Origin of the sequence: Shimia haliotis, assembly GCF_900114415.1 — a bacterium.
In the GTDB taxonomy this organism is placed as follows: Bacteria; Pseudomonadota; Alphaproteobacteria; order Rhodobacterales; family Rhodobacteraceae; genus Shimia; species Shimia haliotis.
Window position 1 is genome coordinate 903,561 of record NZ_FOSZ01000001.1, and the last position, 57,671, is coordinate 961,231.

Below are 57,671 nucleotides of genomic sequence, written 5' to 3' on the forward strand. Positions count from 1 at the left end.
ATCGATCTCGTGCGCAATGTGCTGCTGTATCATGTGCAAGCAGGCGGGCAGTCGCTCGCGGAATTGCAGGAGGCCGGCCTGATCACGACCGCACTCGAAGGCGGAAATCTCGTCGTCGTGGGCAACACGGTGGTCGACGCCGACCCCGATCGTCCGAACCCAAATTTTGTAAGCGGTCTGACCGACATCGAAGCGCGCAACGGCGAAATTCAGGTGATCGACAGCGTACTACTGCCAATCGACGTCGGCAGCGTGACGCCTCAGTTCCTTTTTGGCGGGTTTGGTCAAGACGTCCAAATCGGCTCCGCTGCGCGTGACGTGCTGTTTGGCTTCTTTGGTGATGACATACAGATCGGCGGCGATGGAAGCGACCGCATGTTCGGCAGCCTTGGCGAAGATACGATGTTTGGCGGCAACGGCAACGACGTGATGCGCGGCGGCGTTGGCGATGACGACATGAACGGCGGCAACGGCAATGACCGCATGTTCGGCAGTTGGGGCGACGACTTGATGTCCGGCAACGACGGCAATGATCGCATGTTCGGCGGCAGCGGCAACGACACCATGGAAGGTGGCGAAGGCAATGACATCATCCTCGGCAACCGAGGCGCGGATCACTTAAGCGGTGGCGAAGGCGACGATCACATCCGCGGCGGACATGGCCGCGACGTGATTGACGGTGGCGAGGGCAACGACGAACTCATGGGCGGCGGTGGCGCCGACCAGTTTGTTTTCACCACGCTGTCGGGGGATGACACGATTCTCGACTGGCGCTGGAACGATACCATCGTTCTGGACAGCAGCGATTTCGCCAACTTCGCCGCCGTGCAGGCCGCAACCACCATCGAGGACGGCGAAATCACAATTGCAGGTGCCGACGGCACCATCACATTCCACGGCACCTCGATCAACGAGGGCGACTTCGTCTTCGTGTAATCACATCAAACGACAGAGTTCCGAGGCGCCGGCTACCCAGCTGGCGCCTCATGTATGTCACCGCCGTGACAGCTCTTCAGCCAGCAAATCCCGCACCACATCGCGCGGCACATCGGCGGTGACGAATGCCTGCCCAATCCCACACGCCAGAATAAAGCGCAGCTGGCCGTCCACCACTTTTTTGTCCTGCCCCATAAGCTCAAGCAAGGCATCCGCATCTGGCAGATCACCCTCAATGTCGCGCAAATCCACTTTCATGCCCATGTCGCTCAGATGCTGGCGCACTCGGCTCGGCTCTTCTTGCGAACACAGCCCCAGCCGCGCGCTCAACTCAAACGCCAAAGCGCAGCCGACAGCCACGCCTTCGCCATGCAGCAACCGATCGCCATAGCCCGTTGCCGCCTCCAGCGCGTGACAGAAAGTGTGACCAAGGTTCAAAAGCGCCCGATCCCCCTGTTCGGTCTCATCGCGCATCACAATCTCGGCCTTCATTTCGCAAGAGCGCTTCACCGCCGCGATCCGTGCCGTCATATCGCCCCGCGCCAACGCAGGCCCTTGTGTTTCAAGCCAGTCAAAAAACGCGCTGTCGCCCAGCAATCCGTATTTGACCACCTCGCCATAACCAGCCAGAAAATCGCGCGGCGTCATCGTGCCCAGCACATCCACGTCCGCCAGCACCAGTTTGGGTTGGTGAAATGCGCCAACAAGGTTCTTGCCAGCCGGCGAATTGATCCCTGTCTTACCACCGACCGAACTGTCGACTTGCGCCAACAGGCTTGTCGGGATCTGCACAAAGCCCACGCCACGGCGCAAAACAGCCGCCGCAAATCCCGTCAGATCACCAATCACACCGCCACCAAAGGCCACAACAAGGTCGTTGCGCTCGACCTTTTGGGCCAAAAGCCATTCAACGGTTTCCTGCAAATAATGCCAGCACTTCGTGCTTTCACCAGCCGGCAAGACCATCGCCTGCATCGCAATGCCCTCGGCCTCCAGCCCTGCCCGCAATGTTTCCAGATGCAGCTTCGCGACATTTTCATCCGTCACGACACAAACTTGCTTACGTCCAAGCATCGGGCCGATCAGCGCACCACTTTGCGCCAACAACCCCGGACCGATGTGAATGTCATAGGCCCGATCCCCAAGCCCCACGTGCACCGTTTCCATCATCGTTTAGTTCTCCGTCAGCACGTCGTCACGATCCGCCATTGCGCGGATCACGCGATCAGCCATCTCTTCAATGCTCAAGCCCGCATCCGCCTTAACAGGCAAGTCCGCCTGACTGTAAAACGGCACCCGTTTGGCAAAAATCTCTTCCAGTGTGCGGCGCGGGTTCGGAGTGCGTAGCAACGGGCGGGTGTCTTTGTGACGCACCCGCGACCACAGCAGTTCAACATCCGCATCAAGCCAGACCGCCACGCCTTTGTCGGCAATCATGCGACGGTTTTCCTCTGACAAATACGCTCCGCCGCCGGTCGACAGGATACAGCGTTCATCCTCCAGAAGGCGCTCAATCACCTGAGTTTCCTTGCGCCGGAAAAACGGCTCACCGTCCCGTTCGAAAATTTCGGCGATGCTCATATTGGCCGCTTTTTCGATCTCTGCATCAGAATCGATAAACGGCACCCCCAACTTGGCGGCGACGGCACGGCCCACGGCGGTTTTTCCGGCCCCCATCATGCCCACCATCACAACGGTTTTCTTCAAATCAAAGGTCATCACACGTCCGGATCGGCCAAGGTTCGCCAAAATTAACACCTCGGCATTGAATGACGTGATCTTGCTGGAAATGCCAGTTATAACTTTCGTAAAACAGGCAGGAAATTGGGGAGTTTCATGGGCAAACTAGTACGAGCATTGGCGATTCTGTTGCTGCTGGCCATTATTGGCCTTGTGGCCTACGCGTATTTCGGGCCATTTTTCGGGGCAGATTTTTCTGCACCCCAGACTGAAATCCGTATTCCTGTCGAGCTGAATGGTTCCTGAGTTTCGCAAATTTTTGGCTTCAACCGCTGTCTGCGCGGTGCTGGTTGCCCCCGCCTCGGCGCAGGTTGGGGCGTCCGATGCGCCCTTGTCAGCGATCGAATGGCTGAAACAGCAGCCGACCGTGACCTTGGACATGGGGCTGACACCCACAGAGCCTGACCCCGACTTTGGCGCGGAAACACCCCTGATCACCGTTTCTCCGCTCGGCGAAAAAACACTGGATGCCGTGGGCCTTTTGCCACCGCATGTGACCGGCCTGCCGACCACCCTCTGGACCAAGTCCGAGGCCAACAGACTCTCCGCACTGATCGACGACCAGCGCCCCGAGGTTCTGCCCGCGATGCAGGCCCTTTTGTACACCCTCTTGCTGGCCGAAGCCGATCCGCCCCGCGATGCCGGAACTCAAAATGCTGCGCTTCTGGCACGCATCGACAAATTGGTCGAATTGGGCGCACTGGAACAGGCTGGCGCCCTAATCGAACGCGCGGGCGCAACGACACCGGCCCTGTTTCAACGTTGGTTTGATGTCACGCTTCTGATGGGAGAAGAAGACCTCGCCTGCGACGCCCTGATGCAAGCCCCGCATCTGGCACCGGACTACCCTGCCCGCATTTTCTGCACCGCGCGTGCCGGCGACTGGCGCGCTGCCGCCCTGACGCTGGACTCGGCCAAGGCACTGGGCCTGATCTCCGAAGAAATGGACTCTCTGCTCCTGCGTTTCCTTGATCCGGAGCTGTTTGAGGGCGAGCCCATGCTGACCGTGCCGGGTCCGATGACACCGCTCAAATTCCGGCTCTATGAGGCCATTGGCGAAGGGCAAACCTCTGCAAGCCTGCCGCGTCCCTACGCCCACGCCGACCTGCGCGACACCGCCGGCTGGAAGGCGCAACTGGAAGCCGCCGAGCGCCTTGCGCGCACCGCCGCGCTGCATGAAAACCGTCTGCTCGGCGTCTATACCGAACGAAAACCAGCCGCATCCGGCATGATCTGGGACCGTGTTGCAGCTTTGCAGGCATTTGATCACGCCATGACCGCAGGCGACACCCGCAGCGTCGCAGACTCCCTGCCCTCCGCATGGGCCGCCATGCAGCAGGCAAATCTCGAGGTGGCCTTTGCCCGCCTTTATGGTGCGGATCTTTTGCAATTGCCGCTGCAAGGCACCACCGGTCGTCTGGCGCGCGACATCGCCCTACTTTCATCTGACTATGAACGTGCCGCACAGGCCGGACCGCGTGATTTCCTCGCCGGTCTCGCGCGCGGCACCCCGCCCCGCACCCCCATCGATCCGCTCCACCGTGCCATCGCCGACGCGTTTCACGGCGCCGGAGTTCCGCAGGACCTCTCAACCATGCTGGCCCGCGGGCAATTGGGCGAAGTGATCCTGTCGGCCATGTCTCTGATGGATTCAGGCGCCGCAGGCGATTTGCAGGCCCTGACAGAAGCGCTCTCCACGCTGCGGGCCGTGGGTCTGGAAGACACCGCCCGCCGCGCGGCCTTGCAGGTGGCCTTGCTTGACACGCGGGGCTAGCAGCCATGACCGATCTTCGCTGGATTGCCACATTCCTTGACGCACAGGCCGCCGAAATGGGGGCCGCGAAAAATACCCAAGAGGCCTACGCCCGCGATCTGCGCGACTTTGCCCACTGGCTGACCACCCAAAACAGCAGCCTCGCCACCGCAGATCAGGACAAGGTCGAAAAATACCTGATCTACTGCGACGCGCAGGGGCTCGCCCAATCCACTCGCGGGCGCAAACTATCATCCATCAAACAGCTCTATCGCTTTGCCTTTGAAGAAGGCTGGCGCACCGACAATCCGGCGATCCGCATCAAAGGCCCCGGTCGCGCAAAACGTCTTCCAAAAACGCTTGACGTGAGCGAGGTCGACCGCCTGCTTCAGGCTGCGCGCGAAACCGGTCGCTCCCGCGAAGACAAACTGCGCAACACCTGCCTGATGGAATTGCTCTACGCCACCGGCATGCGCGTCACGGAACTGGTCAGCCTTCCCGTCAGCGCCGCCCGAGGTGATCCGCAAATGCTGCTTGTGATGGGCAAAGGCAGCAAAGAACGCATGGTGCCGCTCTCGCCGGATGCCCGCGAGGCGCTTCAGGTCTGGCTTACTGTGCGGGACACCATGGAAGAGAGCGCCTCCGCCAAAGGCCAGCCGCCGTCACGATTTCTCTTTCCCTCCCGTGGAAAACTCGGCCACCTGACACGCCACTGGTTTTATCAGTTGATCAAAGACCTGGCAGTGACCGCCGGCGTCAGCCCCGCCAAAGTCACGCCCCACACCCTGCGGCACGCTTTTGCGACACACCTCTTGGCCAACGGCGCCGATCTGCGTTCCATCCAGACATTGCTGGGCCACGCAGATGTCGCCACAACCGAAATTTACACGCATGTTCTGGACGAACGTCTGCGTGAGCTGGTGACAGAACATCATCCGCTGGCCAAGGGCCCCAAGTGCAACTGATCGGGCAACACATCTTCTGAGGGCCAGCGTCCTGACAAAAGGGCGCGGTCATACCCCTGACGCAACCCCGCCTTCTGCATATCTGCAAAGGCCGCCTCCGCGTCATAACGCAAAGACAACAACGCCACGCCACGCTCAGACAACACCGCAAAGGCCGTGTCTTGCGTGCCATCATGAGGCGGCATGCCGATCACGCCTGCATTGATCCAGCGAACGCCTGCGACCTCACGCTCAAAGGCAAGTCCGCTGTGTCCTGCCACCACGATGTCCACATCGCCCACTTCTGCACGCAACAAGGCAACTTCTTCCCCGAACGCGGCCTCATCAGACACCGACCACAGGAACCGCGCGATATCTGTGACCCCGCCGTGGATCACCGCCACCCGCCTGTCAGTGTGGTTGAACACCACCACATCAGGCAAGTCGGCCATCCAGGCCCGATCCTCTGTGCCGATGGCCTGATCCGCATGTGCATACCAACCGGCCGACAGCAGATCACACGTGGTTCCCGCCTCAAAACCGCACCCGCAATCCATCGCGCCTGCCGCCAGCTGCCGCTCACAGTTTCCCGCCACCACCGCGATGCCGCTTGCCCGCACCAAGGCGACAGTCTCGGCGGGCTTGGCGCAATAGGCCACCACATCGCCCGTGCAAATCACATTTTCCGCCGCAACGCCCCGCGCTGCGGCCTCGATGAACACCGCCTCTGTGGCCTGCAAGTTGGAATACGGCCCACCGAACAAAAGCACGTCACCGCGCAGATTTCCCAAGTCTTCAATCTTCATGCCAAATGCCTAGCCCGACACCCTTCCAAAAGGAATTCACAAAACCGCCAAGCAACATCCTGCGCAATTCGCAGCCATTTCCCTTGATCCCGCGCCCCGCCACTCCCATAACAGCTTTGCTATGACTGACACCATTTCGACCGCCGCGTCCCTCGACACCGCCTTTTGGATCAGCGCCAGCGTGATCCTGGGCCTGCTGTTGCTATCCGCCTTCTTCTCCGGCTCTGAAACCGCGCTGACCGCCGCGTCGCGCGGCAAACTGCGCACACAGGCCGACAAAGGCTCCAGGGGCGCGCAACGCGCTCTCGCCGTAACCGAAGACAGCGAACGTCTGATCGGCTCGGTGCTGCTGGGCAACAACCTCGTCAACATTCTTGCCACCTCTCTCGCCACCGCCCTGTTTACCAAGGCCTTTGGCGAAGGCGGCGTTGCATTGGCGACTTTGGTGATGACCCTGCTGGTGCTGATCTTTGCCGAGGTGCTGCCCAAGACCTATGCCATCACCCGCCCCGAAGGCGCGGCGGCCTTTGTCGCCGCCCCGATCAGCGTCATCGTCACGATCTTTGCTCCGATTGTGTCCGCTGTGCGTTTTTTCGTACGCGGCGTGCTGCGCGTCTTTGGCGTGCAGATCGACCCTGACAGCCACATCCTTGCCGTGCGCGAGGAAATCGCCGGAGCAATCCAGCTTGGCCACTCCGAAGGCATCGTGGAAAAAGAAGACCGCGACCGCATTCTCGGGGCTTTGGATCTGTCTGATCGCACCGTCGAAGAAATCATGCTGCATCGCTCCGGCATCCAGATGATCAATGCCGACGACAACCCGCGTGACATCCTGAACCAGTGTCTGGAAAGCAATCACACGCGCCTGCCTGTGTTCAAGGACGATCCCGAAAACATCGTCGGCGTTGTGCATGCCAAAGACCTCTTCCGCGCCATCACCGGCCGCGTCTCAGGCCCTGACGGCGGGCCTGAAAGCCTGTTGTCTCTGGACATCACCGAAGTCGCAAACGAGCCCTACTTCATTCCCGAGACCACATCTCTGGACGACCAGATGCGCCAATTCCTGCGCCGCCGCAGCCACTTTGCTCTGGTGGTCGACGAATACGGATCGCTTCAGGGGCTGATCACGCTAGAGGACATCCTCGAGGAAATTGTTGGCGAAATCACCGACGAGTTTGACGAAGACACCGACCACCCGATCCGCAAATCGGAGGACGGCCAGTTCCTGATCGAGGGCGCGATGACCATCCGTGATCTCAACCGCGCAACCGACTGGAACCTGCCCGACGAAGAGGCCAACACCGTCGCCGGTCTCGTGATCCACGAAGCGCAGATGATCCCGACAGTGGGACAGGTGTTTTCTTTCCACGGCTTCCGTTTTGAAGTCACCGCGCGAGAAGCCAACCGCATCACGGCGCTCAAAATCCGCCCGCTCTAAAGACGGGCGGCAAACCAATGTCTACGGCGCAGTTGCGGTCGCGGTCCTCCCACCCCGCTCCTGCCCAACAAACCGTGATGCTTGGCGTCACAAATATTCTTGCTCGGCCGCCGCAATCGTACTTGCTCCTTTCGCTGAATTGCTGCCATCACTTGCTGGTTTGAAACGCGCACTCCGGATCTCCCATGCAAAACGTCAAAGGCATTCTTCTGATTGTGGCCGCCATGCTCGGCTTCTCGCTCGAAGACATGTTTATCAAATCGCTCTCTGCGACCTTGCCCACGGGGCAGATCCTGATGTCTCTGGGGCTCGGTTCAGTGGGCATTTTTGTGCTTTTGGCACGGCTTCAGGGCCACCGGATTTTCACCGCCGCCGGATGGTCGCCCATGATGATCTTGCGCGCCAGCTGCGAAGCCGTCGGTGCGATGATGTTTGCCACCGCTCTGGCCCGCGTCGACATTTCAACCGTTGCCGCTGTTTTTCAGACCCTGCCATTGGTGATCACCATGGGCGCGGCGCTCTTTTTGGGGGAACAGGTCGGCTGGCGGCGCTGGAGCGCGATTGCCACCGGTTTTGCCGGTGTCCTCTTGATCATCCGCCCCGGATTGGATGCCTTTGACCCCAACACTCTTCTTGTTCTCGGCTCGGTCTTTGCCATTGCGTTGCGCGACCTTCTCACCCGCCGCATCGACGTGGCGGTCTCCTCCTATGTGGTCTCGCTGCAAGGCTTCCTGTCGCTGATCCCCGCGGGGGCTTTGATGGTCGCCATGGGAAGCACCGGATACCAAAGCCTGCAAACACCGGAACTCTCCATGTTGGCTGGCGCCATCCTTTTTGGCACCACCGCCTATCTCGGCATCGTGACCGCCATGCGCATCGGCGAAGCCTCCGTCGTGGCACCGTTCCGATACTCCCGGCTGGTCTTTTCAATGGCCCTGGGCATGCTGGTCTTCGGGGAAAAGCCGGACCTGCCCACTCTTGCCGGCGCCGCGCTGATCATCGCGTCAGGACTCTATACTTTTGTACGCGAACAACGTTTGGCCCGCGCCGCCACCGCGGGCAATTGAGCCATCCTGTCACTGTTAGCCCTAACCTGCCGCAAAAACCGCCGTTAGCGCTACCAGATACCGTTTACTTTTGATCTCTCCCTGCTATGACTGCGCCAACAAAATTGGCCAGTTCAGGGAACTCCTCATCATGAGCACCATCATTGACATTTTCGCCCGCGAAATCCTCGACAGCCGCGGTAACCCGACCGTCGAAGTCGACGTAACGCTGGAAGACGGCACCGTGGGCCGCGCCGCTGTGCCGTCCGGCGCCTCCACCGGCGCGCACGAAGCCGTTGAGAAACGCGACGGCGACAAAGACCGCTACATGGGCAAAGGCGTTCTGGAAGCGGTCAACGCTGTGAACGGTGAAATCGCAGAAGAACTTGTGGGTATGGACGTCACCGAACAGGTCGCGCTGGATCAGGCCATGATCGAACTGGACGGCACCCCGAACAAAAGCCGCCTTGGCGCCAACGCTATCCTCGGCGTTTCTCTGGCTGCTGCCAAAGCCGCCGCTGACTACACCACACAGCCGCTGTTCCGCTACGTGGGCGGCACCTCGGCGCGTGTTCTGCCGGTTCCGATGATGAACATCATCAACGGTGGTGAGCATGCCGACAACCCAATCGACATTCAGGAATTCATGATCATGCCGGTCTCTGCGGACAACATCCGCGAAGCCATCCGCATGGGCGCCGAAGTCTTCCACACCCTGAAAAAAGAACTCTCTGCCGCAGGCTACAACACCGGTATCGGTGACGAGGGCGGCTTTGCTCCGGCGCTGGAAAGCACCCGCAAGGCGCTGGACTTCGTGATGACCTCCATCGAAAAAGCCGGCTACAAACCAGGCGAGGATATCTACCTCGCGCTCGATTGCGCCTCCTCCGAGTACTACAAGGACGGCAAATACGAGATGGTGGGCGAAGGCAAATCCCTGACGTCTGCTGAAAACGCGCAGTACCTCGCCGACCTCTGCAAAGACTACCCGATCATCTCGATCGAAGACGGCATGGACGAAGACGACTGGGACGGCTGGAAAGCCCTGACCGACCTGATCGGTGACAAAATACAGCTGGTGGGTGACGACCTCTTCGTGACCAACCCGACCCGTCTGGCGGACGGCATTGCACAAGGCGTAGCCAACTCCATGCTGGTCAAAGTGAACCAGATCGGTTCGCTGACCGAAACGCTGAAGGCTGTCGATATGGCCCACCGCGCGCGCTACACCAACGTGATGAGCCACCGCTCCGGCGAAACCGAGGACGCCACCATCGCCGACCTCGCGGTTGCCACCAACTGCGGCCAGATCAAAACCGGCTCCCTGTCCCGCTCGGACCGGCTGGCAAAATACAACCAGCTGATCCGCATCGAGGAAATCCTCGGCGAGACCGCCGAATATGCGGGCCGCTCGATCCTCAAGTGAGCTGAGCCACCGACAAACACAAAAGCCCCGCTATCCGGCGGGGCTTTTTTGTCTCGCGGGAAACCCCGAGCTAGAAAACCAGACGCGTTCGCAAACCAAATAGGGTGATCACGTCATCGGTCGCCCCGGGCAACAGCGGATTGGAAATCACCTGAATCGACGGCGTAATCTGCAATCCCGGTGAAATCGAGAACCGGTAGAACGCTTCCGCGGTGATCTGCCCGGCGCTCGACTCAGCAGCCTCGGCCCAATTTAGGCCAAACCCGGCGGCATCTGTGTTGCGCCCGTAATAGGCCACCCCGGCCGAGACCGATTTCTTATACAACGCTGCCGTGCCCTGACTGACCCCAGCCCGCACAAACGGCAGCCATTTGTTGTTCACAAACCAAGCCGCCGAAAACGCGCCCCCCCAATCTTCGGCCCGACCAAGCGCCGCGGACCCATCCGCGTGCCAAAGGGTGATATGCACGTTGTCAAAATAGATGCGATCCATGCCGGACGTGTAGCCAATCTCGAGGCTTTTGAAGAGATTACCGTTGTCAAACACGTCAAAGTCCGGACTTGTCGGATCCGCATCTGCATCCGCAAGACTGCCAACCATATAGAAGTTGTCGCTCAGGCGCAGCCCGCCGGCGATCCCCAAACCCTGATTGGGCGTGTTGATCGTCGGGTTGGTGTTAAACGCCAGGTTCTGGAACCCCGAATAAGGGCTCACTGCCCCATAAAGATCGACGAAATCCGTCACATCCAGATGCCCGAACTGCAAGGTCCACGCGCCGTTCGCGGCCCGTTGCGTCCAAAACAGGTTGGTCAGCATGGTGCCGTTGTCGTTAAAGGCGGTTCCCGTGATTGACAGCGCACCGCCGTCCAATCCCAGAAATTGCGGCGCGACACTGCCATAGCTGTGACGATTTTCGACCTTGAACGTCAAGCTGCCGCGATCGGTGGCCTGCCAACTGCCGTAAATGCGCGCAATGCCCCCTCCGGCCTCACCCGCTCCGACACTGGCGTCCGACCATTGACCAAGGCTCAGGTAATCAAAGTTGAATTTGACACCCTGCTCCGCCAAGCCGTCCTTCCAAGCAAACCACTGTGGAGCGACATTTCGCGGAAAATCAGAGCGGAACTGCGGGTCGGTCAACCCATCTCCGGGCATCAAATCCGCCGCCACAGAGGACGGGCCTGACAACCCCTGCGTTTGCGCAACAGCCCAGATCGGCGACCAAAGTGTCACGATCCCTGCCAGAAGTGTAAACAAACTCCGCATGACGTCAGTTCAGGGTGTTTTTGTAGATCACACCATCTTTCATGATTATGCGAAGGGTCTCAGGGCTCTCAGGACGCGGTTCCGCGCCAAACCACTTGTCGCCGGTTCCAACCACGGAAAAATCTTCCAACGGGTTGCCATCCATCAACAGGATGTCCGCATATGCCCCTTCCTCGATCACGCCCAACTTGCCCTCGATATAGGGGTTCATGAAATCACCTGACAGGCCGACCAACGCTCCGCCGGTCGAGGTCATCGTGACCAAAGAGGTGTAGGCGCCGAAGAAATCGTTGTTCAGCTTCTTTTCATAGGCAATCTGGATATTGCAGGCCTCGACTGAGCCGACGCAATCGGTTTGAAAGGCGCGTTTAACCGGGCATTCCTTCATGTTGGGGATGTAGTTGGCAAAAGTGGCAGACGCCGATTTCGCTTTGGCAAGGCTTGCGGGCACATTGGCCACCGCCGGAATGTCCAACAGGCCGGGGTCAAAGGCGGTCAGATTGGTTGTGATAAACGCGCCCTTCTCCTTCATCAGTTCGGCAATCTCGCAATCAAAAGAAAACCCGTGCTCAATCGACATCACGCCAGCTTCCAGCGCGCCCATGATCGCCTCCTTGCGATAGGAATGCGCCATCACATAGCTTCCGTATTCGTTGGCAACTTGCACCGCGGCTTTGATCTCTTCCGGCGAGCCCGCCAGCAACTGCCACGGGTCAAAGGCCGACACCACGCCACCTGATTGCATGTACTTTAGTTGCGTCGCCCCCATGCGGAAGTTATTGCGCCCATATTTCTGAACGTCGCCGGGATTGTCCGCTTCACGGGCCATATTTAGCCGGCTCATATTGGTCTCGGTCCCCGGAGGCGCGGTGAAATTGGCAAAATCCGAGTGACCACCCCGCGTTCCGATAAAGGCGGCGGAGGGATAGTAGCGCGGGCCAACGATTTGGCCTGAATCGATGGCACGCCGCAGCCCGCCATTACCGCCGCCTGCATCCCTGACTGTCGTGAAACCCTGCATCAGGTACATTTCAGCCATCTTGGTTCCGTGAATGGCAAAATCTTCCCATGTGGTGTTCGCTTCCATTGACGGAAGGCTCGGCCCCATCAGCATCAGATGCGCGTGTGCTTCAACAAATCCGGGCGTCAACGTCCGCCCACCTCCGTCGATCACTGTGGCGTTTGGCGCATCGATCGCGTCTTGGCTGACCGTCTTGATCAAATTGCCTTCAACCAGCACAGAGGCGTTTTCCAAACGGGCCTCATTCACGCCATCAAAGACATGCACATTGGTAAACAGTGTTTGGGGGGGGGGCTCTTCGGCCAGAACTGCACCACCAAAAAAGCAGGCCGCCACAGACGCATAGAGAGTTGTCACACTACGCATTACAATCTCCTTTTGAAATATTTAGGCTATCCTCGGCTGTAACATGATAAAAAATCAAGGATTTCTGTTTTGAGGCTGGCGGTCCAAAAGCAAAAAGCCCCGCATCTCTGCAGGGCTTTTCGTCTGAAAATCACATGTGGTTTAAGGCTGGTACGGCAGCGAACTGTGGTGCAACACAATCCTCAGCACGCCATCAGCGTCCTTCTTGTACCCAAAGCTCTTGTTCGCCTTGGTCACATTGCCATCCTTGTCGGTAAAGATGCCCCAGCCCTGCCACATCGCGACATCACCGCTGATAAAACTTGCGGCGCGCACCATCTCCACATCACGCCAGCCCATCAAGGCAAAGCCACCGTCGCGCGGATAGGCCTCGTCATGGGCCACAAAATAGCTCAGCGCGCCTTTTTTTTCGGTACGGAAGGTCTGATCACCGCTCGCCAAAGTCGGCTTGAACAAAACCGGCCCCATATCGTAGCCATAGGCCTCATCGATAACCTCTTCGGCCAAAGGACGCGCGGCCTCGATACCATCCGCGTCATAGGCCGTGGCAATCGCCACAAGACCATTGCCCCAAATCTCAAGCGCCTGACTGATTTCTGCTTCGGTGATTGTCACGGGCCTTCCCTCTCCTCAGTGCCAATTTCAAGCGTATTTGGCCGATCACAAGCTCAGTTTCAAGACCTAAGGCCGCGCCAAAGGTCGCGCCTGCCATCCCGCAACGTCACGCTTGCACCACATACCATCCCCCCGCAGCTTGCGCTCATGACATTGCACTGGCTCCAAACCCCACTCGCCACCGGCACCATGCCCTCTTTGAACAGCGCGCCTGATGGTCCCAAAGTGGTCTTTCATCACGCAACAGCACTTGGGCCGCGCTGCTATATACCATTTTTGACGCAACTTGCTCCCGGATTTGATCTGGCGGCACCCGCCATGCGTCCTCTTTGGCCTGACGCACCGATGCCCGATCCAAAACGCGGCTGGGATCTCCTTGCGGACGACCTCATCGCATGGATCGAAGCCACGCAGTCTGAGCCAATTCTTATGGTTGGCCATTCCATCGGTGCCGCCACAACCGCTATGGCCGCCGTCAAACGCCCTGATCTCTTCAAAGGCCTTGTGCTGATAGAACCCTCAGGTGTCACCGGCCGCATCCACTTGATGCTGCGCTTTGTGCCCTACAAAATGCGCCAAACACGTGGACCGGCCGCCGAAGTGCTGCGCGGTCCAACCAACTGGCCAACCCTGGAGGCCGCCTATCGCGATTACCGTGCCTCCCGCGCCTATCGCCGCTTTGACGACGCCACCCTGCGCGGCCTGATCCAAGCGCTGACTGTTGCTGACGGCACCGGTGTGAAACTGGAATACCCCCGCATCTGGGAGGCACATCTGTACGCGCACCCGCCACACATCCTACCGACCTTGAAAAAGATCTCCGTGCCGACGCAGATCATTGTCGGCAAACCCAGCCTCTTTATGGATCCTGCCATCGCGCAGGCTCTGCAAAAAGCTCGCCCCGACTTGCCGTTTACGCACCTGCCCGACTATGGCCACCTCCTGCCCCTCGAGGCCCCTGCCGAAGTCGCCGCTGCCACAAGAACTGCCCTCACAGCTTTGCTTTAACGCTTGCCCCTCAGGATCATTCCTGCACCATACGGCCAAACACTTGCTCGCAGGACAGCTCAATGACCGCAGATCAGATCATCGCCCACCTCAACCTCGCCCCGCATCCCGAAGGTGGACACTATCGCCAGACATGGATCGCACCTGCCAATGGCGCAGACCGGCCCGCCGGCACCGCAATCTATTTCCTGCTTAAGGGTGGAGAGGCAAGCCACTGGCACCGCGTTGACGCCGCCGAAATCTGGCACCACTACGCGGGCGCGCCGCTGATCCTGTCGCTCTCTGAAACCGATCAAGGCCCGGCCACAGACTCGGTGCTGGGCCCCGATCTGGCTGCGGGCCAGTTGCCGCAACTGATTGTGCCCGAAGGCCACTGGCAAGCCGCCCGCAGCACGGGCGACTGGACTTTGGTTGGCTGCACGGTGTCGCCTGCGTTCCGCTTCGAAGGATTTGAACTGGCCGCGCCGGAGTTCGACATCCCGCGCTGAACGCACAAATACAGCGTTTACGGATGCTCGGCGAGCCCGCGCATCCGGTCAGATCACTGCATCCGCAGCGCGCCGTCGATGCGGATCACCTCACCATTGAGATACCCGTTCTCAACGATAAAGCCCGCCAGACGCGCATATTCCGAAGGATCACCAAGGCGTTTCGGACAGGTCACGTCAGAGGCCAGTTGGTCCTGAACCTCTTGCGGCAGGCCTTGCAGCATCGGCGTCAGGAAAATGCCAGGTGCTATGGCCATTACGCGAATACCCGCGCGCGCCAGATCCCGCGCCATCGGCAAAGACAGGCCCACAATGCCGCCTTTGGAGGCCGCATAAGCCGCCTGCCCGCGCTGGCCATCCATCGCAGCAATCGAGGCGGTGTTGATGATCACGCCCCGCGCGCCGTCGGCTTCGGCGTCGTTTTCCGCAATAACCTCAGCCGCCAGTCGGGCAACGTTGAAAGAGCCAACCAGGTTGATGTCGATGGTCTTTTGAAAGGTGTGCAGCGGGTGCGCGCCGTTTTTGCCGATGGTGGTCGCCGCAGGCGCAATGCCTGCGCAGTTCACAGCGGCGGTGATGGTGCCCATGGCAGCCTTGGCCGCCGCAATCGCTTCGGCAACGCTGGCTTCGTCGGTCACATCCGTCTTGTGAAACGTGCCGCCCAACTCGGCCGCGACCTGCATGCCGCGCTCCTCATTGAGGTCAAAAAGCGCAACCTTGGCGCCGTTTCCGGCAAAATGGCGGGCGGTGGCCTCGCCAAGTCCCGAGGCGCCCCCGGTGATCACGGCGCAGGTTTGATCAAGTTTCATGGGCGGGCTCCTCCGGTATATGAACGTGCGTTCAAATAACCCGAGAGCACCCTGCCTGTCCAGTGCCAGATCAGGGGCCAGCCCCTCTGCGCCTGCGGCGCATTCACCCCGAGGTATTTCCGGCAATAGGAAAAGCAAAAAGGCCCGCCAAAAAGGCGAGCCCTTGCGATATGGCGTTGCGCAGGCGCCATGCCTGCCGGGTTTTCCGGCCCCTCCGCGAGGGCGGCAAACCCGCTTATCCGTCCAGTTGCACCAGCGCGTGACGCTTTTTTCCCGCAGAAAGTTTGATCGGCGTGGCCAAAGCGGCGGCGTCGATCATCAGGCCAGCATTGGTCAGCGGTGCGTCATCCAGCTTGGCACCATTTTCCTTGATCAGGCGCTTGGCGTCTTTGCCGGATTTGGCGAGGCCGGTTTTCACGATCAGCTGCACGATGGAGACACCGTCGCCTAGTTCTTCGGCGGTCAGAGTCACGGTGGGCAAGTCGTCGCCCACGCCGCCTTTTTCAAAGACCTCGCGTGCGGTGGCTTCGGCGGCGGCTGCCGCTTCGGCACCGTGGCAGAGGGTTGTGACTTCATTGGCCAGAATGATCTTGGCGGCGTTGATCTCGCTGCCTTCCAGCGCACCGAGGCGATCGCATTCGGCAATCGGCAGCTCGGTGTAGAGCTTGAGGAAGCGGCCCACGTCGGCATCGGTGGTGTTGCGCCAGAACTGCCAGAATTCATAGGTGCTGCGCATTTCGGCGTTGAGCCAGACCGCGCCATCCGCGGTTTTGCCCATCTTCTTGCCATCCGAGGTGGTCAACAGATGAGAGGTCAAACCAAAGACCTGACCGTCATCCACACGGCGGGTCAGGTCGATGCCGTTGACGATGTTGCCCCATTGATCCGAGCCACCGAATTGCACCATGCAGCCATAGCGGCGGTTCAGCTCGAGGAAGTCGTAGGCCTGCAGGATCATGTAGTTGAATTCGAGAAAGCTCAGAGATTGTTCGCGATCAATGCGGGACTTCACGCTTTCAAAGCTGAGCATGCGATTGACCGAGAAGTGCCGCCCGATGTCACGCAGGAATTCGAGGTAATTCAGTTCATCCAGCCATTCGGCGTTGTTGAGCATCAGCGCGCCCGTGTCGCCCTCATCATAGCTGAGGTATTTGGCAAACACCTGCTTGATGCCGGCAATATTGGCATCAATCTGCTCGTTGGTCAGCAGCGGGCGTTCATCGGCGCGGAAAGACGGATCACCCACCTTGGTGGTGCCGCCGCCCATCAGGGTGATCGGTTTGTGTCCGGTCTTTTGCAGCCAACGCAGCATCATGATCTGGATGAGCGAGCCCACATGCAAAGACTTGGCCGTTGCATCAAAACCGATATAGCCGGGAACCACACCATTCAGCAGCGCCTGATCTAGCGCCTCGTAATCTGTGCAATCGGCGACAAAGCCGCGCTCAAGCATCACGGTCAGAAATTCCGATTTGGGCTGGTAGGTCATGGTGTCGATCCCGTATTGTCTGCGAAACCGTGTATAGGCGCGGATGAGCAGAAGGAAAAGGCCATGATGCAGGCCAATAACCGCCACCGGATCATACGCGCCTTGGGCGCCATGTCGGGAACCTCTCTGGACGGCGTGGATGCGGCCATGGTCGAGACCGACGGTCTCACGATCCATCGTTTCGGTGAAAGCACCTATCGCGCCTATTCGCAGCAAGAACAGAAGGTTCTTGAGGCCGCACTGGGCCATTGGTCGGGTCCGGAGGCCGAGGCCGCCGCCGAAGTGATCGAGTCGGCCCACACCGAGGTGCTGGGCAGTTTTCAAGGCGCGGAATTGATTGGGTTTCACGGCCAGACATTGGCGCATGAGCCGCGCGGTCGGGGCACCTGTCAAGTCGGCGACGGTCAGACGCTGGCCGAAAGCCTTGCAGTGCCGGTGGTTTGGGATTTCCGAACCGCGGACGTTGAACTGGGCGGCGAAGGCGCGCCCTTGGCGCCTTTCTTCCATTTTGCCTGCGCCAAATGGTTTCACGCAAAAGACCCCGTTGCCTTTCTCAACCTCGGGGGCGTGGGCAATCTGACGTGGGTCGACCCCAGCAAATCCGCGCCCGAGGACGATGGCGCGTTGCTGGCCTTTGATACCGGCCCCGCCAACGCGCCAATCAACGATCTGTTGCGGGCACGACGCGGGCTGAACTTTGACGAGGGCGGCAAGGTCGCTGCTGCGGGCACCGTTGCAACGGGCGCTCTGGAACTCTTTTTGCAAGAGGCCTACTTCTCCCGAATGCCACCCAAATCTCTGGACCGGAACGATTTTCCTGAAATGATGGATCTGGTACGCGAACTCAGCGACGAAGATGCCGCCGCCACAATGACCGCCATGTGCGCAGCGTCGGTGGCACAGGGCATGGCCCACTGCCCCACCCCGCCAAGCCGCGTTCTGGTCACAGGCGGCGGACGCCACAATCCCGTCCTGATGGAAATGCTGCGGGTCTCGCTCGACTGCCCTGTTGTGGCGGTCGAAGATGTGGGACTGGACGGTGACATGCTGGAGGCACAGGCCTTTGCTTACCTTGCGGTGCGGGTGGCCCGTGGCTTGCCCACAAGCTGCCCTGCCACAACCGGCGTCATGGCTCTGGTCGGCGGCGGCACTGTCAGCGAACCGACCGGCTGACGGGGGCCAAATCCGTGCTAGGCTTTCACCCAAAGGAGAGCCACATGCCCCGCCAGAACCGTGTTCAGCCCACCGGAGAGATCATCGCCATCCCGACCCGAGGCGCCTTTCTTGGCAACCGTGGCGTCCTGCACGACGAGACCGCGCATCACCACGGCCATCTGACCCACAGACGCTGGCGACACAAGGCCTGGGTGTGTTGCGTGCTTGCGTTCAAAAACCGGCGGCGCCGACTGATGGCCCCAAACCGCTACACAGAACTGTTCTTTTTTGACGAAGCCGTCGCGTTGGCAGCTGGCCACCGCCCCTGTTGCGAATGCCGTCGCGCCGACTACACCGCCTATCTCGCCGCCGCAGGACATCGCGGGCGTGTGACGGAATTCGATACCCGGCTGCATGCAGCACGCGCAATCCCGCGCACCTTTGGCCAGCGCCGACACGAGGCCGACTGCGCCGATTTGCCTGACGGGACATTTGTTCTCACAGAGCAGGGTCCCGCCCTGATCTGGCAAGACGCGATGCATCCGTTTTTGCCCTCCGGATACGCTGATCCAGTGACAAAACCGGCGGGCCGTGTGTGTGTTCTGACGCCCAACCCGACCCTCACGGCGCTGCGCGAAGGGTATCGGCCCGCTGTTGTACTCGGTTGACGCCGCCGCACGCGGACACCGATGCAATACCGACATGATACCGACGCGATACAGCCAACAAAAAAGGCGGCCCGAAAGCCGCCGATTTGATTTGTCCTTCGCCCTGTCGCCCTAGGTCTTGCCCAACCGCTCCAGCAAGGCCGCGTTAACTGTCGGGGTCACAAACTGCGACACATCCCCGTCCAGCCGTGCGATTTCTTTGACCAGCTTAGAGGCGATGGCCTGATGTTTCAGGTCCGCCATCAGAAAAACGGTCTCGATGGAACTGTCCAAGGCACGGTTCATTCCAACCATCTGATATTCATACTCAAAATCCGTCACAGCCCGCAATCCGCGCACGATGATCTGCGCGCCCACTTCTTTGGCACAATCAATCAGCAGATTTTCAAACGGATGTGCGACAATTTCGGTGCCAGTCTCTTCCGACAGTTTGGCACATTCACCTTCGATCATAGCCACGCGCTCTTCCAGCGTGAACAGAGGCCCCTTGTCACGGTTGATCGCAACACCAATCACAAGCCGATCCACCAACACAGACGCTCTGCGGATGATATCAACATGCCCGAGCGTGATCGGGTCAAACGTGCCGGGGTAAAGTGCCGTGCGCATGGGTGCCTCCCTTTGGTCCTGCGCGCACGCAACATTATTGCGCGCCCGATTGCAAGCACCTCAATGCCGCATGGGTATTTCTGCGGGGATCGCGACGCAACGGCATCTTGGCCTGCGTCTAGTGCCCCATAATCATGCCCTGAAGCGCGTCTTTCTCCATCGCCAGTTCACTCAGCCGCGCCTTTACCGTGTCGCCCAGCGAAATCAGCCCCACAAGTTTGCCGTCTTCCAGCACCGGCATGTGGCGAAAGCGCCCTTCTGTCATCTTTTCAAGAACGGTGACCGCATCATCGTTGGGGGCGCAGGTCACAACATTGGCGGTCATGTATTCATCAATCGAATGGGCAAGGCACCCTGCCCCGCGCTGACCAAGCTCACGCACAATATCGCGTTCCGACAAAATCCCGTCCGGTGTCTCGCCATTGGCCGAGACTATCACCGTCCCGATCCGCTTTTCCGCCAGCAACTGGGCCGCCTCAGACACCAGTGTCCCGGGTTTGACAGTGAAGACGCCTTCTGACCCCTTGGACTTCAAAATCTGGTGTACGAGCATGGGCTTACCTCCGGTCCTATTTTAAAATTCCTTAAGGTAAGCGTCGCTCTAAAGCGCACGATTTGTCAAGTTTGCGCTTCCAATCGCGCAACTTCCTTGCGCAACCCATCACAAAGCGCCTCAGAAAACCGGTTCATCCTCTCCAGCCGCCGATCATCCGCATGCCGTATCAAATAAAAACTGCGGGTAAGGGACACACTCTCAGGTAGCACTTTGACCATGCCTTTTGCCGAAGGGATGGCAAAATCGTGCACGATGCCAATGCCAGCGCCGCGCCTGACCCAGTTAAACTGAACGCTGGCCGAATTTGACGCCAACCTGACTTTTTCGACGCCGGTTTCATTCAGATAGTCCAACTCTTTGTCAAAAATCATGTCGGGGATATAGCCGATCACCATATGATCGCGCAGATCGTCAATGGATGTGATCTCTGGGTGTTGACGCAAATACCACCGTGCCGCCGCAAGATGCAGTTTGTAGTCCGCAATTTTCTGCACGGTCAGCTTGCCCGCCGTCGGCGCGCTCACCGCGACGACCAAATCCGCTTCGCGCCGCGACAAACTCACAACGCGCGGCAAGGCCACGATCTGAATTTCGAGATCCGGGTTGTCTTCGGCAATTTGGGCACAGACCTGCGGCAACAGATAATTCGCTGCACCGTCAGGCGCACCAATACGAATTTGCCCTGACAATCCAGTGGTTTGCCCAATCATATCCTCAGCGGCTTCCTCAAGGGACTGCTCCACCCGCAACGCATGGGCCATCAATCTCTGCCCCGCATCAGTAAGCGCGTAGCCTGTGGGAGACTTTACAAACAAAGGTGTCTCGAATGCCTTTTCCAACCGAGAAACCCGTCGCCCGACGGTTGCCGGATCGACATTTAGCCGCCGCCCTGCTGCCGACAGGCTTTCTTCTCGCGCCACCGCCAGAAACACCCTCAAATCGTCCCATTGCGCCGATTGAACTGCCATATCCACACCTCCTACTGCATTTTTGCAAAGCTGTTTTGAATACTTGTCGCTTTTCAAGGGATTTTTGCAAGCCTATTCTCTGCGGCAAATGGAATGGAGGATGCCATGCAAGAGTTGACTCACTATATCAACGGCGAACACGTCAAAGGCACGTCTGGCCGCTTTGCCGACGTTTACAACCCGGCCACGGGCGAGGTTCAGGCCAAAGTGCCGCTCGCGAACAAAGCCGAAATGGACGCCGCAGTTGCCGCGGCAGCCAGCGCACAACCCGCTTGGGGCGCTGTAAACCCACAGCGCCGTGCACGCGTTCTGATGAAATTCGTTGACCTTCTGAACCGCGACATGGACAAGCTGGCAGAGGCCCTGAGCCGTGAACACGGCAAAACCTTCCCTGACGCCAAAGGCGACATTCAGCGTGGTCTGGAAGTGGCGGAATACTGCATCGCTGCCCCGCAGATGCTCAAAGGTGAATACACCGACGCCGCCGGCCCCGGCATCGACATCTACTCCATGCGCCAGCCGCTTGGTGTGACCGCGGGCATCACGCCCTTCAACTTCCCGGCCATGATCCCGATGTGGATGTTTGCCCCCGCGATCGCCTGCGGCAACGCCTTCATCCTGAAGCCGTCCGAGCGTGACCCTTCCGTGCCTCTGATGCTCGCAGAACTGCTCGAAGAGGCAGGCCTGCCCAAAGGCATCATTCAGGTGGTGAACGGCGACAAAGAAGCCGTGGACGCTATCCTGTATGACGACACCATCCAGTCGGTTGGCTTTGTTGGCTCCACCCCGATCGCCGAATACATCTACGGCACCGGCTGTGCCCAGGGTAAGCGCGTTCAGTGCTTTGGCGGTGCAAAAAACCACATGATCATCATGCCCGACGCCGATCTTGATCAAGCCGCAGACGCCCTTGTTGGTGCGGGCTACGGCGCGGCAGGCGAACGCTGCATGGCGATCTCCGTTGCGGTTCCTGTTGGCGAGGAAACCGCCGACAAACTGCGCGACAAACTGATCCCGCGCATCGAAAAGCTCAAAATCGCGCCATACACCGCAGGCGACGACGTGGACTACGGCCCCGTTGTGACCTCTGCCGCCAAGGACAACATCCTGCGTCTGGTACAAACCGGTGTCGACCAAGGCGCTGACCTCGTGGTCGATGGCCGCGACTTCAGCCTGCAAGGCTATGAAGATGGTTTCTTTGTTGGGCCACACCTCTTTGACCGCGTGACCAAAGACATGGACATCTATAAGACCGAAATCTTCGGTCCGGTCCTGTCGATGGTCCGCGCGGAAAACTACGAAGAAGCACTGGGTCTGGCGATGGATCACGAGTACGGCAACGGCACCGCGATCTTCACCCGTGATGGCGACACCGCACGTGATTTCGCCAACCGCATCAACATCGGCATGGTCGGCGTGAACGTTCCGATCCCCGTGCCGCTGGCGTATCACACCTTTGGTGGCTGGAAGAAATCCGCCTTTGGTGACCTGAACCAGCACGGTCCGGACGCGTTCAAATTCTACACACGCACCAAAACCGTGACCTCACGTTGGCCTTCGGGCATCAAAGAAGGCGGTGAGTTCCACTTCAAACAGATGGACTAACACTTTGGGATAATTGATCCCCCTAAACATCTGTGATTTTACTGAAGAGGCGGTTTTTCCGCCTCTTTTTCTATGACTTCAGGATCTCACATGCCCGCAACCATGCGCATTCTCCCTCAACACGGCCTCGTTTTTGTGCGCTACGTCGGGGTTGCCACGTTACAGGACACCATGCGCGTCTTTTCTGAATATCTGTCACATGCAGATTTCCAACCGGGACAAAAACATCTCGTAGATATGTCGGAAGTGACAGAATGGGACGGGTCTTATGTCGATCTCATGTCCACTCAGGCCCACAAGGCCGAAGCCTTTGTCAATCAGCGCAGCCAAACGCTGATTGCTTACTATGTGCCCACCGAAGTCGGGCGCACGATCGGACAGCTTGTGGTGAATTCGTGGGAACCGTTTCCCTCAGTTGTGCCGATTCTCGTGGATACTGAGGAAACCGCGCTCTCCACCTTGGGCGTGGATTGCACCAGTTTTGCGCAACTGCTCGCAGCCGCACCGCCGAACCATTAATGAAAACAGGCCAACTTTCCGCGAATTTCCGCCAAATCTCTGACAACTCGGCAAAAATCCCCTTTTTCAATGCCCATCAAAAATTGGGCTTAAGGTGCTCTTAACCATTTGACGGACATAACGGGTCCCTGAAGTTAATACAGGTACTCCCCAATGTCGCAGGCCATGCGCAGCGTCTTGATCCGGCTATGTATTTGCATAGCGGCGGTGCTCGGCACCGCCGTTGCCACATTGGCGCAGGACGCCGCGCCTGAATTCGACCTACGTGATGTTGATTTTGCGACCATCGGCGATGTCGGGCTCAAAGGGGATTGGGGCTTTGTCTTTGGTGAACTTCTCTCACCGGCCGAAGCTCATGCCGCCTTCCGCGCTGGCACACTCGCACCCGTCGAAACGCCCTCAAATTGGACGGACCACCTGCCCGCGTCAACGGACAACCCGTACCATCATGGTTATGCCAGCTATGTGGTGCGTCTGCGTTTACCCGAGGCTCCCGAAAACCCACTGGTGTTGCACGTCGACCGCATTGCCGACGCCTATGAAATCTACTGGGTGCCCTTCAACGCCCCGGAAACCGCGTGGCGCCTTGCGGCCGAGGGCAGTATGACGGGGCCGCTGGTGGCGGGGAAAACCCACCGCACCCATTCACTGGCGCAGGCGCAGGACGGGCTGCTTCTGATCAATGTGCGCGCGGGCCACACCAGCCGCAACGGCATGATTCATACAATCACGGTCTATGATGGGCGCCACCTGCAATCGACCGTCATGATCGAACGCTTGTTCGAAGGCGCGATGATCGGGTTTATCATTCTCGTCGGCGCGCTCAATTTCTGCCTTTTCGCGTTTCACCGCAAGGATTTCGCCACCTTCGTTCTGACGCTGGCCGGGGTCGCTATCCTGATCCGCTTTGTAACGGTCGGAGACAACATCGAAACGCTTTTTGGCGCCCAATGGCACGTGTTGAGGATCCGGCTCGAACACGCGAACACCGCATTCCTTTTCTGGACCGCGTTACTTTTGAACCAAACGCTGCTGTGGAAACGGGTTCGAAACAACCGCCTTATTGGCGGGCACGCGGTGCTCACAGCGTTGTATGTTGTTTTTTGCGTCACCGCGCCTTTGGAATACGTCACTGCCTCTGAACACACTTTGGAAGCGATCGGCTTCACAACCTTATGCATCATTTTGGGCGGTTGCCTGACCGCGGCCCTAAACAAAGTGCAATACGCCGCCTTTGTCGGCCTTAGCTGGTTCGCCATGGGATCCGCCGCCATCTATGACGCGCTGGTCAGCGACACGACGGGGTATGACAGCAATGTGGTCGACAGAATGTTTGTGCTCGGGCTCATGGCCTATTCGGTCCAGGTCGGACGTCGGGTGATTAGCTCGATCAACCGCGCCGCGTTCCTTGAAGAAGAACGCATTTTGTTGAAACAGCTGCACCAAGACGCAGTGAACAACGCACGCCATGACCATCTAACCGGCCTTCTGAACCGTCAGGCCTTTGACGACGAACTCGCCCACGCTTGGCTTCAAAAGGAAAAAGAGAACTCCCACCTGTCGTTGATTTTGTTCGACATCGACCACTTCAAAGGCATCAATGATGCCTACGGCCATCCTATCGGCGACAAAGTGCTTCAATCGGTGTCTCAATTGCTCAGGGACACCCGTCTGCGCAATTCCGACCGGATTTGCCGATACGGAGGCGAAGAATTCGCAATCATTCTCCCGAACACCCGCGGTAAGGACGCGCAGAAAATTGCAGAACGGTTGCGCAAAACCATCGCAGGCCACGCCACCGCCTGTGCACCCGACTTGACGGTGATGATCACCTGCTCCTTTGGTCTTGCCACCGCGACATCAAAAGGCCCGGAAGAAGCCGTGCAATTGGTAGAACAAGCCGACCTCGCGCTTTATGACGCAAAGGGTTCCGGCCGGAACAAGGTGAAGCGTTATGGCATGCCTCATGGTGATGCCCCGTTGGAACCTGCTGCAAAAACCGCCTGACGATTGACTCAATTGTTAAGTTTGCTTTGCAATTTTGCAGCATCATTTTGCGTATTTTGCCGCGACCGACACCTTTGCAACACTTGCGTAAGAATGCTAATTTAACATGCGTTCAATTCACGCGGAGTTGCTAGGGAGAGCGGACGATGGATTTTGCACTGAGTGAAGAGCAGACCCTGATCTTTGACATGGCCAAAGGGTTCGGCGAGGAGCACATCGCGCCATTTGCCCAAAAATGGGAGGCCGACGGCTCCATTCCCAAAGAACTCTGGCCGCAAATCGCGGAACTCGGCCTTGGTGGCATCTATGTCTCCGAAGAATACGGTGGTTCCGGCCTGTCGCGTCTTGATGCCACGCTGGTCTTTGAAGCGCTGGCCATGTCCTGCCCCTCCGTCGGCTCCTTCCTGTCGATCCACAATATGTGCGGCGGCATGATCGACAAATTCGGTTCGGAAGAAACCAAACAGAAATGGCTGCCCGACCTTTGCTCCATGTCCAAGGTCTTCTCCTACTGCCTGACCGAGCCCGGCTCCGGCTCTGACGCCTCCGCCCTGAAAACCCGCGCCGAGCGCACCAATGACGGCTATAGCCTCAACGGAACCAAGGCCTTCATTTCCGGCGGCTCCTACTCTGACGCTTACGTCTGCATGGTCCGCACCGGAGAAGACGGACCAAAGGGCATCTCAACTATGGTGGTCGAAGACGGCGCTGAGGGCCTGTCCTTTGGCGCGCTCGAAAAGAAGATGGGCTGGCTGTCGCAGCCGACGTCACAGGTGCAATTTGACGACTGCAAAGTGCCATCCGAGAACCTGATCGGCGAAGAAGGCAAAGGTTTCTCCTACGCTATGGCGGGTCTTGATGGCGGCCGCCTGAACATCTCTGCCGGTGCCCTTGGAGGCGCACAAAAAGCGCTGGATATGACGGTTCAATACATGGCCGAGCGCAAGGCCTTCGGCAAATCCATCAACCAATTTCAGGCGCTGCAATTCCGCCTCGCGGAGTATGAAACCAAACTGCAAGCCGCCCGCACTTTCCTGCGTCAGGCCGCGTGGAAACTGGACAACGGCGAACACGACGCCACAAAATTCTGCGCCATGGCCAAACTGATGGTCACAGACGTCAGCTTTGAGGTCGCCAACGGCTGCTTGCAGCTGCACGGCGGCTATGGCTACCTTGCCGATTATGGCATCGAGAAAATCGTGCGGGACCTGCGTGTGCACCAGATCCTTGAGGGCACCAACGAAATCATGCGCCTGATCGTCTCCCGCCAGATGATCGCCGCCTAAATGCGACCGGGCCGCTCTTTGGGAGCGGCCTTTTTCAAAGACGGAGCGCCGCGCGTGTCTGACATCAACATCCGCAAGTCCGGTCAGGTTGGCCGAATAACGTTCACCCGCCCCAAGGCGCTCAATGCCATGTCCTACGACATGTGCATCGCAATCGAGGACGCACTTGATGCGTGGTGGAATGACACTTCGGTCAAAATGGTGGTGATCGACGCCGAAGGCGACAAAGCCTTCTGTGCAGGCGGAGACATTGCCGAGCTTTATGACACCGGCACCAAAGGTGACTTTGCCTACGGTCAAAAATTTTGGGCCGACGAATATCGTATGAACGCCAAAATGTTTGAATTCCCAAAACCGGTGGCCAGCTTCATGCAGGGCTTTACCATGGGCGGCGGCGTAGGCGTTGGCTGTCACGCCTCCCACCGCATCGTTGGTGAAAGCAGCCAAATCGCCATGCCCGAATGCGGCATCGGCCTCGTGCCGGATGTAGGCGGCTCTTTGATCCTTGCCCGCGCACCGGGCCGTCTGGGCGAATACCTCGGCCTCACCGCCGCGCGCCTGAACGCAGCGGACGCGATCTACGCCGGTTTTGCCGACTACTTTGTGCCACAAGACAAATGGCCTGCCCTCATAGCCATACTCGAAGAGACCGGCGAGTGGGAAAACATCGACGTGGCGGCCACAAAACCGGACCAAGGCCCGCTGGCCGGCCAACAGGCCGACATCGACGCGACCTTCGCGGGCGAAACCCTGAACGACGTGCTCAACGCGCTGAAATACGCGGGCACCGACTTTGCCGCCGATGCGCTCAAGAAACTCGGCCGCAATTCTCCGATCGCCATGGGCGCTGCGCTGGAGATCATCCACCGCGTTCGCAGCCTTGACGACATTCGCCACGCGCTGGATCAGGAATACCGCTTCACCTTCCGCGCCATGGAACACGGCGATTTCCTCGAAGGCATCCGCGCACAAATCATCGACAAAGACCGCAATCCACAGTGGAAATACACTTTGGAGGACATCCCCGCTGGCATCATAACCAAGATGGTGTTGCCGCTGGGGGCGGATGCGCTGACATTTGAAAAGGGAGAGTGAGACCATGAAGATCGGCTTTATCGGACTGGGCAACATGGGTGGCCCGATGGCTGCCAATCTGGCGAAAGCGGGCCACGAGGTCGTGGGCTTTGACATGGCAGATGTGGCCATTGATGGTGTCACATTGGCCGACTGCGGCGCCGCCGCTGCCACTGGTGCCGACGTGGTCATTACCATGCTGCCCAACGGCGCGATCCTGCGCGCTGTGGCGGACGAAATCATCCCCGCCATGACCGCGGGCGCGGCCTTCGTGGATTGCTCCACCGTGGATGTGGACAGCGCCCGTGCCGTGGCCGACAAAGCCACAGCAGCAGGCCTTCTGCCCGTGGATGCGCCCGTGTCCGGTGGCATCGGCGGTGCGGCAGGCGGCACGCTGACCTTTATGGCGGGCGGCTCTGTTGACGCCTTTGCCAAGGCCGATCCGCTTTTTGACATCATGGGCCAAAAAGCCGTGCATTGTGGTGACTCAGGCGCTGGCCAAGCCGCCAAAATCTGCAACAACATGATCCTCGGCGTGACCATGATCGCCACCTGCGAGGCCTTCTCTCTGGCTGACAAACTGGGTCTGGATCGCCAGAAAATGTTCGACGTTGTGTCGACCTCCTCGGGCTACAGCTGGACCATGAACGCCTACTGCCCCGCCCCGGGTGTTGGCCCGCAAAGCCCCTCGGACAACGACTACAAACCTGGCTTTGCCTCGGAACTGATGCTCAAAGACCTGCGTCTTTCCCAGCAAGCCGCCGAAAGCGCCGATGCCGACACCCCCATGGGCCAAGCCGCCACAGCGCTCTATGAGCAGTTCGTGGAGAGCGAAGATGGCCTAGGCACCGATTTCTCCGCCATGCTGCCGCGCTTTGAGAAGCGCTCGCGCGGGTAGAACTAAGTGGCCAGCGTCTCTCCGGCGCTGGCCACTGATCTTCGGCAAATGTCAGAGCTTCTTGATTGCTCCGAACTTGCGCCAGATCAAGTCACATTCTGATTTTTGCATGTATATTTCCCTCATTCATTCAGGAGGGAAACCATGTTCACCAAAAACGTCGGCAGCATCGACAAAATCCTACGCATCGTCATCGGCGCGGCACTCATTCTCGGCGCACTCATGGGCTACGGCCTGTGGATGTGGATCGGAGTGATCCCGCTGGCCACGTCCTTGCTCGGCACCTGCCCGCTCTACACCATTCTGGGCATCCGCACCTGCCCGCTCAACGGCAAATAACCTCTACCCCGCGCCCATCGCTTCAAGCGCGGCGCGGGTGTCTTCATCCGCCGGAAACATCAACTCGATGCGCAATTCCGACAGGGCGATGTCCTCGGCGGAGCCAAACTGGCTGATCGTTGAAAACAAACTCAGCCGCATATCCCCAAGGACATAGACCGCAGGGATCACCGCGGGCCGGATTCCGTCCACTGACAGCGATGCCGCACCAACGATTTTCTCAAACCTCCCAATCGCGGCTTCCAGCACCGGATCGTGCCCAAAATGCGCCGCTTCAACCCGAAGCCGCGCCAGCATGTGCTGCGCCACCTCGTCATAATTCTCAAGCGCGGCCCGCACCAACGGGCTATCGGTCATCATGTCGAGCAGGCTATCGCCCTCTGCCATACCAAACGCCGCCAAAAGCCCCGCCATCGACTGGTTCGCCTTCACCAGCCGCCAATGCCGGTCAATCGCCATTGCCGGATAGGGATCATGCCGTTCTAAGGTCCAATCTACAGCCGCACGCATCGGTGCCATGTCGGCCTCAGACAAATCCCGTTCCGCATAGGCCGGGCTCAACCCCGCCGCGGTCAACATCCTGTTTCGCTGCGCGATAGGCACGTCCAACTCGTCACACAGACGCAAAACCATGCCGCGACTGGGCCGTGACCGCCCCGTTTCCAGAAACGAAATGTGGCGTGAACTGACCCCTGCTGAGAGGCCCAGATCCAACTGGCTCACCCGCCGTGCCTGCCGCCATTCTTTCAACGTTGCCCCGAAATCCAAACCCATTGGCTATCCTCCTGCCCAACCCTATCGCGCCACGCACGGCAAAGCACTTACCTCCAAGGTAATTGTTTTACTGCATTTCCCTGCGCCATCTTCCGAGCATCACGCAAAAGGAGACACCTATGCCCCATTCATCCGCCACATCAGCCCTCAAATTCGCCAGCCTCTTTTGTGCCTTCATCGGTCTTTTGATGTTTGCCAGCCTTTTGGGCGGTCAAAACCTTATGGCCATGTTCCTCGACATCATCCACTTGCCTTTTGATGGCGGACAAAGCTTTTCCTCCGACAGCGAACTGGTGCTTGGCGCCATCAGCGGCGGCCTTTTGTTCGGCTATGGTGTTATGGCGCATCAGGTCACAACCCATGTCTATTCCAGCAATCCCGCACTTGGCGGCCAAATCATAATGCGGGGTATTTGTGGCTGGTTCGTCGTCGACAGCGCAGGCTCGATCCTTGCCGGCGCGTGGTTCAATGTGGTGCTAAACAGCGGATTCTTGGCGCTTTTCTTGGTTCCCTTGCTGGCCGCACGGATCGCAAAACCGGCTCACCCGTAACCCTTTAAGCATCGCGGTTGCGGCTCGCCTTGCCACCCGCTGCCGCAATCTTTGGTTAATCTTACCTTACCCCTGCCCCGAAGGTGCCACCATTCAGGATCACTGGTTGTCCTCAATGAGGAAACAAAGGTTTCCCGCGCAACGAGCAGTCAGGATTTGGGGCAGGCGCCATGCCAACGGCAACAGAGTTAAACATCGACACCTCCGCCACGGCCACAGAAATGGCCGAGGAAATTTTTGGAGACCCGACGCGGATCGTGAACGCGTCCTACAACGGCGACAACCAATCTTCTGGCATCTACACCGGAGCGGACACAACCTCCGCCGGTGTGGCGCCCGCGGACAGCGGAGTGATCCTTTCAACCGGCCATGTCGACGATTTCACCAACAACAGCGGCACCACAAACACAAACACCAGCGGCTCCACCAGCACCAATACCTCAGGCCAAAACAACAACGCCCTTTTTAATGGCGTTGCAGAGACAAATACCTTCGACGCCTCCTTCATGACCATCGATTTCAATGGCAGCGCCGGCGAGATGCTGACAATCGACTTTGTTTTGTCATCCGAGGAATATCCGGAATTCCTGTCCTACAACGATGCCATCGGCGTGTGGGTCAACGGGGTCGAGGCTCAGATCTCCGTCGGCGACGGCACGGCCACGATCGGCAACATCAACGATGCCAACGAAAACATATACATCGACAACTCCGGTGATCAGTACAACACCGAGATGGACGGCTTCACCATCACGTTGACCTTTGTTGCGCCCCTCCAGAACGGCTTGAATGAGTTGATCATTGGCATCGCCGATGCGCAGGACAGCAGCTACGATTCCAACTTGTTGATCGCCGGCGGTTCGGTACAGACCGCGATTGTCGCGCAGGATGATGACGTGTCGATCAAATTCGGCGACACCAAAACCATCAACGTTCTGGGCAATGACAACTCCACCGCTGGCCCAACGCTGACGATCACGCACATCAACGGCGTCGCCGTCACCCCGGGGGACAGCGTGACTTTGGCGACCGGACAAGTCATCACTTTAAATGCCGACGGAACCCTGACAATCACCGCCGACACAGACGCGGAAACCGTGTATTTCAACTACACAATCGAGGATTCCTCGGGAGAAACCGACACCGCGCTTGTCGAAATAGAACAACATCCCCCCTGCTTTACCCAAGGTACGCAGATACGCACCTCAGAGGGCGACATATCCGTTGAAAACCTCAGGCGCGGCATGCTGCTGGAAACGCTCGACAATGGCCTGCAACCAATCGAGTGGATTGGACGCTCCCGCATGGCTCCGCGCCCTGAATCGTTCCCGATCCGGATCACCGCTGGGGTTCTGGACAATGAAACCGATCTCGTGGTCTCGCCTCAGCACCGTGTTCTGCTGACCGGCGCACGCGCAGAGCTTCTTTTTGGCTGTGATGAAGTTCTGGTCAAAGCCAAACATCTGGTCAACGGTCGCGACGTTGTGCGCTGTCCGACCGAGGACATGATCACCTATTTCCACATTCTGCTGCCGCGTCACGAGTTGATCTATTCCGACGGCCAATGGAGCGAAAGCTTCATGCCAGGCCCGCTGACGCAGCACAGCTTTGACCCGTTTGCCAACCGCACTTTGCGGCTGACCATTGAACGCCGCGGTATCGACACGCGCGACATCTCCGCCCGTCCCAGCCTACGCAGCTACGAAGCGGCTGCGCTGCTGGCGGCCTAAGCTCTACTCGGCGGCAACCTTGTTGGCGCTGAGCATCCCCTTGAGATAGTGGCCGGTGTGGCTGCGCTCTTCCTTCGCCACATCTTCCGGCGTGCCAATCGCCACCACTTCGCCACCGCCATCCCCCCCTTCAGGGCCGATGTCGATGATATGGTCAGCCGTTTTCACAACGTCCAGGTTGTGTTCGATCACCACAACCGTGTTGCCCTGATCGACCAACTCGTGCAGCACTTCAAGAAGCTTGCGTACATCCTCGAAATGCAGGCCCGTGGTCGGCTCATCTAGGATATAGAGCGTCCGCCCCGTGCTGCGTTTCGCCAACTCTTTGGACAGCTTCACCCGCTGCGCTTCGCCACCTGAAAGCGTCGTCGCCTGTTGGCCGACCTTGATGTAGCCAAGCCCCACACGCATCAACGCATCCATCTTGTCTCGGATGGACGGAACCGCCTTAAAAAACTCCTGAGCCTCTTCGACTGTCATATCAAGAACGTCAGCTATGCTCTTGCCTTTAAATCGAATTTCCAAAGTCTCACGGTTGTAACGCGCGCCTTTGCAGGTCTCACATTCCACGTAGACATCCGGCAAAAAGTGCATCTCGATCTTGATCACACCGTCACCCTGACACGCCTCACAACGCCCGCCTTTGACGTTGAACGAGAACCGCCCGGGCTTGTACCCACGCGCCTTGGATTCGGGCAGTCCGGCAAACCAATCACGGATCGGCGTGAAGGCCCCCGTATAGGTCGCAGGGTTGGACCGTGGCGTCCGGCCAATGGGCCGCTGATCAATGTCGATCACCTTGTCCAGATGTTCCAGACCCTTGATGGTTTCACAGGGCGCTGGTGTCTGCCGCGCACCGTTCAAACGCATCGACGCCGTTTTGAACAAGGTCTCAATCGTCAGCGTCGATTTACCCCCGCCTGATACGCCGGTAACGCAGACAAATTTGCCCAACGGGAACTTCGCACTCACATTCTTGAGGTTGTTGCCCGTGGCCTTCACCACCTCGACAAACTTGCCATTGCCTTCACGCCGCTCGGCCGGCACCGCAATTTCACGCGCGCCTGACAGGTATTGCCCCGTCAACGACGCCGGATCGGCGGCAATTTCCTCGGGCTTGCCCTGTGACACGATCTGCCCGCCATGGACACCGGCTCCGGGACCAATGTCAAAGACGTAATCCGCCTCGCGCACAGCTTCTTCGTCGTGCTCGACCACGATCACCGTATTGCCTTGATCCCGCAGGTTTTTCAGCGTCGTCAGTAGGCGCCCGTTGTCGCGCTGATGCAGGCCAATTGACGGTTCATCCAGCACATACAAAACGCCGGTCAGACCCGAACCAATCTGGCTCGCCAACCTGATCCGCTGGCTTTCCCCACCCGAAAGTGTGCCGCTGTTCCGGCTCAGGGTCAGATACTCAAGCCCAACGTTGTTCAAGAATCCCAACCGTTCGCGGATTTCTTTCACAATCGCCCGCGCGATCTCCTGTTTCTGCGGCGTCAGGTGGTTAGGCACATCTTCAATCCACGCCAGCGCCTCGCGGATGGATTTCTGCACCACCTGCCCCACATGCACCCCGGCGATCTTTACCGCCAGCGCTTCTGGACGCAGGCGATACCCTTCGCACGTCCCACAAGGGCGATTGTTCTGATAGCGCTCGAATTCTTCACGGATCCAATTGCTGTCGGTCTCGCGATAGCGCCGCTCCATGTTGGGGATCACACCCTCAAACACGCGAGTCACCTGATAAACCCGCCCACCTTCGTCATAGCGGAACTCGATCTCTTCGTCACCCGAGCCATACAGGAACACCTGCTGCACCTTCTTGGGCAGCTTTTTCCACGGTGTGTTCCGATCAAACTGATAGTGTTTCGCAATTGCTTCAATGGTTTGCAGGAAGTAAGGCGACTTGCCCTTCCGCCACGGCGCCAGTGCCCCGTCATAGACTTTCAGCGTCACATCGGGCACCACAAGCCGCTCGTCAAAGAACAACTCAACCCCCAGACCGTCACAATCCGGACAGGCTCCAAAGGGTGCGTTGAACGAAAACATCCGCGGCTCGATCTCGGGAATGGTAAACCCGCTCACCGGACAGGCGAAATTCTCAGAGAATGTGATGCGCTCCGGATCGCCGTCTTTCGGCGCGGTCTCCAGCACCGAAATCCCGTCCGCCAGATCCAGCGCTGTGCGCAGGCTGTCGGCAAGCCGCGTCTCCACGCCTTCGCGCACCACGATCCGATCGACAACCACATCAATGTCATGGCGGAACTTTTTGTCCAGCGTCGGCGGCTCGTCCAATTCATAGAACGCACCATCCACTTTCACCCGCTGAAAACCCTGCTTGCGCAACTCCAGAAATTCTTTGCGGTATTCGCCTTTCCGGTCGCGCACGATCGGGGCCAGCAAAAACGCACGCGTGCCTTCTTCCATCTCCATGATCCGATCGACCATGTCCTGCACCTGCTGCGCCTCAATCGGCAGCCCGGTGGCCGGCGAATAAGGCGTGCCAGCGCGCGCAAAAAGCAGGCGCATATAGTCATAAATCTCGGTCACGGTCCCGACGGTCGAGCGTGGATTTTTCGATGTCGTCTTTTGCTCAATCGAAATTGCTGGGGACAGCCCACTGATGTGATCCACATCAGGTTTTTCCATCATATCAAGGAATTGACGCGCATAGGCCGACAGACTCTCGACATAACGCCGCTGCCCTTCAGCATAAATCGTGTCAAACGCGAGGCTTGATTTACCCGAGCCCGACAGACCGGTGATCACCACCAACTCGTCGCGCGGGATGTCCACGTCAATCGACTTCAGGTTATGCTCGCGCGCGCCGCGCACTTCGATGTTCTTCAGCTCGGCCATTCAACCCCCCAACGGATACAGCACAACACATAGGCGAGAGCGCCCATCCTGCCAACCAGATATTGCGAACATAGAGAGAACATTTTAAATCGCCAAGCCCTGTTTTTTAGGCCGCACTTGCCGGCTTTCAAAATTTCCGCATAGTCTCTTGCCATTACGACCAGAAGGACTTTTTAGATGATCTTTTTCAAACCCGCTGCGGCGGCCCTTTGTTTGTTGCCCGCCGCTCTTTTCGCCCAGGATCGCACCTCTGCCATTCTCGTGATGGACGGCTCCGGCTCTATGTGGGGGCAGATTGACGGCACCGCAAAAATCACCATCGCACAAGAGGTCATCGGCGGCCTGATGACCACGCTGCCCGACACTATGGACCTCGGACTCACGGTCTATGGCCACCGTCGCAAAGGCGACTGCAGCGACATTGAAACCGTTGTAATGCCCGGCGCGGGCACGCGCGGCGCTATCGCAACAGCGGTCAACAGCATCAAACCCAAGGGCAAAACCCCGATGGCGGACGCCGTGGTGGCGGCGGCCAACGCCATGCGCCACACAGAAAACGCCGCCACAGTGATCCTTGTCTCTGATGGCATCGAAACCTGTGTTCCGGACGTCTGCGCCGTGGCCCGCACGCTTGAGGAAACCGGCGTTGATTTCACCGCCCATGTGGTGGGCTTTGACGTGACCGATCCCAAAGCCTTGGCCCAGTTTCAGTGCATGGCAGACGCGACAGGCGGCAAATATCTGTCAGCGTCCAATGCCAATGAACTGGGCGCGGCGCTGACCGAAGTCGCCGTGGCCAAACCAACGCCGCCGCCCGAACCCAAACCCCAGAAAACCCGAGTTTTTGTTGTAATCGGCGATCAGGAAAGCCGCCCGGTTTATGACATGGCTCTGCGGGTTACGGACGCGTCCGGTGGTGTCATTGCGACCTCTGAGCATCACGATTTCGCGCTTGACCTGCTGCCGGGCAGCTACACGGCTTTGGCCACACGCCTCAAGGACGAGGCCACCACTGAAACGGCATTCACCGTGACCGAAGGAAAGCCCGCCGAAGCCAAGCTGAAACTGCCGGAATTTCAAGCCGCCGCCACCCTCCTCGCCCCAGCCACGGCCGAGGCCGGAGCCACAGTTGAGGTCACGTGGACAGGCCCCGACGAAATGAACGACTACCTCGACACCGCACTGAGCAGCGCAGGCAGCGACAGCTATCAAACCTATGAATACACGGCAAAAGGCAACCCCGTGCCTCTGCGCATGCCCACAGAGCCCGGCGACTATCTGATCCGCTACGTGCTCTCCGATGGCCTCAAGGTGCTGGCCTCCACTTCCATCACAGTTACCGAACGCAGCTTTGGCCTCAACGCGCCCGATACTGCGCCAGTTGGTGCCACAATCGACGTGACTTGGTCCGCCAGCGGCTATGACGAAGACTATGTCACCCTAGCCGAAGTTGGCAGCGAAGGCGGGTCTTATCTGACCTACGAATACGTCACCAAAGGCAACCCAACCCCTTTGCGCCTGACGCTTGAACCGGGCACCTACGAGCTGCGCTATATCAACGGGCAAGACGCCTCTATTGGTCTAAGCAAACCCATCACGCTCACCGACATTGTTGTGACGCTTGACGCCCCCGACACCGTTGACGCCTCTGAAATGGTAAGCGTCACCCACACCGGCCCCGCCTACGACGGCGACTATGTGACCTTGGTAGAACCCGGCGCCGATGCCATGGCCTATCTCGGCTATGCTTACACGGCGGATGGAAACCCGCTTCAGGTGCCTGCACCGGAAACCCCCGGCACATACGAGCTGCGCTATATCTCGATCTGGGGTGACGCCCGCATTCTGGCCAGCAAAACAGTCGTGGTGGAGTAAGTTCCCTTCAAGTCGCCGGAAGGAAAAATCAAAAGACTCCACCATCGGAACAAAACATCTCCGGCTGTATGCCGGAGGTGTTGCCCGCCACCGACCTAACAAAGGCGGTTACTCCGAAACACCGGATCACATCTGATCAAAACGGATTTCTGATCCAGTGATTTTGCTAATCACTCGACCCGTGTTGACCGCGCGATAAATCGATCTTGGAGGGCGCGCCTGATGATCCACACTACGATGCACCCAATCGCTGCCTTCCATGGCTTTCAAAGATTGCGACAATGCGCGGTCGGTAATCGTAGGGAGGTTTCGTTTTATTTCGTTGAACTGACTGGGTGATCCAAGGGTCGTTAGTATCGGCAAAGTCCATGATTTGCGCAGCAACCTCTGATCATCTTCCGTGGTGGCGCGCTGAATTCTGTCGGCCATTGCCGCAGTCTGTTTGCCAGCCGCCGTCAAACGAAATTCCGGCCGCAAAGGGTGGCCATGGCCAGGGTTTCGTTCAACCAAACCCAATTTGATAAGGTGATCCACGCTTTGCGCAAACGCTGTTCTGCTGGCCCCTGTCGCTGTCAGCAAGGCCGCCTGCCGCCCCGCCACCCCGACATGCAAGCTCGACAGAATGGGTATTGCCCAGGCTCTGGAAGTGATATTGACAAAGGACTTGATGTACATAAAGTATAGTTAATACATTTTCAGACAAAGGAAAACCCTGTGGCTCTTATTTCATTGGATCAAACAATCAACATCGCCATGTCCGTCAAGGACCGACACGCAACTGCCAGGTGGTACGAAACCATGTTGGGCTTTGAAACGCTCTATCACGCCGACGACGCGGGCTGGTCTGAACTGCAAACGAACACGGCTGGCGTGACCATTGGACTTGGCGAACACACCGAACCTGTTCCCGGCAACTGCGTGCCGGTTTTTGGTATCGCCGATCTGGATGCCGCGCGGCAGAAGTTGGAACAAGCCAACGTAAAATTTGACGGCGAAACCGATGTGGTCGAGGGCATGGTCAAAACCGCAACGTTTTATGATCCGGACGGCAATGCGTTGATGCTTGCGCAAGACTTAACCGGCGGCGCGTGATCGCGCGCCGGCTTGGCCGTTCTTCAGGTCGTGATAGTCGCAATCACGACCGAAGTTTGGTCCCTAATTCTCCGAACCGAACTGCAACAATGACAATCCGCTGACGTCAGATGTGGATCACCCGATCATAGGCATCCAGAACGCTCTCATGCATCATCTCGCTGAGCGTCGGATGCGGGAAGACAGTCTCCATCAACTCCGCCTCGGTGGTCTCAAGCTGCCGACCGACAACATAGCCCTGAATAAGCTCCGTGACCTCGGCCCCGACCATATGTGCGCCCAAAAGCTCGCCGGTCTTGGCATCAAATACGGTCTTTACCAGCCCTTCAGGCTCCCCCAACGCGATCGCCTTACCGTTGCCGATGAACGGGAAACGACCAACCTTGATGTTAAAACCCGCCTCTTTGGCTTTCGCCTCGGTCATGCCGACGCTGGCCACCTGCGGATGGCAATATGTGCAGCCCGCAATGCTGCCCGGCTTGATCGGATGCGGCTTGCCGCCCGCGATCAGCTCGGCAACCATCACGCCCTCATGGCTGGCCTTATGCGCCAGCCATGGCGCGCCTGCGATGTCACCAATCGCATAAAGCCCGTCAACACCCGTCCGGCAGTACTCGTCGGTGATCACATGCGTGCGGTCAATTTTCACACCCAACGCTTCCAGCCCGAGCCCCTCGACATTGCCCACGATCCCCACAGCGGAAATCACCGTGTCAAACTCGTGCTTTTCGACCTTGCCGCCAGCCTCGATATGCGCCGTCACCTTGCCTTTGGCACGGTCCAACTGCTTGACCATGGATTTCTCCATGATCTTCATGCCCTGTTTGACAAATTTCTTTTTGGCAAAAGCACTTATCTCTTCATCTTCAACCGGCAGAACCCGATCCATGACTTCGACCACCGTGGTGTCCGCCCCCAGTGTGTTGAAGAAACTTGCGAACTCGATGCCAATCGCACCCGATCCGATCACCAAGAGCTTTTTGGGCATCCGCGGCGGCTGCAATGCATGGCGATAGGTCCAAACCAGATCACCATCTGCCTCCAGTCCCGGCAGTTCCCGCGCCCGTGCACCGGTCGCCAAAATGATGTTTTTCGCCGCCAATTCCTCGACACCTTTGTCGGTTTTCACAGCAACCTTGCCCTTGGCCGGAAGGCTCGCCTCGCCCATGACAACTGTCACCTTGTTCTTCTTCATCAAGAACCCGACGCCGCCACTCAACTGCTTGGCCACAGCCCGCGACCGCCCGACGACCTTTTCAAGGTCATAGCCGATCTTGTCCGCCGACAGGCCGAACTCGCTGGCCCGCTCCATCAGGTGAAACACTTCTGCCGAGCGCAACAGCGCCTTGGTCGGGATGCAGCCCCAGTTCAGGCAAATGCCCCCGAGGTTCTCGCGCTCGACAATCGCAACCTTTTGCCCAAGCTGCGCAGCCCGTATGGCGGCAACATAGCCTCCCGGTCCCGAACCGATTACGATCACGTCGAAAGTGCTGGCTGCCATCTGCGCGTCCTCCTTGGGTGTTACCGCTGACACTAGATCAAGTGTCACACCACTTCAACGCGCCCAACGCCGGTTTTCTTCTGGCTTTCCAAACCCACCCGCATCATCCTGTGACACAAGTATTTTCCACCGGAGACATCTTATGAAAACTGTCAAAGACCTGCTGCTTGCCATGATCAACGCCACGCTGATCCTTGTTGCGCTTTGCCTCTTCCTGCTGTGGCAAGTCTCCAAATCCGGTGAACGCATCGCCGAAAGCTTTGCCAGTGGCCTCACGGTCCTCGCTCCGGTGGAACAAAGTGTTGATGGCCTGCGCAAAGAGGTCTCCGACCTGCGCACAGACCTCGCAGAGCTCACCAACGGGCAATTCATTCTGACGGACGCAGCCGTTTCCCGATTGGAAATGACCTCAGCGCGCCTCGATCGGGCCATGACCGGCCTTGAAGACCGAATGGCCGAACTCTCGGCCAAACCCGAAAAGTTGACAGATTATGCAATCGACAAGACCGCAAGCCGCGCAGCAACAGAGTTGCAGACCCTGCTGCAATGCCGCGCGCCCGAGGCCTGATTATGCGGTGGCCTGCAACTCACGCACGGTGTGGCCGTACCCACCCTGCGCAATATAAGCGCCTTCCACTTCGGTGGTCGACCGCGCCAGCGCGTCGTTGCGATAGGGAAAACGGCCAAACTGGCGGATAACCTCGCGGTGTGCCTTGGCGTGGAACAGATTGCTTCCCCCCGCCTCCGGCATGCGCTCACAAAACAGTCGGATACACTGTTCCTGATCACAGAGGTTCTCCGAGTGCATCAGCGGCATATAAAAGAACTGCCTTGCCGGCTCGTCAATCCGCATGTCCCATTTCTTGGAAATGGCCGCTTTGGCTGCCGCAATGGCCTGACGGTCCGTTGCAAACGCCGCGCCCGATCCACGGAACATATTTCGGGGAAATTGGTCGGTGACAATCAGATAGGCCAGTGTTCCCGAAGGATAGGTCAGCCACTGCCCCAACCCGCCGGCTTTTGCGGTCTCCCAGACGGCCATAAACCGGTCCCGGATTTTCTGATCCAGCTCCTCTGAAACCGCATACCAACCATCTGGCCCAACTTCATCAAGCCAAAACTCCAGCACGTCCTCGGGCTTGGTCATGCCCTTCTCCTTTGCGCTATTTTCCCCACAGGAGGCATCGTTACAGAAACGATAAACCCAGGTTACGGGGAAAATGTAGTCACAAATTGCGACATCGCGACATGACACGCGATTTTTTGCTCAGTTAGCGACATCATCCGCCTCGGCTTCCTCCTCAAGAGCAGTTTCAATGGCAACTTCCTGAGCCACCTCAACAACAACCGGCGAGGCCGTGGGCATAACCGCGGTATAGCTGCCGGTGTCCTCGACAGACACGGCCGCGCGGCGGGTGGTTCGATACCCCGCATACACGCCAAGTACCGTCAGAAGCATGGCGAGGAAAATAAAGAAACCCTGCGGGCCAATCGCGTCCATGGACCAACCGATGATGATCGGGCCTGCGATGGCGCCGACTCCGTTCACAAAAACAAGCCCGCCAGAGGCCGCCGCCATGTCCTCATACTCAAGAAAGTCGTTGGTGTGCGCGATCAACAGGGAATAGAGGGGGTTCGAGAAGCCGCCAATGAAAAACGCGGACGCCAACAGCATCGTATAGGTATCACCCGCAAAAAACCCGAGCAACGCTCCGAGGGCGCCGATCAAGGACACAATCATAATCAGAACGCGGCGATCCATACGGTCGCTGATCCACCCCAAGGGATACTGACAAATCGTAGCCCCGATATAGAAGGTCGCAATGAACAGGGACAATTCGCTCACGCTCAACCCTGCTCGGGTGGCATAGACCGCCGACATGCCGAACTGCGCCGAGAACACGCCGCCCATCAGGAACATTCCGGTCACACCCAGAGGCGAGTGGCCGAACAATTCACGCAGGCTCATGGGTTTTGTGGTGTCAAAGGCAGGTGTGGGCGAGATGGACAGCAAAATCGGAGCAAAGCTGATCGAAACCAGAACGCTCGGAATGACAAACAGAACAAAGCCAGACGTATCCGGCAGCGTCACCAACCCCTGCGCAGTCACGATGCCCAGCATTTGCACCATCATATAAAGCGACAAAGCCTGACCACGGTTTTCGTTGCTTGCCGCGTTGTTCAACCAGCTCTCCGCGGTCACATACACGCCCGAGAAACAGAAACCGATCAATATGCGCCCCATCACCCAGGCAATCGGGTGCTGCGCGGTGGGATACATGATCAAAATGGCCGAAATGAACGACGCCAAAGCCGCAAAGACCCGAACATGGCCAACACGCCGGATCATATCTGGGGCAATGCGAGATCCGCCCAAAAAGCCTACAAAATAGGCCGACATCACCATCGACATCTCTAATGTCGAAAATCCGGCCGCTTCGCCACGGATACCCAGCAACGTGCCGTGCATGCCGTTGCCAATCATCAGCAACAACATCCCCAACAAAAGCGCCCAGGCGCTGCGGATAAACTCGACCATGACGAAACCCTCTAACGTTTCAACAAGAATGGGAAGTTTGCCGGCAACTGTCGCACAGAATTGCGACAGGCCGACGTCGTTTTGCGATACTGCGCCAAAGCGCCAAGCTTTAGGGGATCAAAAGCGACGCATCGCCATAGGAAAAGAAGCGGTATTCATTGCTGACCGCATGGGCATAAATCTCACGGATCTGCCCGTGTCCGACCAGCGCGCTCACCAGCATCATCAAGGTTGATTTCGGCAGGTGAAAATTGGTCATCAGGGCGTCGGCCACATGAAATGTGAATCCCGGATAGATGAAAATATCCGTTGCGGCTTCCCAGGGTTTGATCTCACCATCCCGAGCCGCGCTCTCAATCAGGCGCAAAGCCGTAGTGCCCACCGGAATGACGCGCCCGCCCGCCGCTTTGGTCGCCGCGATCTCGGCTGCGGCCTCGGGCGTCACCCGCCCCCATTCCGCGTGCATCTTGTGCTCTTTGACGTTATCGACCTTCACCGGAAGAAACGTGCCCGCGCCCACATGCAGCGTTACATGTGTGAAGTCCACGCCCTTCGCCGTCAGCGCCGCCAGCAGTTCATCATCAAAATGCAGCGACGCCGTAGGGGCTGCCACGGCACCGGAATGTTTGGCCCAGACCGTCTGATAATCCGTCTTGTCCTTTTCGTCCGCCGCGCGTTTGGCCGCAATATATGGTGGCAACGGCATATTGCCCGCCGCCTGCAAGGCCGCGTCAAAATCCTCGCCTTCAAGGTCAAAGGCAATCACACCCTGCCCGTCCTCTTTGGCGGTCAGCGTGCCCTTCAATCCGGCGGCAAAGACTATCTCCTCGCCCTCGCGGACTTTTTTCAACGGCTTCACAAGCGCCGCCCAAGCGCCACCAGCGCGCGGCTCAAGCAAGGTGACTTCCATCTTTGCTTGCGTTTCACCCTCGGGTCCCGTGCGCACTCGGTACCCCATCAGGCGCGCCGGAATGACCTTGGTGTCATTCAAAACCAACCGATCGCCGGGGCGCAGCCATTCCATCAGATCCGTGACCACGCCGTCCGTGATCCGGCCTGCGTCACTGACCAGCAAACGCGCCGAAGAGCGCGGCTCTGCGGGCCGTGTCGCAATAAGCGCCTCAGGCAAGTCGAAATCGAAATCAGAAAGCTGCATTGTCAGTTGCTCAGATCAGGGGGCGCACGCCGGAAAATTTCACGAAAAAACCCGGGCGTCAGGGCCGACAACGGATTGACGGAAATCGACGGGTCCTTTGCAGGCCCTTTAAGTTCATAGTTGAACCCGATCAACCCCTCACCGCGTTTGGAAATCGGCCGACCGATCACATTCACCGCATAAATCGGCGACAACACGCCTTGGATATCCAAAATCCCCTGGGTTGTCAGATACCGTCCGTCCGCCGACAGCCCCATAGACGCGCCAACGGCGCTGGCCTCCCCGATCACTATTTCGCCGGGTGCCATACGGAACACCGAATGGACCTCATTGAACAACAATCCGGGGCCGTTCAGTTGCTCGAGCAACCCAACAACACTGACAGCATTCAACAACTCCGCAAAGGACGGCAGGCTTTGTACCTTGATATCTTCGATTTTCAGCAGGCCGTCATAAACATCTTTTTGTTCGCGAGGCACAAGCCGCAGCAACAAATTCCCCTTATCCGCCTGCGCCACCAATCCCATGGCCTGTACAACACCGCCCGCGTTGGGGGATGTGACCTCAATCGCGGTGCCGTTGGGATGTAGGCCCAACTTACCGGAAATCGGCACATGCCCCGCCAAAGCACCGTCAAACGTCCCGCTCAGCCCGTTTTGCGTGGTCAAAGCAAAGGATGCGTCACGCACCACAATATTGTTGGCGATGATCGCCTCATCCAACCTGCCTGTGATCGGCCCGCTTTGCCCGGACCCTTGCGTCGATGCGCCACCGAATTCCGGCATGGCACGCATGTCAAAACGCCCGCCCAACATCTCAATTGCCGGTGCCACACCAGCCCCTCGGCCACGCAACCGCATCGCACCGGTCAACCAACGGCCAAGCGTAAACTCAGGAACATCGACAACCTCCAGAGCACCGCCCTCCGACAATGTCACCGACCCTTTTGCATCCAGTCCCGCCGCCTTCAGGCTCAAGGCATCCACACGCGGTTGTTTGCCAAGCGTCATGGCCATATCGAATTGGCCCGAACTGTTCGCAGGCTTGCGCCATCCAATCGGCGGTGAGGCCAGACCAACGCCCTTGAGATCAGACGACACCGTCAATCGCGGCACCTGACCCTTCCTGAAGTCCACGGAAAAATCAGCCTCCCCGCGACCGGACACAGTTCCGGACGGCAAGCCGACGTTAAACTCCTCCAACACGGCCGCGCTCAACTCAACCTGTCCGGTGATCGAGCTATCCCCGCTGCCCTCGGCTCCGGGCTTGCCCAATTTTGCAAACCATCGGGCCTGCACCGGTACAGCGCCAACCCGCCCCGGCCCAAATATTTCGACCGCATCATTGGTCGCTGCCAACATCAGATCACCGCGCAGCCGGCTGCCTTGCAGCAACACATCACTGTCCACACGAATAAGCCGCCCCGTGACGTCAAACCTGACCTCCTCCGCTGGCAGCTTGGGCTTCATGATGAAGTCCAGCCGCCCTTCGGCCTCCACCCGTCCCTTGGCAATGGCGACCGGCAGGTTGGCTTTATCAAACACGCTCAACGGCGGTCGGTTCAGCAACGACGCCGCCGCCTCAATAGACCCCACCGCTTTTACATCAGCCTGACCAGGAGATTGTTTCAGACGGGTATTGAGCACCACGAAACTGGACCCAGCCACATCAATTGTGCCGCCCGTGTCCGGCGTCACATAGCCGCCCTCCACTCCGACATGAAATTTGTTGTCCGTGAAAACCGCAAACCCGCGCCCGCCTTCCACCGGAGGCATGGTTTTTACAGCTTTGACCACCGCGTCCCTAAATTGAAAATCAGCATAGACATCGGGTGGTTGTCCCACACGAGAGCGCAGCGCGAGATTTACGTCGCTTAATTTGGCCGCAAAAATGTTCTCATCAATCCACTTGCGCAGCTTGTCCTTGAATTGCACCGGCCAGAGCGCAAGCACCTGCGCAGGCTCGACGCCATTCATATGGCCGTCCAGCCCGTATTCCCATCCCTGTGATCCGGCAGATAGATCGCCCTTCAGGCTCATCTGCATGCCGCTTTGGTTGATCACCAACTGCCCGAGTTCCAGATCAAAAGGATTCAGTTGCAGTCGGAAATCCATATAGGACGTATCCAGCCCCACCGACGTGTCTCCGAGCGTTTCAGGCGTCGCCTCAAAACTGTTCAGCGTCAGCTGCGCCAGCAACGCATTGGGCAGACCGCTCTCAAAATCGCGCAACAATGCCTGCCCCGACACCGAAGCCCGCAACCAATCCGCCGTCACCGACAATTCGTCAAATCCGATGCGTTGTGTGGCTGGGTCATAGGTCAGATAACTGCGCAAACTCTCAAACGGGATTGGGACAACCTCATCATTTGGCTGAACAAAACCCGCCGACGCGCTAAGCGTCGCACTGATCGAGCCCAATGCCCCAGCGTCGTCGATCTCAACCCGCATGGCACCGGAAATCGGCGCCCGCAGCACTTCCAGCCAACTCAGCGCCGCCACCTGACTTGCCAACTCTTCCGAAGGCGCATCCTCAAACTTGAGCCCCACCTGCACCGTTCCGCTGTCAAACGACGTCGTCACTGAGCCTTCCAGTGTGGTGGCAAAACTGCGCCCGCCGAGCAAAGTCATATGAGAGGAAATAGACACATCATCGCCGTCACGCTGCAAAGCCAGCCGCCCGCCATCGATTGTCCAGGCTCGTTTGCTCAGAGAATCCTCATAGCGCAGCGTGACGTCTTCGATGTCAAAAGTTTCCAGAAACCTGAAACCGGGGCGGGACAGCACCGCTTCAATATCCTGACCGATCGACGTCAGGGCCGCATCTCTTTGCAGACCTCCCTCGCCTTGCCCCAAAGACACATTCACCGTGCCGTTGGCGCGCCGCATGACTTTAAGGTTCACGCCCGCAACCTGCACCGACCTTGGCGCGACCTGCCGCCCGAGAAGCGGCTCCATCGCCAGCTGCAAATCAACCTGCTCAAGACGCAGGACCGCGCCGCCTTGCTGCGGCGCAAGCTCCAAACCTGTCACCCGCAATTTCGGGTCCCAGTTGTCCTCAAGCACAAGTGACATTTCGCCAAAGCGCACATCGACGGCCGCCAATTGACGGTCCAGCACCCGCTCCGCCCGCTCGCGCGCCCACTCAGGCAGGACCACAGGCCCCCCGGCAACTGCAACCAACAGAATCGCACCCGCAGCCGCCGGCACCAGCAAGGCGAGCAGCATCACAAGGCCAAAGCCTCTTGCCCTGCGTGCGCCACGGCGCGCAGGCTTGGTCTCCGCCGTTGTGTTTTCGGCCTGTTCGGTCAGGGTTTGTGCCTCAGGTTGGTCTGTTATCGGTTGCCCCTCGTAACCGATCATATACCGTAAAGCAGCCCGACCCAAGAAGTGAGACCATGTCAGACACCCGCTCCCCCGCACCCGATTTCACCCTACCGTCCACCTCCGGCCAAGACGTGAAGCTTTCTGCATTGCGTCCGGCCCCGGTTGTTCTGTTTTTCTACCCACGAGACAACACATCAGGCTGCACAAAAGAAAGCATCGCCTTTTCTGAACTGCTGCCGCAATTTGAAGCCGCAGGCGCCAAGATTTTTGGCATCTCCAAAGACAGCCTGAGCAGCCACGACAAATTCATTGTCAAGCAGAACCTGACCGTGCCGCTTCTGTCCGATGAACACGGCACCGCCTGCGAAGACTTCGGCGTTTGGGCCGAAAAAAAGATGTACGGAAAAACTTTCATGGGCATCGTGCGCTCGACCTTCCTCATCGACGCCGAAGGCAACATCGCGCGCCATTGGCCCAAGGTAAAAGTCGATGGTCACGCGGCTGAGGTTCTGGAAGCGCTGAAAGCCCTCTGATAAGGCGCACGCATGACCAAAACACTTTCCAAAATGGCCGTCGAGGTGCTGACCACCGCTGATGGTCGCGCCAAAACCGCCCTGTCGCATCAACACGCCGCCGCATGGTTTGCCAGCCGCGAGGCAGGTACGCCCATCCCACTGGGCAACAGCGCGCCGCCGCTACGCCCGTCGCGGCCGGAAAAGCCGGAACAACTCGACCCCCGCAACGTACCCCGCCGCCGCCCGGGATCAGAGCAAGGCCGCCTTGCGATGCTGCACGCGGTCGGCCACATCGAACTCAACGCTGTGGATCTGCACTGGGACATCATCGCGCGCTTTACCGACGTCGACATGCCGCTGGGGTTTTATGACGACTGGGTCAAATCCGCAGACGAAGAATCCAAACATTTCAATCTGATATGCGACAGTCTTGAAGCCAAAGACAGCTTCTATGGCGCCATGCCCGCCCATGCTGGCATGTGGCGCGCAGCCGAGGACACAGCCGACGATCTGATGGGGCGCCTTGCTGTTGTACCCATGGTGCTTGAGGCGCGCGGTTTGGATGTGACGCCCGGCATGATCAAGATTTTTCAGCAGGCCAAAGACCAGCAAACGCTGGACGCGCTGGAAATTATCTATGCCGAAGAAGTCGGCCATGTGGCCTATGGGTCCAAATGGTTCAACTTCCTGTGCGGCCGCCACGCGCTTGACCCGAAACAGACCTTCCATGACCTCGTTCAAAAATACTTCCACGGCGCGCTCAAACCCCCCTTCAACGAAGAGAAACGCGCCGATGCCGGCCTGCCGCCGGACTTCTATTGGCCGCTGTCGGATCAGGAACCACCCGCCTACGCCCGCTAACCGGCTGCAATCGGCAAGTTTTCGCCCATCGCCGGCTCGTGATGCGCCGTGACACGCTGCCTCGGGCAAAAACCTTGCCCGATCTCCAACGGTTGGCTAAACCTTCGCCCCAAGCGTCGGGACACAAGAACGCTGACAATGGGGTAAGATAAGGAAACAACCGGTGAGAACACGCCTTGCCATCCGCATGCACGCCATGCTGGAGCGCTATTTTCCGGAACGTCGTCTGTTCCTGCGCTCGGACTCAGACACCCGCTTTATCCGGCTGAAGCCCGGCACACAGCTTTTCGCTTTTGTCGGCGGCTCCGCCATCGTGGCTTGGACCATCATCGCAACCGCGATCCTGCTGATGGATTCCATCGGCTCCGGCAATTTCCGCGAACAGGCGCGCCGCGATCAACAGACCTACGAGCTGCGCCTGAACGCCCTATCAGACGAACGTGACGCCCGCACCGACGAAGCGCTGGCCGCGCAGGCCCGTTTTAACGTGGCGCTCGACCAGATTTCGGAAATGCAGTCCCAGCTTCTTGAAAGCGAAACCCGCCGACGCGAACTAGAAACCGGCATCGAGGTCATCCAATCCACCCTGCGCCGCACCATGCAGGAACGCGACATCGCGCGTTCAGAAGCCCGCGAACTGGATCAGGCACAAACTGAGATTGCCTCGTCCTCCAATGGGGCAACGCCACAAAGCAACGAAATGCTCGACGTCATCTCCACCGCGCTTGCAGACACCGCCGCCGAACGCGATCAGGTAATCCGCGACGCGCAGTCCGCGCTCTCTCTGGCCGAAGAGATGAAGCTTGAGCTGGCGCTTATGGAAGAGAAAAACGACCAGATTTTCCGTCAGCTTGAAGACGCGATGACCATTTCCGTGGAACCGCTGGAGAAAATGTTCACCTCCGCAGGCCTGTCCACCAAATCACTGATGGATGAAGTCAAGCGCGGCTATTCCGGTCAGGGCGGCCCCATGATGCCGCTTAGCTTCTCCACCAAGAGCGGCGATCTGACCGCGGAAACCCTGCGCGCTAACCGGCTGCTGGATCAACTTGATCAACTGAACATGTACCGGATCGCTGCGGAAACCGCGCCGTTTGCCAATCCCCTGCAATCCTCCTTCCGCTACACATCTGGCTTTGGCATGCGCTGGGGCCGGATGCACAAGGGGACCGATTTTGCCGCACCTTATGGCACTCCGATCCATGTAACCGCTGAAGGCGTTGTCGTTCACGCCGACTGGCAATCCGGCTATGGCCGCCTTGTCAAAGTGCGCCACGCCAATGGCATCGAAACACGCTATGCCCATCTGGCAAAAATCCGCGTCAAGAAGGGCCAAAGGGTCTCGCGCGGAGACGTGATTGGTGATATGGGCAACTCCGGACGCTCGACCGGAACGCACCTCCACTACGAAGTGCGGCTCAATGGCCGCGCTGTGAACCCGATGACTTTTATCAAGGCTGGACAGAATGTTTTCTAAAAGCAAAATCAACGACCCTGCACCGAAATCTGACGAAGCGGCGACAACCGCGACAAAAGAGGCAGCTGCCGTTCCGCCCGCTCCGGCAAAAGCCAGCGAATTCAAGGCAAGCGCTGCGCCCAAACCCAAACCGGCGGCCTCGACACTTTCGTCGGACCTGCACGTCACCGGCAACATGCGCACCACGGGTGACATCGTTGTGGAAGGCACCGTCGAAGGCGACATCCGCGCCCACCTTCTGACCGTGGGTGAAAGCGCCACGATCAAAGGCGAAGTGGTTGCTGACGATGTTGTGGTCAACGGCCGCATCGTTGGCCGCGTGCGTGGCCTCAAAGTCCGCCTGACCTCGACCGCCCGTGTCGAAGGCGACATCATCCACAAGACCATCGCAATCGAAAGCGGTGCACATTTTGAAGGCTCGGTTCAACGTCAGGACGACCCGCTGTCCGGCGGCAAACCCGCCGCACCGGCTGCGGCAGCACCCAAGCCAGCAGCCAAGCCTGCAAAAGCCGAGTAATCACCGGCTCACCCGATCTTCAAAAGGCGTCCTTTGGGGCGCCTTTTTTGTGTGCGGTTCCGGCTTTTCGTCCCTATCAGCAAGGCCAATCCGGACAAAAAACTTAACATTTTGCCAAATTGCTTCGTCGGTTTACCTTTGTGCTCATATTGCGAACAGGAGACATTGAGATGATGAACAAATTGGGCGCCGAATGCATCGGCACTTTCTGGCTGGTATTCGGCGGTTGCGGAAGCGCCGTTTTGGCCGCTGGCGTACCGGATGTCGGCATCGGCTGGCTTGGGGTAAGCCTCGCATTCGGCTTGACGGTTCTGACAATGGCCTACGCTGTCGGACGCATTTCCGGCGGGCACTTCAACCCAGCGGTCAGCCTCGGGCTTATGATTGCGGGCAAATTCGAGGCCAAAGACCTCGTACCTTATTGGATCGCCCAAGTTGTCGGCGCCGTCCTTGGGGCTGTGGTTCTTTATATCATTGTGTCCGGCTCACCGGACTTCACAGGCGTCGGTGGTTTTGCCTCCAACGGATACGGAGAGGCGTCGCCAGCAGGGTATTCCATGACCTCAGCGCTTGTCATTGAAGTTGTGCTGACGGCACTCTTTATCTTCATCATTCTTGCCACCACTGCCAAAAGCGCCAACTTCCGATTTGCGCCGATTGCCATTGGTCTGGCTCTGACCCTGATCCACCTGATCTCGATCCCGGTCACCAACACATCGGTTAATCCTGCGCGCTCCACCGGAGTTGCGCTGTTTGCCGACGGACCCGCGCTCGCACAGCTCTGGCTCTTCTGGGTCGCGCCGCTGATCGGCGGAGCCCTTGGGGCGGTGCTGTGGAAGGCGATCGGCACCGACGACTAAGATTGGCACCAACACCGTCCCGCATCTGGGGCGGTGTTCTTTTTCTCTGAACGTTTCTTTAACCCAAAGCTGCGATCCCCCTCCTGACACAGACATCAGGAGCCAGAATGGACCCGCAACCCCGATTGGGCATCGCCCATCTGTCACACCTCGCCTACCGTGGTGAGACCCTGCAATCTCAGCAATTGTCCTGCCTGAACGCTCTGTTCCGCGACGACAACGCCAGTGCGGCGTTGATGGATCTCTCCGTCATTGCCCAGATCCACGGCAACCGCGAGATGGGCCTTGAATGGCAAGACAAAGCCCTCGCAAAACACAGGGCTTTTTGCGTGAACCAGTGCCAGGGCCCACAACCCCGCGTGCTGGTCTTTGCCGAAGCCATTGATATGGGTGGCAACACCCCAATCGAATTTCTACTCATGGACTCAGGCTTTGAGGTGATCACCCTCTACCCGTCTGACACCATGCACCCCGCCGAATTGCCCCACCACGAGGTTGCCTTTTGCGCGGCCCGCGCCGATCGCCCAACCGCGCAGGAATTCTTCGCCACCGTTCGGCGACTGACCCTCAATAGCGGCAAGCCGGTCCTGAACCTGCCCGACACGCTGATCCAACCGGAACGCGACGTGCTGCAAACCTTGTTTGCAGACACGCCAGGCCTGCGCACGGCACGCACCGCCCGTTTCTCTCGCACAGAACTCGTGGCCTCTCTTCAAACCCAATCCGCCTTGCATGACGCTGTGGGCGCCTACCCCGTGATCATCCGCCCGTTGGGCTCCCACGCCGGTATCGGGCTCGTGAAACTCTCCTCGTCCGAAGATCTGGACACTTACTTGGCACAGCGCGACGAGACTGCGTTTTTTGTCTCCGAGTTTATCAATTATGCCAGCCCCCAAGACGGCCTCTTTCGCAAGCAGCGCGTCGTCTTTGTCGACGGCAAATCCTATCCGGCGCATATGGCCATCTCCGATCGTTGGGATCTTTGGTACATGAACGCAGGTATGGACACATCCGCTGACAAGCGCGCCGAAGAGGCTGCCTTCATGGACAATTTCGCCACCTTCCAAAGCCGCCATGCCACGGCGCTCAAAGTCGTCAACGACGCTTTTGACCTGCATTACTTGGGCATCGATTGCGCCGAGGACCGCGACGGAAATCTGGTGGTCTTTGAGGTGGATAACGCGCTGATCGTGCACAACATGGAACCCGCAGCGCTCTATCCCTACAAGGGCGCGCACATGAGACGCCTGTTTGATGCGTTTGAGGCCATGCTTTTGCGGGCAATCTGATCCCGCCGCTGGGGTCTAATTGCCCAACATCCAGTCCCCGTCCGGCCAGAACGCGTGAAAGGCAAAGGCGAACATCACGTCATGTGCCAGATCGCGACCCTGTGCATCGCGCACGCGGATCGAACCCACGTCGCGCCCCCGCGCAATGGTGCCCGCATCAAGTGCGCTGGCCTGACCGGCGGTCCATTCGATTTCGACACCCGCCTCACGCACCAGCCCAATATCCGCCAACCGCGTCATCGGCCACGCGCGATCCCCGACCCGCACCACCCGCTCCAGCGCGGGAATGCCATGGGGCGGCATCTCGCCATTATACAAGAATGGCCGCGCCGAACTGTCGTAGTTCACATAAGGGTTGCTCCCATAGCTCCGCGAAAAAGCCGGTTCCGCCATCACCAAGCCTTCGGGATGCCGCGCCTTGAACTGCGCCCAACTCTCCATCCATGTCGGCAGCGCCGTGAGTTTTACGCCGTTCATCTCGCCAACGATGCCCTGCCCGACCGCCTGCTGCCACCAGCTTTGGGTCTCGCGGTCATACATCACCATATCCGAATTGCGCAGCTTGCCCGACACCCCGAAGGTCAGAACCCGCCCCTTGGCGCGCCGGTCAAAGGTGATCGCCGAATTGCACAGCGGACAGAACGTCACCGCCACCGGCACCCCGCCCACAGTGTCATTCACGATCTCATGCCACGTCAGATAGCGGATCGGATAGGCCCGCGGCTCCGCCCCGTCGATTTCTACAGTGACAACCGGCTCTGTCGGCCCGATCCCCTTCGCCTGCGCCACACGGATAAACTGCGGATCGCTGATCGCCGGAATGCCGTCCTTGGGCGGCCCACCGGACAGGATTTCCCCCCAATGCGGCACCGAAGTACGGCTAAAATCGGTTTCCGGCCACTCGTGTTTCCAGAAATTCGGGTCGGCCAAAGCGGCACCCGCTGTCACGGCCACCACGGCCAAAGCCTGCAACACACGTTTGAGCATGATCGTCCCCTCCTGTTGGCAACAGGCTGCGGCAAAAAACGGGACCAATCCACCCCGCACACGCCCTTGTGAGAGGTCGTGCACAGCAAAAAGGCCGGAGCATCGCCCCGGCCTTTTCAAATTCGCTAACTTTGTCACCTCACTCGGTGACAGTCACCTTTTTCATCACATCAGGCTTGCCGGTGATGGCGCCCGAGCGCGGGTGGCCGCGCTTGATCTGATCAACAACGTCCATGCCGTCGGTCACGGTGCCAATCACCGTGTACTGACCGTTCAAAAACGCGCCTTCGTCAAACATGATGAAAAACTGCGTATTTGCGGAGTCTACGCTGTCGCCTCTACGCGCCATGCCCACGACACCACGATCAAAGTTGATGTCAGAAAACTCCTGCGTCAGGTCCGGCAAACCCGACGAGCCAGACCCCGCGCGACGCGCGTCGTAGTCAGCGTTGGTATTGCCGAACTGCACGTCACCGGTCTGCGCCATAAAGCCTTCGATCACGCGGTGAAACGCAACACCATCATAGCGACCGCCATCGGCAATCTCTTTGATCCGTGCCACGTGGCCCGGCGCGACATCTTCCAGCAGGTCGATGGTGATCGTGCCGTTGGCATAGCCCTCGACCTCGATCGTCATCTCGGTGGCCATCGCAGGCGCGGCCATCAGAGCAAAAGCGGCAACCAGATTACGCATCAACATCAGCCGCCACTTTCACGGAAACCATGCGATCCGGATACATTGGCGGCTCGCCCTTAACGATCGCATCCACATGCTCCATGCCGGAAACCACGCGGCCGTAAACCGTGTACTGACCGTTCAGGAAGTGGTTGTCTTTGAAATTGATGAAGAACTGCGAGTTCGCACTGTCGGGCATCTGGCTGCGCGCTGCGCCCAACGTGCCACGGTCATGCGGCAGCTTGGAGAACTCGGCCTTCAGGTCCGGAAGGTCGGAGCCACCTGTACCCGCCATGCGGATGTTAAAATCTTTTTCCATGTTGCCGTTGGCCACATCGCCGGTCTGCGCCATGAAACCGTCGATCACACGGTGAAACGCAACATTGTCATACTGACCCGAGCGCACCAGTTCTTTCATCCGCTCACAGTGGCCGGGTGCCACATCCGGCAGCAGTTCGATCACAACGGTGCCGTCTTTGAGTTCCATCAGGATGGTGTTTTCGGGGTCTTTGATATCGGCCATCGGGCTCTCCACTATCTAACTTTGGCCGCAAGGTAATCGCGCCTTGCCAGAAAGCCAAGAGACCGCATTGACCCCTGCCCTGATTGCGCTAGGAAAGGGGCAACCATTATTTCACAGCGGAGTGCGCCTCATGGCTTGGAAAACCCTCGATCAGATGGAGCTTGCGGGCAAGAACGTCCTGACCCGCGTTGATATCAACGTGCCCGTTTCTGACGGAGAAGTGACCGACACCACGCGCATTGACCGCATCGTGCCCACGGTGCGCGACATCCTCGCCGCCGGAGGCAAGCCGATCCTGCTGGCCCACTTTGGCCGCCCGAAAGGCGAGCGCGTGCCCGAGATGTCCTTGCAGCAACTCGTTCCTGCGCTGGAAACAGCCTTTGGCACAACCGTCATGTTCGCCGCCGATTGCGTCGGCCCAGCCGCAAAGGCCGCCGTGGATGCGCTGGCCGAGGGTCAGGTTCTCCTGCTGGAAAACACCCGCTACCACGCGGGTGAAACCAAAAACGACGCCGAGTTGACCGCGCAAATGGCCGCCCTTGGCGACGTTTTCTGCAACGACGCCTTCTCCGCTGCCCACCGCGCGCACTCTTCCACCTGTGGCCTCGCCCACGCCCTGCCATCCTGCGCAGGCCGTTTGATGCAGGCCGAACTCTCCGCCCTCGAAGGCGCGCTTGGCACGCCCATCCGCCCCGTGACCGCTGTTGTCGGCGGCGCAAAGGTGTCCACCAAACTGGAACTCCTCGGAAACCTCGTCGGCAAAGTTGACCACCTCGTGATCGGTGGCGGCATGGCCAACACCTTCCTCGCGGCCCAAGGCATCGACGTGGGCAAATCGCTGGCCGAACACGACATGACCGACACTGCCTCGGAAATCCTCGCAAAAGCCAAGGACGCTGGCTGCACCATCGTTCTGCCCACCGACGTCGTGGTCGCCCGCGAATTTGCCGCCAACGCCGCGAATGAAACCGTCGCCGCGAACGCCTGTCCTGCGGATGCGATGATCCTCGACGCTGGCCCCGCAACCGTGGCCAAGGTGGCGGAGGTTTTCGCCGCATCCAAAACCCTGATTTGGAACGGCCCGATGGGCGCGTTTGAAATCGAACCGTTTAACGCCGCCACCGACGCCGCCGCCCTTCAGGCCGCAGCCCTCACCAAATCCGGCGCGCTTGTGTCGGTCGCTGGTGGCGGAGACACCGTCGCGGCCCTGAACGCCTCCGGTGCCGCCGCCGATTTCACCTATATCTCCACCGCTGGCGGCGCTTTCTTGGAATGGATGGAAGGCAAGGAATTGCCCGGAGTTGCGGCTCTCAGCCAGTAAATCGGGCCAATATTTGCGCGAATAATTAAGACGAGACTCAAATTAAATTACGCTAGCGCCACCATAATTGAAACCCTTGCCACGCTGATCTAAGACGCGGGGCAAAGGGGCTTAACGCCTTTTGTAAAACCAGTTTTTAGGGGTCAGACATGACAAACCAAGCTCAAGCGGAAAAAATCTCTGCAGGACAAGGCTTCATCGCCGCACTCGACCAATCCGGCGGCTCGACCCCCAAAGCTCTTGGCCTTTATGGCATCGAAAGCGATGGCTACGCCAACGACGCGGAAATGTTCGACCTGATCCACGGCATGCGCGCCCGCATCGCCGAGGCCCCTGCCTTTACCGGCGACAAGGTTGTCGGCGCGATCCTGTTTGAAATGACCATGGACCGTGAAATTGCCGGCAAGCCGACACCGACCTACATGTGGGAAGAGAAAGGCGTTGTGCCGTTCCTCAAAGTCGACAAAGGCCTCGCGGACGAAGAAAACGGCTGTCAGGTGATGAAGCCGATGCCGGAACTCGACACGCTCTGTGAACGCGCCGCCGCCAAAGGCGTGTTTGGCACGAAAATGCGCTCTGTAATTTCGGCTGCCAACGAGGCCGGCATCCGTGCCGTTGTCTCCCAACAGTTCATGGTTGGCGAGCAGATCATCGGCCACGGCCTGATGCCAATCATCGAGCCCGAAGTCACCATCTCGATCGCAGACAAGTCCGAGGCCGAAGACATCCTTCTGGCCGAGCTGACCTCCGCACTGGACGCCCTGCCCGCCGATCAGCAGGTCATGTTAAAGCTGACCCTGCCCAACACCGCTAACCACTACAAACCGCTGGTCGACCACCCGCGCGTGATGAAGGTTGTGGCACTCTCTGGCGGCTACTCCCGCGAAGACGCAAACGCCAAGCTGGCCGAGAACACCGGCATGATCGCCAGTTTCTCCCGCGCCCTGACCGAAGGTCTAAGCGCACAGCAGTCAGACGCCGAGTTTAACGACACCATCGCGTCCTCGATCGACAGCATCTATCAAGCTTCCGTCGCAGGCTAAGACTTTAGAACATTTTTTGGGTGCGCATGTCCTGCGCACCCTTTTTTGTGGCTACTCGCCAACACAGGGCGCGCGCCTGGCCGAGGTTAATTTCGCGTATCGGCAACGTCCGCGCCCTCAACTCTCCCGCAAGGTCAACGCAACACCGCCCGCCGCATTAATTAATGTCTCCAACGGAAAACGGCCGCACCGCACCGACGCGATACAGCCGAAATACCGACGTAGTACCGACGTTCTTAAAAACAGCCTGAAAGCACCGAAGCCGGAGCTTAACCAACCTCCAGCCGCGCCAGAATGTCATCCACCCGCAGGTCAGACACAGCCCCTGCAAAGCTCCCGCGATCCCCTGCTACGCGAGAGCCCACAAACCCTTCCGCCACAGCACTTGGCGCGGTTTTTATCAGGCTCGCTGCTGTTAACAGATTGGCCAAACTCTCGGTGAACCACCGCGCCTCAGCCTCCGCCGGAAGTCGCGGCCAACGCCCCACATGCGCCTTCAACGCCGCGTCATAGCGCGCATCGGATCCTGTCACCGACGCCAACAAATTCATCAGTGCATCACCCGCAGCCGGCTGCTTCACTAAGGCCCTAAGCACATCCAAACAAATGACATTTCCGGATCCTTCCCAGATCCCGTTCAGCGGTGCCTCGCGGTAAATCATCGGCATCGGTGTCTCCTCGACATAGCCCATGCCCCCCAACACCTCCATCGCCTCTGCAATGACGCCAATACAGCGCTTGTTGTTCAGATACTTCGCCAAGGCTACACCGATCCGCGCCAAGGCACGGCTTTCGTCGTCATCCCGATCAAACGCCCCCGCCAGCATCATCCCCACCGAAAGTGCCGCCTCAGTATCCACAGCCAAATCCGCCAAAACCGACCGCATAAGCGGCTGATCTATCAGCCTTTTCTGAAACGTCGACCGTCCGTTGACCCACCAGTGTGCCTCCTCCAAGGCAGCCCGCATCAAACCGGCCGGCGCAAGAACCGTATCCAGCCGCGTGTGATGCACCATCTCGATAATCGTGCGCACCCCCGCGCCTTCTTCGCCCACGCGATAAGCCAGCGCGTCGTGATATTCGATCTCCGAACTCGCATTTGCCTTGTTGCCCAACTTGTCCTTAAGCCGCTGAAGACGCAGTCCATTTCGCTCGCCTTCCAACCAGCGCGGCACAAGGAAACAGGTCAACCCGCCTTCGGCTTGCGCCAAGGTCAGAAACCCGTCACACATCGGCGCCGAGCAAAACCACTTGTGTCCCCGCAGCCGGTAGTGATCCCCGTCCCGCCGCGCAACAGTGGTGTTGGCCCGTACGTCCGAGCCCCCCTGCTTCTCGGTCATGGCCATGCCCAGAGTCGCGC

54 protein-coding genes (2 of these 54 cut by a window edge) are annotated in these 57,671 nt (G+C 58.7%); 31 read left to right on the plus strand and 23 right to left on the minus strand.

Annotated features, from left to right (window positions below; genetic code table 11):
- Positions 1-936, plus strand: partial view of a fasciclin domain-containing protein gene (locus BM069_RS04450; protein ID WP_093320727.1) — the 3' portion only. It extends 774 nt beyond the left edge of the window; 936 of the gene's 1,710 nt are visible here — the last part of the coding sequence; the start codon falls outside the window, past its left edge; it ends in the stop codon at positions 934-936.
- Positions 937-993: 57 nt separating this feature from the next.
- Here BM069_RS04450 and aroB read toward each other — a convergent pair whose 3' ends face one another.
- Together aroB and BM069_RS04460 are read right to left on the minus strand one after the other, a co-directional pair.
- Positions 994-2,106: a 3-dehydroquinate synthase gene (aroB, locus tag BM069_RS04455; protein WP_093320729.1), complete on the minus strand. Its 1,113-nt coding sequence runs from the start codon at positions 2,104-2,106 to the stop codon at positions 994-996.
- Between the two features lie 3 nt (positions 2,107-2,109).
- The gene (locus BM069_RS04460; RefSeq protein WP_093320732.1) at positions 2,110-2,655 is read right to left on the minus strand and encodes a shikimate kinase; all 546 of its coding nucleotides are present in this window, start codon (positions 2,653-2,655) and stop codon (positions 2,110-2,112) included.
- A 117-nt stretch (positions 2,656-2,772) separates the two neighbouring features.
- Here BM069_RS04460 and BM069_RS19765 point away from each other — a divergent pair, with 117 nt between their 5' ends.
- From BM069_RS19765 to BM069_RS04470, 3 genes are read left to right on the plus strand one after another with little or no spacing between them, the layout of a single operon-like run.
- The gene (locus BM069_RS19765; protein ID WP_170846674.1) at positions 2,773-2,922 is read left to right on the plus strand and encodes a hypothetical protein; all 150 of its coding nucleotides are present in this window, start codon (positions 2,773-2,775) and stop codon (positions 2,920-2,922) included.
- Between the two features lie 13 nt (positions 2,923-2,935).
- The gene (locus tag BM069_RS04465; protein ID WP_244503526.1) at positions 2,936-4,450 is read left to right on the plus strand and encodes a hypothetical protein; all 1,515 of its coding nucleotides are present in this window, start codon (positions 2,936-2,938) and stop codon (positions 4,448-4,450) included.
- Positions 4,451-4,455: 5 nt separating this feature from the next.
- Complete coding sequence (locus BM069_RS04470) at positions 4,456-5,394, plus strand: site-specific tyrosine recombinase XerD (RefSeq protein WP_093320737.1); 939 nt, start codon at positions 4,456-4,458, stop codon at positions 5,392-5,394.
- Here the strand turns inward: BM069_RS04470 and BM069_RS04475 are convergent.
- A complete protein-coding gene (locus BM069_RS04475; RefSeq protein ID WP_093320740.1) occupies positions 5,361-6,179 on the minus strand; it encodes a metallophosphoesterase family protein in 819 nt (272 codons plus the stop codon). The two genes, BM069_RS04470 and BM069_RS04475, sit on opposite strands and share 34 nt — an antisense overlap.
- Before the next feature lie 121 nt (positions 6,180-6,300).
- Between BM069_RS04475 and BM069_RS04480 the strand changes: the two genes are divergently transcribed.
- From BM069_RS04480 to eno, 3 genes are all read left to right on the plus strand, one after another.
- A complete protein-coding gene (locus tag BM069_RS04480; RefSeq protein WP_093320742.1) occupies positions 6,301-7,617 on the plus strand; it encodes an HlyC/CorC family transporter in 1,317 nt (438 codons plus the stop codon).
- A gap of 185 nt (positions 7,618-7,802) precedes the next feature.
- Entirely contained in the window at positions 7,803-8,684 is an 882-nt protein-coding gene (locus BM069_RS04485) for a DMT family transporter (protein ID WP_093320745.1), read from the plus strand.
- Positions 8,685-8,814: 130 nt separating this feature from the next.
- Positions 8,815-10,089 (plus strand): phosphopyruvate hydratase, encoded by a 1,275-nt coding sequence (gene eno, locus BM069_RS04490; protein ID WP_093321348.1) that lies wholly within the window; start codon positions 8,815-8,817, stop codon positions 10,087-10,089.
- Between the two features lie 70 nt (positions 10,090-10,159).
- Here the strand turns inward: eno and BM069_RS04495 are convergent, their stop codons facing one another.
- The 3 genes from BM069_RS04495 to BM069_RS04505 all read right to left on the minus strand — a co-directional run bounded on the left by BM069_RS04495 (position 10,160) and on the right by BM069_RS04505 (position 13,358).
- Entirely contained in the window at positions 10,160-11,356 is a 1,197-nt protein-coding gene (locus tag BM069_RS04495; protein ID WP_093320747.1) for a carbohydrate porin, read from the minus strand.
- A gap of 4 nt (positions 11,357-11,360) precedes the next feature.
- On the minus strand, positions 11,361-12,743 hold the full coding sequence (locus BM069_RS04500; RefSeq protein ID WP_093320750.1) for an amidohydrolase family protein: 1,383 nt from the start codon (positions 12,741-12,743) through the stop codon (positions 11,361-11,363).
- A gap of 141 nt (positions 12,744-12,884) precedes the next feature.
- A complete protein-coding gene (locus BM069_RS04505; protein ID WP_093320752.1) occupies positions 12,885-13,358 on the minus strand; it encodes a phosphoribosyl-AMP cyclohydrolase in 474 nt (157 codons plus the stop codon).
- Positions 13,359-13,505: 147 nt separating this feature from the next.
- Here BM069_RS04505 and BM069_RS04510 point away from each other — a divergent pair, with 147 nt between their 5' ends.
- Together BM069_RS04510 and BM069_RS04515 are read left to right on the plus strand one after the other, a co-directional pair.
- Positions 13,506-14,366, plus strand: coding sequence for an alpha/beta fold hydrolase (locus BM069_RS04510; protein ID WP_093320755.1), 861 nt, complete (start codon positions 13,506-13,508; stop codon positions 14,364-14,366).
- A gap of 62 nt (positions 14,367-14,428) precedes the next feature.
- Positions 14,429-14,854, plus strand: coding sequence for a cupin domain-containing protein (locus BM069_RS04515; RefSeq protein WP_093320756.1), 426 nt, complete (start codon positions 14,429-14,431; stop codon positions 14,852-14,854).
- Between the two features lie 53 nt (positions 14,855-14,907).
- On the opposite strand, the gene BM069_RS04520 is transcribed toward BM069_RS04515, so the two are convergent.
- Complete coding sequence (locus BM069_RS04520) at positions 14,908-15,663, minus strand: SDR family NAD(P)-dependent oxidoreductase (protein WP_093320759.1); 756 nt, start codon at positions 15,661-15,663, stop codon at positions 14,908-14,910.
- A gap of 235 nt (positions 15,664-15,898) precedes the next feature.
- On the minus strand, positions 15,899-17,152 hold the full coding sequence (gene tyrS, locus BM069_RS04525; RefSeq protein WP_093320762.1) for a tyrosine--tRNA ligase: 1,254 nt from the start codon (positions 17,150-17,152) through the stop codon (positions 15,899-15,901).
- A gap of 63 nt (positions 17,153-17,215) precedes the next feature.
- On the opposite strand from tyrS, the gene BM069_RS04530 reads away from it, so the two are divergent.
- Together BM069_RS04530 and BM069_RS04535 are read left to right on the plus strand one after the other, a co-directional pair.
- Positions 17,216-18,325, plus strand: coding sequence for an anhydro-N-acetylmuramic acid kinase (locus BM069_RS04530; RefSeq protein ID WP_093320764.1), 1,110 nt, complete (start codon positions 17,216-17,218; stop codon positions 18,323-18,325).
- Positions 18,326-18,369: 44 nt separating this feature from the next.
- Complete coding sequence (locus BM069_RS04535) at positions 18,370-18,975, plus strand: hypothetical protein (protein ID WP_093320767.1); 606 nt, start codon at positions 18,370-18,372, stop codon at positions 18,973-18,975.
- A 111-nt stretch (positions 18,976-19,086) separates the two neighbouring features.
- Here BM069_RS04535 and coaD read toward each other — a convergent pair whose 3' ends face one another.
- The 3 genes from coaD to BM069_RS04550 all read right to left on the minus strand — a co-directional run bounded on the left by coaD (position 19,087) and on the right by BM069_RS04550 (position 21,108).
- The gene (gene coaD, locus BM069_RS04540) at positions 19,087-19,584 is read right to left on the minus strand and encodes a pantetheine-phosphate adenylyltransferase (protein WP_093320770.1); all 498 of its coding nucleotides are present in this window, start codon (positions 19,582-19,584) and stop codon (positions 19,087-19,089) included.
- 118 nt (positions 19,585-19,702) lie between these two features.
- The gene (locus tag BM069_RS04545) at positions 19,703-20,137 is read right to left on the minus strand and encodes a CBS domain-containing protein (RefSeq protein WP_093320773.1); all 435 of its coding nucleotides are present in this window, start codon (positions 20,135-20,137) and stop codon (positions 19,703-19,705) included.
- Positions 20,138-20,202: 65 nt separating this feature from the next.
- Positions 20,203-21,108, minus strand: coding sequence for a LysR family transcriptional regulator (locus tag BM069_RS04550; protein ID WP_093320777.1), 906 nt, complete (start codon positions 21,106-21,108; stop codon positions 20,203-20,205).
- Positions 21,109-21,213: 105 nt separating this feature from the next.
- On the opposite strand from BM069_RS04550, the gene BM069_RS04555 reads away from it, so the two are divergent.
- The 7 genes from BM069_RS04555 (at position 21,214) to BM069_RS04585 (ending at position 28,836) form a co-directional block, all read left to right on the plus strand.
- The gene (locus BM069_RS04555; RefSeq protein WP_093321351.1) at positions 21,214-22,713 is read left to right on the plus strand and encodes a CoA-acylating methylmalonate-semialdehyde dehydrogenase; all 1,500 of its coding nucleotides are present in this window, start codon (positions 21,214-21,216) and stop codon (positions 22,711-22,713) included.
- A 90-nt stretch (positions 22,714-22,803) separates the two neighbouring features.
- Positions 22,804-23,232, plus strand: coding sequence for a hypothetical protein (locus tag BM069_RS04560; protein WP_093320780.1), 429 nt, complete (start codon positions 22,804-22,806; stop codon positions 23,230-23,232).
- A 153-nt stretch (positions 23,233-23,385) separates the two neighbouring features.
- Entirely contained in the window at positions 23,386-25,239 is a 1,854-nt protein-coding gene (locus BM069_RS04565; RefSeq protein ID WP_093320782.1) for a GGDEF domain-containing protein, read from the plus strand.
- A 146-nt stretch (positions 25,240-25,385) separates the two neighbouring features.
- Positions 25,386-26,525, plus strand: a complete 1,140-nt coding sequence (locus BM069_RS04570; RefSeq protein WP_093320785.1) for an acyl-CoA dehydrogenase family protein — start codon at positions 25,386-25,388, stop codon at positions 26,523-26,525.
- Between the two features lie 54 nt (positions 26,526-26,579).
- Entirely contained in the window at positions 26,580-27,620 is a 1,041-nt protein-coding gene (locus BM069_RS04575) for an enoyl-CoA hydratase/isomerase family protein (protein WP_093321353.1), read from the plus strand.
- A 4-nt stretch (positions 27,621-27,624) separates the two neighbouring features.
- Entirely contained in the window at positions 27,625-28,497 is an 873-nt protein-coding gene (gene mmsB / locus BM069_RS04580; protein WP_093320787.1) for a 3-hydroxyisobutyrate dehydrogenase, read from the plus strand.
- A gap of 144 nt (positions 28,498-28,641) precedes the next feature.
- Positions 28,642-28,836, plus strand: a complete 195-nt coding sequence (locus tag BM069_RS04585; RefSeq protein WP_093320790.1) for a YgaP family membrane protein — start codon at positions 28,642-28,644, stop codon at positions 28,834-28,836.
- Positions 28,837-28,839: 3 nt separating this feature from the next.
- Here BM069_RS04585 and BM069_RS04590 read toward each other — a convergent pair whose 3' ends face one another.
- Positions 28,840-29,610 (minus strand): helix-turn-helix transcriptional regulator, encoded by a 771-nt coding sequence (locus BM069_RS04590; RefSeq protein WP_093320792.1) that lies wholly within the window; start codon positions 29,608-29,610, stop codon positions 28,840-28,842.
- Positions 29,611-29,729: 119 nt separating this feature from the next.
- Between BM069_RS04590 and BM069_RS04595 the strand changes: the two genes are divergently transcribed.
- Both BM069_RS04595 and BM069_RS04600 read left to right on the plus strand, forming a co-directional pair.
- Positions 29,730-30,161, plus strand: a complete 432-nt coding sequence (locus BM069_RS04595) for a hypothetical protein (RefSeq protein ID WP_093320794.1) — start codon at positions 29,730-29,732, stop codon at positions 30,159-30,161.
- A gap of 170 nt (positions 30,162-30,331) precedes the next feature.
- A complete protein-coding gene (locus BM069_RS04600) occupies positions 30,332-31,891 on the plus strand; it encodes a Hint domain-containing protein (protein WP_093320796.1) in 1,560 nt (519 codons plus the stop codon).
- Between the two features lie 3 nt (positions 31,892-31,894).
- Here the strand turns inward: BM069_RS04600 and uvrA are convergent, their stop codons facing one another.
- Positions 31,895-34,753, minus strand: a complete 2,859-nt coding sequence (gene uvrA / locus BM069_RS04605; protein ID WP_093320799.1) for an excinuclease ABC subunit UvrA — start codon at positions 34,751-34,753, stop codon at positions 31,895-31,897.
- Between the two features lie 177 nt (positions 34,754-34,930).
- Between uvrA and BM069_RS04610 the strand changes: the two genes are divergently transcribed.
- Positions 34,931-36,628 (plus strand): vWA domain-containing protein, encoded by a 1,698-nt coding sequence (locus BM069_RS04610; RefSeq protein ID WP_093320802.1) that lies wholly within the window; start codon positions 34,931-34,933, stop codon positions 36,626-36,628.
- A 126-nt stretch (positions 36,629-36,754) separates the two neighbouring features.
- Here BM069_RS04610 and BM069_RS04615 read toward each other — a convergent pair whose 3' ends face one another.
- Positions 36,755-37,303, minus strand: a complete 549-nt coding sequence (locus BM069_RS04615) for a winged helix-turn-helix transcriptional regulator (protein WP_093320806.1) — start codon at positions 37,301-37,303, stop codon at positions 36,755-36,757.
- Positions 37,304-37,342: 39 nt separating this feature from the next.
- Here BM069_RS04615 and BM069_RS04620 point away from each other — a divergent pair, with 39 nt between their 5' ends.
- Positions 37,343-37,720, plus strand: coding sequence for a VOC family protein (locus BM069_RS04620; protein WP_093320808.1), 378 nt, complete (start codon positions 37,343-37,345; stop codon positions 37,718-37,720).
- A 106-nt stretch (positions 37,721-37,826) separates the two neighbouring features.
- Here the strand turns inward: BM069_RS04620 and lpdA are convergent, their stop codons facing one another.
- Entirely contained in the window at positions 37,827-39,221 is a 1,395-nt protein-coding gene (gene lpdA, locus BM069_RS04625) for a dihydrolipoyl dehydrogenase (RefSeq protein WP_093320811.1), read from the minus strand.
- A 142-nt stretch (positions 39,222-39,363) separates the two neighbouring features.
- On the opposite strand from lpdA, the gene BM069_RS04630 reads away from it, so the two are divergent.
- On the plus strand, positions 39,364-39,789 hold the full coding sequence (locus tag BM069_RS04630) for a hypothetical protein (RefSeq protein WP_093320814.1): 426 nt from the start codon (positions 39,364-39,366) through the stop codon (positions 39,787-39,789).
- Here BM069_RS04630 and BM069_RS04635 read toward each other — a convergent pair whose 3' ends face one another.
- The 4 genes from BM069_RS04635 to BM069_RS04650 all read right to left on the minus strand — a co-directional run bounded on the left by BM069_RS04635 (position 39,790) and on the right by BM069_RS04650 (position 46,278).
- Positions 39,790-40,368, minus strand: a complete 579-nt coding sequence (locus BM069_RS04635) for a DUF924 family protein (protein WP_093320817.1) — start codon at positions 40,366-40,368, stop codon at positions 39,790-39,792.
- A gap of 120 nt (positions 40,369-40,488) precedes the next feature.
- Positions 40,489-41,760: an MFS transporter gene (locus tag BM069_RS04640; RefSeq protein WP_093320820.1), complete on the minus strand. Its 1,272-nt coding sequence runs from the start codon at positions 41,758-41,760 to the stop codon at positions 40,489-40,491.
- Positions 41,761-41,869: 109 nt separating this feature from the next.
- On the minus strand, positions 41,870-42,916 hold the full coding sequence (gene queA, locus BM069_RS04645; RefSeq protein WP_093320825.1) for a tRNA preQ1(34) S-adenosylmethionine ribosyltransferase-isomerase QueA: 1,047 nt from the start codon (positions 42,914-42,916) through the stop codon (positions 41,870-41,872).
- Between the two features lie 2 nt (positions 42,917-42,918).
- Complete coding sequence (locus BM069_RS04650; protein WP_093320827.1) at positions 42,919-46,278, minus strand: DUF3971 domain-containing protein; 3,360 nt, start codon at positions 46,276-46,278, stop codon at positions 42,919-42,921.
- Between the two features lie 35 nt (positions 46,279-46,313).
- Here BM069_RS04650 and BM069_RS04655 point away from each other — a divergent pair, with 35 nt between their 5' ends.
- The 6 genes from BM069_RS04655 (at position 46,314) to BM069_RS04680 (ending at position 51,761) form a co-directional block, all read left to right on the plus strand.
- The gene (locus BM069_RS04655) at positions 46,314-46,775 is read left to right on the plus strand and encodes a peroxiredoxin (RefSeq protein ID WP_093320830.1); all 462 of its coding nucleotides are present in this window, start codon (positions 46,314-46,316) and stop codon (positions 46,773-46,775) included.
- A gap of 12 nt (positions 46,776-46,787) precedes the next feature.
- Positions 46,788-47,618 (plus strand): ferritin-like domain-containing protein, encoded by an 831-nt coding sequence (locus tag BM069_RS04660; RefSeq protein WP_093320832.1) that lies wholly within the window; start codon positions 46,788-46,790, stop codon positions 47,616-47,618.
- Between the two features lie 163 nt (positions 47,619-47,781).
- Complete coding sequence (locus tag BM069_RS04665; RefSeq protein ID WP_170846675.1) at positions 47,782-49,095, plus strand: M23 family metallopeptidase; 1,314 nt, start codon at positions 47,782-47,784, stop codon at positions 49,093-49,095.
- A complete protein-coding gene (locus tag BM069_RS04670; RefSeq protein ID WP_093320835.1) occupies positions 49,085-49,612 on the plus strand; it encodes a bactofilin family protein in 528 nt (175 codons plus the stop codon). The genes BM069_RS04665 and BM069_RS04670 overlap by 11 nt, the downstream gene beginning before the upstream one ends.
- 170 nt (positions 49,613-49,782) lie before the next feature.
- Positions 49,783-50,472, plus strand: a complete 690-nt coding sequence (gene aqpZ / locus BM069_RS04675) for an aquaporin Z (protein ID WP_093320837.1) — start codon at positions 49,783-49,785, stop codon at positions 50,470-50,472.
- Between the two features lie 107 nt (positions 50,473-50,579).
- On the plus strand, positions 50,580-51,761 hold the full coding sequence (locus BM069_RS04680; RefSeq protein ID WP_093320840.1) for an ATP-grasp domain-containing protein: 1,182 nt from the start codon (positions 50,580-50,582) through the stop codon (positions 51,759-51,761).
- A gap of 15 nt (positions 51,762-51,776) precedes the next feature.
- Here the strand turns inward: BM069_RS04680 and BM069_RS04685 are convergent, their stop codons facing one another.
- The 3 genes from BM069_RS04685 to BM069_RS04695 all read right to left on the minus strand — a co-directional run bounded on the left by BM069_RS04685 (position 51,777) and on the right by BM069_RS04695 (position 53,947).
- Positions 51,777-52,748, minus strand: coding sequence for a DUF3179 domain-containing protein (locus tag BM069_RS04685; RefSeq protein WP_093320842.1), 972 nt, complete (start codon positions 52,746-52,748; stop codon positions 51,777-51,779).
- Positions 52,749-52,887: 139 nt separating this feature from the next.
- Positions 52,888-53,442, minus strand: a complete 555-nt coding sequence (locus BM069_RS04690) for a peptidylprolyl isomerase (protein ID WP_093321359.1) — start codon at positions 53,440-53,442, stop codon at positions 52,888-52,890.
- Positions 53,435-53,947, minus strand: a complete 513-nt coding sequence (locus tag BM069_RS04695; protein ID WP_093320845.1) for a peptidylprolyl isomerase — start codon at positions 53,945-53,947, stop codon at positions 53,435-53,437. Before BM069_RS04695 ends, BM069_RS04690 begins: the two co-directional genes overlap by 8 nt.
- 130 nt (positions 53,948-54,077) lie before the next feature.
- Here BM069_RS04695 and BM069_RS04700 point away from each other — a divergent pair, with 130 nt between their 5' ends.
- Together BM069_RS04700 and BM069_RS04705 are read left to right on the plus strand one after the other, a co-directional pair.
- Positions 54,078-55,268, plus strand: coding sequence for a phosphoglycerate kinase (locus BM069_RS04700; RefSeq protein ID WP_093320847.1), 1,191 nt, complete (start codon positions 54,078-54,080; stop codon positions 55,266-55,268).
- A gap of 149 nt (positions 55,269-55,417) precedes the next feature.
- Positions 55,418-56,311: a fructose bisphosphate aldolase gene (locus tag BM069_RS04705; protein ID WP_093320849.1), complete on the plus strand. Its 894-nt coding sequence runs from the start codon at positions 55,418-55,420 to the stop codon at positions 56,309-56,311.
- A gap of 269 nt (positions 56,312-56,580) precedes the next feature.
- Here the strand turns inward: BM069_RS04705 and BM069_RS04710 are convergent, their stop codons facing one another.
- On the minus strand, positions 56,581-57,671 hold the 3' portion of the coding sequence (locus BM069_RS04710) for an acyl-CoA dehydrogenase family protein (protein ID WP_093320852.1). Its footprint extends 535 nt past the window's final position; only the last 1,091 of its 1,626 coding nucleotides appear in the window; its start codon lies beyond the right edge, outside the window; its stop codon occupies positions 56,581-56,583.

Bases quoted from the DNA above. Each gene is read 5' to 3' on its own strand.
- aroB (WP_093320729.1), bottom strand. From the start codon at position 2,106: ATGATGGAAACGGTGCACGTGGGGCTTGGGGATCGGGCCTATGACATT.
- BM069_RS04460 (WP_093320732.1), bottom strand. From the start codon at position 2,655: ATGACCTTTGATTTGAAGAAAACCGTTGTGATGGTGGGCATGATGGGG.
- BM069_RS19765 (WP_170846674.1), top strand. From the start codon at position 2,773: ATGGGCAAACTAGTACGAGCATTGGCGATTCTGTTGCTGCTGGCCATT.
- BM069_RS04470 (WP_093320737.1), top strand. From the start codon at position 4,456: ATGACCGATCTTCGCTGGATTGCCACATTCCTTGACGCACAGGCCGCC.
- BM069_RS04475 (WP_093320740.1), bottom strand. From the start codon at position 6,179: ATGAAGATTGAAGACTTGGGAAATCTGCGCGGTGACGTGCTTTTGTTC.
- BM069_RS04480 (WP_093320742.1), top strand. From the start codon at position 6,301: ATGACTGACACCATTTCGACCGCCGCGTCCCTCGACACCGCCTTTTGG.
- BM069_RS04485 (WP_093320745.1), top strand. From the start codon at position 7,803: ATGCAAAACGTCAAAGGCATTCTTCTGATTGTGGCCGCCATGCTCGGC.
- eno (WP_093321348.1), top strand. From the start codon at position 8,815: ATGAGCACCATCATTGACATTTTCGCCCGCGAAATCCTCGACAGCCGC.
- BM069_RS04495 (WP_093320747.1), bottom strand. From the start codon at position 11,356: ATGCGGAGTTTGTTTACACTTCTGGCAGGGATCGTGACACTTTGGTCG.
- BM069_RS04500 (WP_093320750.1), bottom strand. From the start codon at position 12,743: ATGCGTAGTGTGACAACTCTCTATGCGTCTGTGGCGGCCTGCTTTTTT.
- BM069_RS04510 (WP_093320755.1), top strand. From the start codon at position 13,506: ATGACATTGCACTGGCTCCAAACCCCACTCGCCACCGGCACCATGCCC.
- BM069_RS04515 (WP_093320756.1), top strand. From the start codon at position 14,429: ATGACCGCAGATCAGATCATCGCCCACCTCAACCTCGCCCCGCATCCC.
- BM069_RS04520 (WP_093320759.1), bottom strand. From the start codon at position 15,663: ATGAAACTTGATCAAACCTGCGCCGTGATCACCGGGGGCGCCTCGGGA.
- tyrS (WP_093320762.1), bottom strand. From the start codon at position 17,152: ATGACCTACCAGCCCAAATCGGAATTTCTGACCGTGATGCTTGAGCGC.
- BM069_RS04530 (WP_093320764.1), top strand. From the start codon at position 17,216: ATGATGCAGGCCAATAACCGCCACCGGATCATACGCGCCTTGGGCGCC.
- BM069_RS04535 (WP_093320767.1), top strand. From the start codon at position 18,370: ATGCCCCGCCAGAACCGTGTTCAGCCCACCGGAGAGATCATCGCCATC.
- coaD (WP_093320770.1), bottom strand. From the start codon at position 19,584: ATGCGCACGGCACTTTACCCCGGCACGTTTGACCCGATCACGCTCGGG.
- BM069_RS04545 (WP_093320773.1), bottom strand. From the start codon at position 20,137: ATGCTCGTACACCAGATTTTGAAGTCCAAGGGGTCAGAAGGCGTCTTC.
- BM069_RS04550 (WP_093320777.1), bottom strand. From the start codon at position 21,108: ATGGCAGTTCAATCGGCGCAATGGGACGATTTGAGGGTGTTTCTGGCG.
- BM069_RS04555 (WP_093321351.1), top strand. From the start codon at position 21,214: ATGCAAGAGTTGACTCACTATATCAACGGCGAACACGTCAAAGGCACG.
- BM069_RS04560 (WP_093320780.1), top strand. From the start codon at position 22,804: ATGCCCGCAACCATGCGCATTCTCCCTCAACACGGCCTCGTTTTTGTG.
- BM069_RS04565 (WP_093320782.1), top strand. From the start codon at position 23,386: ATGTCGCAGGCCATGCGCAGCGTCTTGATCCGGCTATGTATTTGCATA.
- BM069_RS04570 (WP_093320785.1), top strand. From the start codon at position 25,386: ATGGATTTTGCACTGAGTGAAGAGCAGACCCTGATCTTTGACATGGCC.
- mmsB (WP_093320787.1), top strand. From the start codon at position 27,625: ATGAAGATCGGCTTTATCGGACTGGGCAACATGGGTGGCCCGATGGCT.
- BM069_RS04585 (WP_093320790.1), top strand. From the start codon at position 28,642: ATGTTCACCAAAAACGTCGGCAGCATCGACAAAATCCTACGCATCGTC.
- BM069_RS04590 (WP_093320792.1), bottom strand. From the start codon at position 29,610: ATGGGTTTGGATTTCGGGGCAACGTTGAAAGAATGGCGGCAGGCACGG.
- BM069_RS04595 (WP_093320794.1), top strand. From the start codon at position 29,730: ATGCCCCATTCATCCGCCACATCAGCCCTCAAATTCGCCAGCCTCTTT.
- BM069_RS04600 (WP_093320796.1), top strand. From the start codon at position 30,332: ATGCCAACGGCAACAGAGTTAAACATCGACACCTCCGCCACGGCCACA.
- uvrA (WP_093320799.1), bottom strand. From the start codon at position 34,753: ATGGCCGAGCTGAAGAACATCGAAGTGCGCGGCGCGCGCGAGCATAAC.
- BM069_RS04610 (WP_093320802.1), top strand. From the start codon at position 34,931: ATGATCTTTTTCAAACCCGCTGCGGCGGCCCTTTGTTTGTTGCCCGCC.
- BM069_RS04615 (WP_093320806.1), bottom strand. From the start codon at position 37,303: ATGTACATCAAGTCCTTTGTCAATATCACTTCCAGAGCCTGGGCAATA.
- lpdA (WP_093320811.1), bottom strand. From the start codon at position 39,221: ATGGCAGCCAGCACTTTCGACGTGATCGTAATCGGTTCGGGACCGGGA.
- BM069_RS04630 (WP_093320814.1), top strand. From the start codon at position 39,364: ATGAAAACTGTCAAAGACCTGCTGCTTGCCATGATCAACGCCACGCTG.
- BM069_RS04635 (WP_093320817.1), bottom strand. From the start codon at position 40,368: ATGACCAAGCCCGAGGACGTGCTGGAGTTTTGGCTTGATGAAGTTGGG.
- BM069_RS04640 (WP_093320820.1), bottom strand. From the start codon at position 41,760: ATGGTCGAGTTTATCCGCAGCGCCTGGGCGCTTTTGTTGGGGATGTTG.
- queA (WP_093320825.1), bottom strand. From the start codon at position 42,916: ATGCAGCTTTCTGATTTCGATTTCGACTTGCCTGAGGCGCTTATTGCG.
- BM069_RS04650 (WP_093320827.1), bottom strand. From the start codon at position 46,278: ATGATCGGTTACGAGGGGCAACCGATAACAGACCAACCTGAGGCACAA.
- BM069_RS04655 (WP_093320830.1), top strand. From the start codon at position 46,314: ATGTCAGACACCCGCTCCCCCGCACCCGATTTCACCCTACCGTCCACC.
- BM069_RS04660 (WP_093320832.1), top strand. From the start codon at position 46,788: ATGACCAAAACACTTTCCAAAATGGCCGTCGAGGTGCTGACCACCGCT.
- BM069_RS04670 (WP_093320835.1), top strand. From the start codon at position 49,085: ATGTTTTCTAAAAGCAAAATCAACGACCCTGCACCGAAATCTGACGAA.
- aqpZ (WP_093320837.1), top strand. From the start codon at position 49,783: ATGATGAACAAATTGGGCGCCGAATGCATCGGCACTTTCTGGCTGGTA.
- BM069_RS04680 (WP_093320840.1), top strand. From the start codon at position 50,580: ATGGACCCGCAACCCCGATTGGGCATCGCCCATCTGTCACACCTCGCC.
- BM069_RS04685 (WP_093320842.1), bottom strand. From the start codon at position 52,748: ATGCTCAAACGTGTGTTGCAGGCTTTGGCCGTGGTGGCCGTGACAGCG.
- BM069_RS04690 (WP_093321359.1), bottom strand. From the start codon at position 53,442: ATGCGTAATCTGGTTGCCGCTTTTGCTCTGATGGCCGCGCCTGCGATG.
- BM069_RS04695 (WP_093320845.1), bottom strand. From the start codon at position 53,947: ATGGCCGATATCAAAGACCCCGAAAACACCATCCTGATGGAACTCAAA.
- BM069_RS04700 (WP_093320847.1), top strand. From the start codon at position 54,078: ATGGCTTGGAAAACCCTCGATCAGATGGAGCTTGCGGGCAAGAACGTC.
- BM069_RS04705 (WP_093320849.1), top strand. From the start codon at position 55,418: ATGACAAACCAAGCTCAAGCGGAAAAAATCTCTGCAGGACAAGGCTTC.